A 55,874-nucleotide genomic window follows, 5' to 3' on the forward strand; every position below is an offset into this window, starting at 1 on the left:
CAACCGGGAGCTCACCACCGTGGTCCTGGTGGACGGCGAGGTGGCGGGCTTCACCGCCGCCCACACCGACGGGGCCGGGCGGTACTCCTCCGCCATGACCGCCACCCTGCGCCCGTTCCGCGGCCGTGGGCTGGCCCGGCTGGCCAAAACCGACTCGCTACTGCGGGCCCGCGCGGCCGGCAGCACCGAGGCGTTCACCGGCAACGACACCGGCAACGCTCCCATGCTCGCCGTCAACGCCCGGTTCGGGTACGAGGTCTGCGCCACGGAGACGCGCTTCACGAAACAGCTGCGAGAACGGGAGACAGCACGATGACCGACCGACTGACCGTCACCCTCACCAAGGCGGGCCGTACGAAGATCCGTTACCCGGCCGAGCTGGTGGCCGACACGGGCACCCGGATCACCGTACGGGCGCCCTGGGCGGCCCCCGGGGTACGGGACTTCGGCTTCGTCCGCTTCGAGCCGGGTGACGTGTTCACCGAGCACTTCTGGCGCGACCGCTGGTACGCGGTCAAGGAGGTGCGGACGAGCGGGGGCGTCCTCAAGGGCTGGTACTGCGACGTGACCCGGCCCGCCGTGGTGGAGGACGGGGTGATCACGGTCGAGGACCTGGACCTGGACCTGTGGGTGTCCGCCGACGGGAGCTCCGTACTGCGGCTGGACGAGGACGAGTTCGCCGCGAGCGGGCTCGCCGGCACCGATCCGGAGGCGGCCGCCGAGGCGGTGCGGGCCCTCGACGCCTTGGAGGCCCAGGCCCGCTCGGCGGCCGGCCTGGCGGCCCTGCCGGCCTGAGCCGGGGCTCCCCGAGGGCTTTCCGGCCGCTTCCTGTGGGCTCGCTTAGTGGCTCCTTAACGGGGCCCTAACGAGCATTCACGCTCCGCTCGCAACGTTCTCCCAGGTGAACGGCATGATGCGCGTTCCCGGTTTGGCTCCTGGGAGCCAAACCGGGAGCCACGACAAGTGGATCATGTTGTCTTAGGAGCGGCGGGAGCCCCGTCCCCCTCCCCCGCGAAGATCTCGTCCATGGCGGAAGCCCCCTCTTCGATCACTGGCCTTAGCTGCTTCCGGTAGACCCGCTCGGTCGTGTTGGTTCCAGCATGGCCAATGACTCGCGCGATGACCTCGATCGCGATGCCGTGGTCCGATAGCAGGGAAACGAAGCTCGTACGAAGCTCCCTCGTGGTCCAGCTCCCCGGGCTCTCGATGCCAGCTTCTCGCAGCAGGCTCCTGAAGTTCCGCCGTACGTTCAGCGCTGTCCGCAGCTCACCCTCCCCCGCGGGGAAGACGAGACCCTCGTCGGACCATGAGCGTCCGGCGCTCTTCGCTTCGGTCCGTTGCCGGTTGAGATGTGCCTCCATCACTGCGGCTACCTGCTTGGGCATGGCCAGGGAACGCCGGCTCCTCTGCGTCTTCGTATCTCCATGGGTGCGCACAGAACGCCAAACATCGACGTGAGGCGTTGTATCGCTGTCGGACGTCAAGTGGACGTGGTTCCAGGTGAGAGGGCGGGTCTCTTCCGGCCGTGTGCCGACGAGCAGCGACATCACCACGTAGGCGTGAATCCAGGTACCCGTCTTGGCCTGGAGAATGGCCTCCGCTTGCTCCAGGGACAGCGACTTGCTGGGTCTTCCCGGCTTCCCTTCGGGGGCAGCGACCAGGTCCGCAACGTTCCTCACGGCCTTCCCTCTACGTTGGGCATGGGTAATCGACCTACGCAGAACCGAGAGAACCAGACGCAAGGACGTCGAAGCGAGGATGGCCGCTCGACCGTCCAGCCATTCATCAACCTCATCGGCTTCGAGCAGCCTCAACTTGGCTGCGCCCAATTCCTCATAGATGTGCGTGGCAGCAAGACTTCGATAGGTGTCGACACTCGAAGGTGTCTTGCCCTTTAGCCCCTGCGTCAGCCAGTCCTCCACGGCTTGCTTCACCGTGTAATTGGCGGGGGCCTTCGCCCCTTTCTCAAGCTCCTTCTTCAACTCGCGCAGCTTCCTACGGACCTCGGTCTTGGTAATCCCCGAGACCTTGGCCCGGTTGCGCTTGCCGGCCGGGGTGTACCCAAGGGAGATCGCGCCGATGTAGCGCTTCTTGGACTCGTCCCAGTAGATGGAGTCCTCGCCGTTTGCTGCCTTACGGACCGGTGCCCGCTCCTCGTTCATCTGGCGCCTTTCGCGCATGAGAGCGGGGCCGCACCGGCGTCGGTGCGGCCCCGCTGTGGGGTCGAGTACTGCTACGCGGCGGCTTCGGCCTCGCGCTTGAGAAGCTCGACGTACTCGTCGACGTACTCGGTGGGCACGAGCCGCCGCCGGCCGGAGCGCACGGTGCGCAGCCGACCGAGTCGGATCTCCTCGTATGCCGTGGAGCGCCCGACGCCGAGCAATTCGGCTGCTTGCTCGACGCTGTGCAGCCGTCTCTCCGGTACGACCATCAGTGCCACGTGAAGTCGTTCCTCTCCAGATACGTCGGGCGACCGGTTGCCCGACCACGCCGGATTCGGGTGGTCGCTGTGTCCGAGCCTGGGATTTCTGCGTCATCGCGTCATCTGCGTCATTTATCGCTCTGACCTGCGGTTTCGCGGTGACACAGCGGGGCGCTGTGTGTCACCGGCTGCGTCACCCGCGTCATCGGGTGTCGGAGGAGGTGACGCAGGTGACGCAGGATGACGCAGCCGTTGGCCGTCTGCGTCACCCCTGTCTTCACAGGTCACAGGCCATTTCGGGGCCCGTGGTGACGCAGATGACGCAGCATCTCTTCTATTAGGAAAGAGGGGGTGGTTTCTGTTGTGGTGCGCTCAGCTCAAGACGAAGAAGGGGCCGCTTCGCGGCACGACCTTTGAGGCGGCGGCAAGCCGCCGGACAAGCAAGAGGAGCACCCCCGGCCACGGCGGGGCGTGCTCCTCTTGCTTGTACGGGTGTGACTTCGGGGCGCGGGTCAGAACGCCGCTTCCTGCATCCCCGGAGGCTCGGGGGCCGGTCGGGTCATGGCGATGTAGCGGGCCGCCTTCGTGCGGCCCCAGTCCACCAGGACGCCGCGTGCGGCGAGGGTGGGCTGCAGGCGCTTGAGGCGGTCGGAGAAGACCTTGCCGGTGGTGGGCCAGCCCTTGGGCAGGGGACGGAAGTCCTCGCCCGCGTAGAGCTGCGTGACGGCGTGCAGCCACTCCGCCGACGTCATCCGGACCTCCTCGCCCGGCACGGCGCCAGCGGCGTACTTGAGGACGGTCTGCGCCATGAGGTCGCCCTCGATCACGTCGTCGTTCAGCTCGTCCAGGCCCGCCCGGTAGGCGTTCAGGGCCCCAAAGCCGCTCGCGGCATCGAGCTGCGCGCAAAGGTGCGCGAAGTCGGCCATACGCAGGTCTGCAGGGATGTCGGCCTCGGCGGCCCGGACCTTGACGGTCAGGTCCAGGAGGGAGCCGAGGATGACCGGCAGCACCTGCGCGTACTCCGCCCACAGCTCCGCCTCGGTCCGCCGAACCCGGGGCCGCACCAATCGGAGCGGCAGGAGGCGTTCGGCGAGGTCGGGGCGGATTACGCCCACGTCGATGCCGGTCAGCAGCAAGGGCCGGCGGTAGCGGGAGCGGTAGACATCACCGTCGCTGAACAGCGCCCGCTTGATGCTCTCGGCCCCGGTCACGATGCAGCACATCAGGTCGGACAGGTCCGGCGGCAGGTGCGAGAGGTTGTCCAGGGCCGTGATCCATCCTGCGGCCACGGCCGTGATCAGGTTCTCCTCGTCCTTCGGGGCCCGGCGCAGGTCACCGGTCATGCCCTCGATGATCCGCATCAGCATGCGGGCCGCGGTGGACTTCCCGGCGCCCTGGGGGCCGGTGAGGAACGGGGCGGGGACCGGTACGGACGGCTCCAGGCAGCCGACAACCCAGGCAATGGCCAGGCACTCGCTCTCGGCGCCGGCGAAGTTGCACAGCCGCAGCAGAGCATCGACCCCCTTCCCGTCCGTATCCCGCTCGGGCAAAGGGAGTTCGCCGGTGAGCTGGGTGCGGCGCCAGCAGAGCTCGCGCGGGTCGGGGGTGCGGATGTCCCAGCCGGTGGGGTGGATGCGGACAGACTTGCCGTCGTCCCGGCCGAGGTCGAGCCAGGTCGCGCCGTCAAATCCCGGGGCAACCCGGATGTGGGTGGCCTGCACGTCCTGACTGAGGGCGAGTGCTTCGATCAAGTCCAACGCCTCCTTGAGCGCGGTGCCGTTGAAGGAGCCGATCCCGTCGTTGTAGAGGCCGACCATGAGTTCCTGCCGGTGGCTTCCGGTCGTGCCCTGGGAGCGGATCGGGCGGGCCACGGGGTGTCCGTTCTTCTGCGCGTAGACGGTGCCTTCGGTGGTGCGGAAGTACCGGAAGTGGTCCTGTGCGTAGTCGGTGATGACCTGGCGTGCGGGGTTCTTCTCCTCGTCGGCCATCACAGCCCGAGCTTCGTGCGGGCGTTGGACCAGGCGTCCTCGCAGTGGCGGGCCGATTCGCCCTTGGCCTGCGCGGCGGTGAACAGGCGCGCGGTGTGGGCTTCAGTCAGGCAGCCGCACCTGCCATGGGCGGACAGCACGGCGAGGAACGTGCGGTACACGGTCGTGTGGATGGCCTCGCGGGCCCCGGTGATGCGCTGCGCGGCCATGGCAATGCCCCGTTCCAAGTAGACGGGCGAGCGGTGCGGGCACTGCCCTGCCCCGGCCGGCATGGCCACGATGACGGGGCGGGCCCGCCTCTCGGTGGATTGCTTCACCACGAGGGCGCGCACGGCGTCCGGGAGCGCGGTCATCGTTCCGGCACCGGGGCCGCGCCAACGGACGTAGGACATCGTCGACTTCACATCGACCCCGGGGCGGACGCCGTTCTTCGACTGCATGGCACCCCGGTAGATCCAGTGCTCGCCCCGCGTCGTCGGGACGACCGTGGTGGCGGGAAGGGTCTGCCGGGCCCAGGCGACGGCTTCGGCGTCGTCCAGGTCCACCACGGTCAGACCGGCACCGCCTGGGTGATAGGCGACGGCCCCGGCCTGACGCCAGGCTCGGGACCAGGCCGGACCGGTGAGAACGTTCGGGTCGGTGGTGGCAGCGCCCCAGGCATGGCAGGGGGCCGGGCACCGGCAGGGGCCGGCGGCCTTCATGTGGGGCCGGTCCCCGCACGCCGAGCGGGTGCAGGCCGTGCAGTTCCCGAACGGCTCCTTCCCCTCCCGCAACGGGAGTACGGGCAGGCCCAGTTCCGTGAGCCACAGTGCGGTCCGCAGGTGACCGGTCGCGATCCTCATGCGGCCACCGCCCCGGACCGGGCACGGGCCAGGAACGCGCTGCCGAGCCACTGGGAGTACGCGGGCGGGATGGCCTCGGTGAGTTCCTCACGGATGTCGGTCCAGTCGATGCCCATTGCGGCCTGCGCCTCGGGCACGGTGGCCTTGCCCCCGCCCTCGCCGTACGCGGCGACGTACGGGCCGTCGCGGTATACGCCGTGGCGCCAGCCCCGTACGTATCCGCGGTGCCTCACGTGTGGCTGCTGCGGGGTGCTCCACCCTCCGAGTTCGAAGTTGCGGTGCCGGAGCACGGAAAGCCCGAACATCTCCCCGCACAGGTAGACATCCTTCCGGACGGGGGCCTTTCCATTGGGCTGCTCGATCACGTACGGGAGCCCCGTGGCGTCCAGCAGTACCCGCAGTTCGGGGATGAGCTGGACGTGGGTGCGGCCCCAGCCCATGGCCCGGTTCGTGCCGACGGTCAGCGCGCACCCGTCCTGGCACGGCGGGGACGCGTGGATGAGCGAGTACGCCGCGATCTCCCCGGACTCGATCAGCGCTGCAAGCACCGCGAGGGCGTCACCCTGCCGGAAGGCGAACGGGTACCGGGCCGATCGATCGATGATGTCGACGCCGGTCACGTCGAATCCGACGCGGTGGTAGCCCATGGCGGCGCCGCCAGCGCAGCAGAACAGATCCAGTAAGGCCGGGCGGTCGTGTGCTCGCCGGATGAGGCTGCTCTGGGTCATGCTGGGGTTCTCCTGTTTCTGTCGAAGGGACGGAGAGCCGGGGCGGTCGCGGTCTTTGGCGAGAGGCGACCGCCCCGGGCACAGCTACAGGTCGGTGAGCGCGGCGGTGGGGATCTCGTAAACGTCGATCACGTCCCTCACGCCGTGCCACCGTCCCGGGGTGTGGTGGATGTAGACGACGTGGAGCGGGATGCCGTCGCGGCTGGTGAAGGCGTAGACGTTCACCGCGTCCACGTTCTGCGGGCTCTTCCGGGCGCTGCGGATGTGGGACAGAACCGAGATCACCGTGAGGCGCTCGGGCCGGTACCTGGCCCCGTCAACCTGGGTGTGGAGCGTCGGGTGCTGGGTCGCGGCGAGGGTGGGACTCGTGCTCATGAAGGGCTCCTTCAGCTGTGGAAGTGGTTGCGCTTGAAGACGGCCCGGCGGATGTTGACGACCGTCCCGCCCTTGCTGGCGCCGCGGTTGGTGGCGAGGACCTGGGTGGCGATCCATCCGCCGAAGATGACGGCGGCCAGGATGACGAGCTGCTGGATTAGCGCGGCGACGGCGGCGATGAGGGTGGTCAGGAGCATCAGCCCGCCGCAGGCCGCGGCGAAGCCGATGCCGCCGAGGGCGATGTTGACGGCGAGCGGGTTGATGGCCGGCCGCTCCGCGACGGGCTCGGCGGCCTTCGTGGGGGCGATGGCGTAGCCGGTGATGATGCGGCCGTCCGGGAGCTGGATGGTCTGGACGGCTGGCATCAGGTGCGGCTGGAGCGCGAGCCCGATGGGGACCGGGTGATGGATCTCGGTGGTCTCCTGGCGGGCGGGGTGATGGTTCACGGAGATGCCCTTCTACAGGTCGGGTATGGCGTTGATGAGGGAGGTCATGACTTGGTTGACGGCGGGGGCGGCTCCGGTGGAGGCGAGGAAGAAGCCGAACATCACGGCGACGAAGGCGCTGCCGGCGCCGAGGGTCTTGGAGCGCAGGAGGAGGAAGAGGATCAGCCCGAAGAGGGCGACGAGGGAGAGAGTGACGGCCAAGGAAGGCCTCCTTGCTCGGGGTTGGAGGAGGGACTACTTGAGGCGCTTGGCGCGGGCGTCCTCACGGGCCTGGGCGACCTCGCGGATGCGGTCGATCTCGTTCTCGATGCGCTTGATGGACTTGCCGCGCTGCTGGCGGCGGACGGCCTTGGTGCTGAGGTAGAGGACCTTGGCGAGTTCGCCGAGGCTGTGCGGGTCCTGGTCGGTGATCGCGAACTTTTCGCGGGCCATGACGGGGTGCTCCTTCGGGGTGTTGGGGTTCAGCGGGTGCCGGCGTGGTGGACGCGGATGGCGCGGTTGTAGATCCAGCGGCCGACGCGTATGCGCTTGCCGGTGGTGTGGCAGCGGCGGCAGTCCTTGCCGCGCTTGGCGTTGCCCTTGCGGTCGGTCTTGACGAGGTAGCCGAAGCCACGGCACTTCCGGCAGTTCCCGAACGGCGAGACCATGCAGGTCGCGGTGTAGCTGAGTGTGAACAGCAGGATGAGGGCGCTAGCGGTGAGGAAGAGGGTCATCAGGGCCTCTCAAGGCGGTTTCAGGGCGTGCGGGGGCCAGCCCGCTAGGCACTAGCGGGCTGATCAGGCATGGAATGGAGTGCTAGCGGTGCCGCTAGACCTAGCGGGGTCTCCTGCTAGGCCTAGCGGCGATCCGGGGCTAGCTCGCGTCCCGCTTTCCGTCACGCTCCGCAATGGCAGCGGTAATCCGGGCGCGTTCGATGCCGCGCCGGTTGGCCCCCTTGCCGCCCTCGGTCTTGCCCCACACCTGCCCGGTCGGGACACCGTGGGGCTTGAGCGCGGCGGCCAGGCCCTCGGGGTCCCAGCCGCCGTAGACGTCCGGGCGCAGATCCGCGAGACGCGAGACGACGATCTCCGACCAGAGCTTGGGCTCCTCGGCGGGGACGACCGCGAGGATGTCGGAGAGGAGGTCGTACGCCGACCGCTCCGTGTGCTCGGGCTCCAGGCCCAGGGCGTGGCCGGTAAGGGTGCCGGCGCGCTCGCGGGCGGCGCGGGCCCGGTTGCCGATGGCCTCGGCGGTGGGAGCGTCCACGTAGACAGAGGAGACGATGCGGGCATCGGAGCCTTCGCCGACGAAGTAGTGGATGCCCTTGTCCTTCCAGGAGAACATCGTGGCCCGCACCCCCCGCTTGTACGAGGAGGTGCCCAGCACCATGTCGTTCTCCAGCTGGCCCATGACCTTCAGGCAGAACCGGGCCGAGGCGTTCGCGCTGATGCCGGTGGGCAGTGCCTTGGCGTCCGGGCGCTGTGTGGCCAGGAGCAGGACGATGCCGGTGGCGGGGCCGCGCTTGACCAGGTCGGTGCAGATCTCCTCGAACTCGCTCCCGTGCTTGGGGTGCTCGAACCAGACCTGGCACTCATCCACCCCGATCACGATGGGGTGCAGGCCGAGCTTCGGCTTGTTCGCCAACTCGCTGGTCACCTTCGACTCCGGGCAGATATCCCGCGGGAGTGAGCGGATCATCTTGGCCCGGCGCCGCAGCTCCTCACGGACTTCCCGCAGGTCGGCGAGGGCGTATTCGATGTCGGCGTCCTCATCGCCGGCGCGGTGGCGGTGGGAGACCTTCTCCCCCACCGGGTCGAGGTCGCCGGTGCCCTTCAGGTCGTATGTGTGCAGCTCAGCGCGGATATCCAGGGCCGCGATGAGCAGGAGGAGTCGGAGGAGGAAGGTCTTGCCCATGCGGGGGATCGCGCCGATGACGGCCGCGATGTACATGAGGGTGATCTCCACCCACCGGCCCCGCTGGTCGGTCCCGAACGCGACCGGCTTGAACAGGTCCACGGACCCGGACTTCAGGAGCGGCCAGGTGGGCTTCTTGGCTGTGGACATGTCCTGGTCGCCGACCCAGAGCACGAGTCGGCCTGTGTGCTCGTCCGGTACGGCCTCGGGCCAGACGCAGCCAAGCGGGCGGCGCAGGCCGGAGGCGAGCTTGTCGCGGCGCTCGATCACGTCCGTGACGGTCACGCCGTACGGGAGGTCGCCCTCGGCCCGCCAGCCGGGCCCGTCGCGGGTGATGGGGGCGGTGAAGGTGAACCCGTCACGGCCCTTGGACTGCGCCTGCGAGATCGGTGCGATGCCTAGGGCGCCGAGAGCGCGCAGGATGATGTCCGAGGTCAGCTTCGGCGCCTTCACCACCTCGACGGCCCGGTTGATGACCGGAGCGTCAGGGCGGCGGCCGGCCGCGCCGAGGGCGAGGACCAGGGCGCTGACGGACAGGGCCTGGACCCAGCCGGGGGCCAGGACGTAGATGGAGAGCGCGGTAATCGAGCCGACTAGCGTCGCGAGTCCGGCGATGATGGCGCGCAGCCGGACACGACCGTCACGCTGACGAGACAGGGTCAGGTACTCGACGGCGTCCTCACGGCGGACGGCCGCGGCGCGGACGGGGTCGCCCTCGCGGTCGGCCAGCCACCGCACCGACCCACCAACCACCCTGGCCGCCCCTCGGGGCGCCTGCAGGGTGAGGCGGGCGGCGTAGACCGGGGAGCGAAGGGCGTGGTACCCGGCAAGGTGGGAGTAGTGCTTGGCCACCCAACCGGCGGCCGTCTTCAGCTCCTCGGTCGAGCGCAGCCACGGCGGGATGATCGCCTGCCGCTTCGCGCCGAGGAGGCGGCCGAGGTAGCCGGGCCCAGCCAGGGCCGGGCCGTCGACCAGCCGTCGGGCCGACGGGTCTCCCAGCTCCTCGGCCGTCGGGTCGGCGGGCCGATCGGCCGACGCGGTGCGGGCGGTGCGGGCCTTGTCGAGGTCGACTACGTCGGCGGTCAGTTCGGCTTCGAGTCGGTTGAAGAAGTCGTGCTCGTCGCGGTGGTTCACTGGTGCTTCCCTTCCAGTGCGAGGGGTTAAGGGCGGGCCCGGCCGACTGCTGTGAGAGGTGAGCGGTCGGGCCCGTCGTGAACATGCTGGGGTCGCGCAAGGGGGCCAGCTATCACGACTTCCGGATAGCTCTGGCCCAAGGTCTCTGGCGGGATCAGCGCTGGAGGGGGCGGCGCCAGACGTAGGGCGGAAGGCCAGCCGCGGCCGCCATGGTTCGAGTGGCGGCGCCCTCAGAGGCCCCGGGCAGGGGGAAGGCGTGGGCGTGGGTCAGGCTGGCGAGCATCCGTGCGGCGTGGTGCTCGCATCCGTCGACCCTGACGCCGAGGCGGTCCACGACGATCACGGCGAGCGGGCCGCCGCACTTGCTGGGGTCGCTGGGGTGTGCAGCCTCGCAGCGGCCAGACGCAGGCCCAGCCTCGGTCTCGGCCGGGCTGGCCTGGCGGGCAGCCCGCCAGGCGGTGTGGACGATGGTGCTGTGGTCGAAGGCCAGCGGGCCGGGGTTGGCCAGGGGCTTCCACTGAACGGCGGCCGCGTCGTCCCCAGCCTGTGCACGGGTCCCCTCGGGGACCGTGACCAGGTAGGCGGCACTGACGTACCGGCCGCGCGGGTCCCGGTCGGGCTGGTCGTAGACGCCGATCAGGGTCAGGTCCTCTTCCCTGACTCGGACACCGGTCTCTTCCCAGAGTTCCCGGACGGCGGCACTCTGGGCGGTCTCTCCCTCATCAACGTGGCCGCCAGGAAGAGCGAGGAGTCCCTTGTGCGGGTCCCAGCCACGCTCGATCAACAGGACGTCGTCACCGCGCAGGCACACGACGTCGGCGGTGTAGCGGATGGTCTCGGCTCGATCGGTCACAGCGAGGCTCCTTCGGGGTAGGCGCACGGGATGCAGGCGCCGAGCTGGGAGGGGATGACGTATCCGGCGTCGCGCCGGCACTGCGGGCAAGTGCGGCGGGCGGTGTTGGCCTTGGCCAGCGCGGCCGTCTTGGCTGGGGTCATCGGCCGGACAGGCTTGGCCCGATCGACGCGGTACAAGAACGCGGTCAGCGGGCCGCGCCGAAAGCGCGGGCGCAGGACCTGACCGGCGATGTCCTGGCCGCCGGGACGCAGCCCCAGGGCGCGGAGTTGGCGGCGGGTGGCAAGGCCGTCCGGGGCCAGGCGCCAGGGGAAGGTGGGTATCCCGTGGACGGCCCCGTTCGGGTCGAAGCAGCGGGCGAACGTCAGGCTCATCCGGCCACCGCCCCGGCCACAGCCGCCTGCTCGCGCTCGGCCTTGAGGGTGTCGCGCAGGGTGCGGCCGTTGGCCGAGGAGGTGCGGACGGCCTTGCGGATAGCCTCTGCCGTCAGCTCGGCGTCCGACCAGTCGGCGGTAGCCAACCGGGCTTCGCTGAGGAGTTCGTCCGGGGTGCGGGTCGGTCGGGGCGTGCGGGCCGACTCAGGCACCCGACCGGTCGCCCGACGCGGAGCGTGCTGCACGGCCGCGACCGCCAGGGCCGTGGCCGACTTCGGCAGTTCGATCGGTGCCGGGTCGGCCGACTCAATGGCGGGGAGTTCGGGCACCTCAGCCGAGGCGACCGGGGCCGATTTGTGCAGGTCAGAACCCAACCGATTTACGGTGGACTGATCAGATTCATCCTGATCTGTGATGCGCGCGGGTCGGTGGTGCAGGACCTTCGCCACGAGGTCGGAGCCGAAGAAGATGGACCCGACTGGGAGCGAGGTCGCCAGCAGTACGAGGACCCAGTTGGCGGGGTCCCAGTCGGCCAACTGCACCCGGCCACCGCCGTGCAGTTCGGGGACGAGTCCGTGGACGTAGTTGAGGACGAGGGAGGCGACCGTGTACCCGGCCAGCACCCGCAGCGCGAACGTCTTGTCCTTGCCGGTGAGGACGAGGGTGGCGACCAGGGCCAGGGCCATCAGGCCGTCGACCACGAACGGGTAGAGCAGGGCGGCCGTGGCGTCCGCGCCGACCGTCCGCGCGACGTCGCGCTGGGCGTTCCAGGAGACCCGGAAGGCCATGGCGACCACGCCGACGAGAGCGGCGACCAGCAGGCCCTTGGCGGTGCGGTTCATCCCGCACCGCCAATTGCGCGGCGGTGCCGGGCCCAGCCGAGATGCTGGACGCACCAGCCAGCCGCGGCGGCTGCCAGCAGCCAGGCTTCGTGCAGCGCGACGGCGCCCGGTACGGCCACCAGCACCGCCAGCGACCCGGCCCAGATCAGGTACTGGTCCAGGGACCGACGAAGGTTCGCGCTCATGCCGCGGCCCCCTTGCGGGAGCGGGTCCGGCGGCGGGCCGCCGGCCGGATGAGCGGGACGACGTTGAACAGCTCCGGGGCGTTGGCCTCGATCACCTGGGCGGCGACCCGACTCACGTCGTCCGGCAGATCGGGGTTGTCGGCGAGGATGTCGCGGGCCGCGTCCAGGCGGGCCGCGCGCTCCTCCTCGCTCTCACCCTCCACGCCGAGCCACAGCTCCAGCGGGGTACCCAGGGCCAGCTCGATGAACTCGTTGACGCTAACGGCCTCCTGGCCGCCGATGTACGTACGCATCACTGTTCTCCTGAAGTCGAAGGGATGCCGAGGCGGTCGCGGTCTTTTGGCGAGAGGCGACCAGCCCCGGGGATGAAGCCCGAACTCCGCGGCTCCCCTCCACCCCGCCCGTACAGCACCAAAGGCGCCAGACGGGCGGAGGAGGCAACCGGCCGCAACGCGACGCTGCGGAAGTTGAGTGCGCGAACCTTTGTCGCGCTGACCGCCTTTTCAGCTAGAGGAGGCGGTGACCACACTGTTGAGTTCTCAAGGGAAAGCCGGTGGCTCTCCGACGGGTGCGGTAACCCCGAAGGGCTCCCGTAGGAACGGGACACGCCGGACGCCAATAGGTCTGCGGGCACTCGGAGCAGCCCAAAGAAGGCCCCTCACGAGTTGGTTGTCAGCGACTGAGCCACCGTTTCCGGCGGCCCCGTTGCTTGTGACAAGCCTGTCCGCGCAGGACTCCGGAATCGAATGACGGCTTGTCATATGAGGTCTGCCGCTTGCTCGCCGCCCTCTGAACAACATGGTGCACCTAGTGCACCATGTTGGCAAGTGGCTCGGCCAAGGTCTGAGGGAATGGATTCGGGGAGACTGGTGTACTAGGTACATCACCTGCGAGTGGAGGAGTACCCCAATGACCGAGTTTCGAGGGCAGCCGGCATACCTTCAGTTGGCCGACGATCTGCGGGAACGAATCCGAAGCGGCGACCTGCCCGACGGCTCCGCACTGCCTTCGGCGCAGGATCTGATCAACAGCTCCGGCGCATCAAGCACCGTCGTGAAGAACGCCGTGTCTCTGCTGCGAGCGGAGGGGTACGTAGTCGGACACCAGGGCAAGGGGGTCTTTGCCCAGTTCCCGCCTCGGCTCTCGGATCACTCGCGCGGCGCCGCAGATTGGGCCTTGCCGCTTCTGCAGGCAGGCGTGGAGGTTGAAGCAGCCCTGCGCGAAGCACTGAGCGAGGTCGGGACCAGCGCAGCGAGCAGCGAAGCGGCCCTTGAGCGCTGGCAGGCGGCGTTCGCCAACCTGCCGGAGAGCGTCAAGGACCGCTTGGGGAAGTCTTAGCGGTTGCCGGCGGATACGACCGACCATGCGTCGCCGATCAGCTGCTCAAGGCTGGACCGCTCCGGCTTCCAGCCGAGATCAGTTGTGATCCTGGAGATGTCGGCCACCAGCCGTGGCGGTTCGGGCTGAGGGGCGCGGTGGACTACAGGCACATCCCTTCCGGACACCCGCTCAACCGTGGCCACAATCTCCCGCATGCTGGCTGCTGTGGCACCTACGTTGTAGACCCGGTACGGGACAGAAGCGTCGGCCTCAAGAGCCAACACGTAGGCGCGCGCCAGGTCGTCTACGTGCACGAAGTCCCGAACTGCGTCGCCGTCGCCGTTCATCTCAAGGTGGGGGTAGCGGCCGGCCGCCACGGCGACCGCCTTCGGGATGATGCGGCTCTCGTCCGAGTCCCCCACGCCACCGACGGCCCCCGAGATGTTGAAGCACCGCAGGCTTACGGCCTTGACCCCTCCGGCCTCCGCTCGGGCCCGGAGGGCTTCATCTGCGGCCAGCTTCGAGGTTCCGTAGGGATTGCTCGGGGCGGGAACGGTGTCCTCGCCGATGGGCTGCCGCTCGGGCGCTCCGTAGACCGCCGCCGTCGAGCCAAGGATGACCGTAGGCGTCTCCGAGCCTGCCGAGGCGGCAGCCAGCGCATCGAGCAGCGTCACCGTGCCGCCAGCGTTGACGGCCTGGTACTCCTCCGGCCGCTCGAAGGATTCACGGACGCGGGTAAGAGCCGCGAGGTGGCAGACACCTATGACACCGTCGAGAGCTGCCCTCAGGGCCGCCTCATCCCTGATGTCGCCATAGAAGACCTGGGTCACTGGCAGCTCCGGCAGGGGGGTATCAGCCGGCCGATGCGTGAGCACCACAGGGTCGTGGCCTGCCTCGGCGAGCCGTCGTACAACCGCGTTGCCCACGAATCCGTAGGCGCCGGTCACAAGTACGCGCACTGATCTGCCTCTCAGCCCAGAATGAGCCCGCGATGCTGCCACGCCAGGTCGAGGCACGCGGCGGCGGCGGATGCCAGGGGTTCATTTTCCAGTAGGCGCCGGATGTTGGCCTCGGTGAACTCGACCCCGGCACTGCTATCACCCGGGCGCCCGGCGACCACCGTCCCTTCGGAGTTCCGGGACACCATGCCGGAGAAAACGGAGTCGTAGACGTCGGATTCGATGACCACCACGCTGAGGATCTCGCCGGCCAGCGTGAGCGGGTCCAGCCCGATCCCGAAGCAGTACGGGCGCACCTTGCCCTCACGGCGCGCCTGGTTGAGGGTCCGGAACGGTTCGGTGGAGTCGTAGTCGATCGGCTCGCCGCTGCTGCCGTCGGCCTCGGGATCCCCGAGGAACTCCTCCGCGTACTCCCGGAGCACGTTGCGCCAGAGGTTGAAGTCGTTCGACTGGTCCCAGGGCATCACCGATGAAGGCTGGAAGACCCCGGCTGGCATGACGTGGTAGTTCCCGCCGGCAAGCGCGACGTTGCTCGCGGAGCGGTGGTGGAGCGGGAACGAAGCACCTTCGGGGCCGAGCCGAATGGTCAGGGTGTCGATGGACGGGAGCAACGCCCTGTGGCCGAGGTCGAAGGGATCTCCGACCAATCCCCGGAAGGGAAGTTCCGCCCAGCTCGGATCGCCGATCCATCCCGGATCGCTGCCGGTCTTCAGCCAGGCGCTCGCCAGCTCGTGCGCCACTCCTTCACAAACGTCGGCCATGTCGAAGTAGGTCGTGTAGCCGAAGGACAGCTTGGGGTGCCCCTCGGCTTGTGCCACATCGAGCAGCCGGAAGCTCGGCCGGTTGACGAACAGAGACGGGCGGTCGATCATACGGATCGCCTGGGTGTAGCGATCGAACTTGGTGCCCTGAGGGGCGAGAGGGCGAACGCCCTCAGACTCCTTCTCGCGCCCGGTGATTTCCGGTGGACTGGTTTGTGTCAGCCAGGCCAGCTCGATGTCTTCGAAGTCGACCGGCTCGGGCCACATCCAAGACTCGCGGGTGAGCACCGGGCTGTTGCCGGCGCGGGAGAAGTCCGGGTACAGCCTGGCCGCGGCCTTCGTGAGATCTGCCCGGTGCCGGTTGAGTTCTCGGCGCGTCATGCGCCAGCGCCGTTGGTCGTCCACTGCGACGAGTGGGCCCTCCTTGGCCAGGTCCCCAGCCGGGGCCGCGACCGTGACCACAGCTTCGGCTGACGGCAGCAAGCCCAGCTCATCCTCCGGAAGCGCCAGCGCACGGGCTAACCTGCGCAGCTCGTCCATGTCTCGGATACTGCGCTTGCCGCGTTCGAGCAAGGACACGTAGGACTGGTCGTAGCCGAGCAGATCCGCAAGATCCTGCTGCTTGAGCTTGTGGAGTGCCCGGTAGGCCTTGAGGACATCGGCGAGGTTCGAGCCGTCAGGAGGAGCAGCCCGTTCTGTATCACTGCCGAGCCAGTGAGACGAGGTTGCGGCCGGGATCGCGCGCGAAGGGGCGCCTGCGGCTACAGGGCCAACAGCACGGCGGCACGGGCTGCACAGGGTGTCGGAGTTGCTTCGGCCTAACTTCGTACCGCACCTGAGGCACAGAGGCGGCGCGGATGCTGCAACGGTCATGGGCTTCTGGATTCCCTTCAGAGGGGTTGAGACTCCAACGGCGCCACTCAGGAGGGGAGCGACATGTGTAAGAGGCCTGGCCGCAGGCTCTCGCTCACTTATCCCCCGATCGGCTATCGCTCAAATCGAGCTTCTCGCGAATCAGGGCTGCCAGAGCTGGCTCTTTCATTTTTTCAAAATAGCCAGCAGTCTCCGAAGGCCGACTCCAGTCCATTCCGCGAATAATCCTATCCAGGATGTCAATTTTGTCTTCGCGGGCATCTTCGATTGAGCGACTGACTTCGAGAATGCGAAACCTTCCCGTCCCGCCAACTTCTTCGAGGATGCCGTCCGCATCCCTCCTCCGGCTTCCATTTGAGAAGAAATCCACTACCTCAATCACGTCACCCGCTTCCCTGAAGGACCCAATGAATCCCACCAACTCGCTGGCATCGGACGAGAGTGACGATGCATACAATGCATTCAATGCCACCAGAAGGTCTTGCGGTGATTTCTTTTGAGCCACCGCCCTAATGAATCCCGTAACGTATGCCTCCATGTCGGCACGGCGAAGGCTCACCGCGATCACAGGCGCATCTTCTGCCGCGTGGAATCTCGCCGCATAGTTCAAGAGAATCTCGATCTCGGCGGGTTCGTTTGATAGCAGGTCGGCGGCCGACAGTGTTTCGTTCGCGCCGCCAGAGCCAAAATGGAGGGCGGCAACCGTATCAATGAGCGGCCCCACCTGCTGCCTTGATGCAGTATCCAGAAACTCATCCAGGCTCATTTTGGCTTTCTTCAAAATGGAAATTACGCCGGGAAGCCATTCTGCTACAGGTCGGTCACGCGAAGAATTCACAACAGCGATCACATCACTCATTCCAGCGATCTGGAGATGACGTGTGTCCCATGCGGGCTGGAACTCGACAGATGTTGGCATCGAGGGTGGCTGTTGAAGCTGTATGACCTCCGGATTCACCGCTTCGGAAACGCGCTCCCTCCAGAGCCTGATATCGACTTCTTCCGCCGCTAGAGGTGCACCTATAGATCGCGCATAATCCGCCAATGCTTCAACAATAGAAAGCACTTGCATCAAGTTTGCCGGGCTTCTGCCCGAAATCTTTTCCTGGATGGTTGCACGTCGAATCTGATCCTTCCGGCCCTGCGTTGCGATCAGCCGCTCAATCGCGCGATAGGACGGATTTCCCGCTCGGACTCTCAGGGTGCGAAGAAGGGAGGGCAGTGAATCGGCCATGTGTCTACCAGTGTCTGTGAGCGTCCAGGATTGTCCGGACGGCAGGCAAGAACCCTAGGTCCAGGCTGTGCCAGACGTCCGGCTTTCGCTCGAATCCGTCCGGGGGTGCTGCACATCTCGCACTGGGCAGGTTGACTTCGAGGGGTCAAACAGCATGTTCATCTGATTCGAGACGGAAGTGACAAAAGGTGAATATCCCCCAGGTGTCCACCCCTTCAAGATGGGCGTACGTCACGCTGCTCGTTCTGCTAGCTGCGATTGGCGGCGAGCGAAGCCCTGGTGACATCCGAGTGATCGAACTAGGGCTCCTCCTCTCGGCCCTGCACGTTCTCGCCCCACAGCGCACGCAAATCCGGGATGGGCGCACCGGCCGGCAGAACCTCCGCCGCGCAAGCGATGACGGGCAGAGTGTCTACTGCTTCATCCCTGCCGTGCCTGCCGTGCCGGTATGCTCACTGGTGCTTCACCTGACCCTCCGTCGAACTCGTTGCTCAGCAGGCGAGTTGTACAGACTCCGGCCCGTTACGAGGCGCCGGATGGAGGAGAAGGAGGAAGCGGTGGTGACTCCCGACATGGGCAAGCCCCGGAGGAAGTGGACCAGTGCCGAGTGGGCGCAGGTTTGCATCGGAGGGGCGGCCTTGCTCGTGGCAATCATCGCCTGCGTAGGGCAGTTCATGCAGTAGCTGTCCATGGAGCGCAGTGTCCGGACGTTGCGGCCCCTCACTAAGTGAGCCCGGCCGATGGGTAGACGGCCGGGCTCATTCACTGCACTGCGAGGGGCCTAATCCGGTAGCCGCCGGGTTGGGCCCTTCGGCGTGGCGGCACCGTACGGACGGCGATCCGCTGTGTTACCCCATGGGGTAACACCCACTGTAGCTAATGTTGCATCACTTGGATGCGGTAACAATATTCACGAACGCGCAAGCCTGGACGGTTGGCAGGTGGGACGGCGCCCACGTGCCGTCGCCCTCCAATGCCAACCTGACGCGGGGCACAAGACTCAGGAGAGTGCACGGTCGGTGCTGGCAGCTGAGCATGCGGCCATCGACTGCGACTCGCTGTCGGTTGGGTCCAACGTCGAGGAGATCCTGGACTGCCAGGCCCTTGTTTCTGGGCCGTCGCTGGGCCGTCGCTGGGCCGTCGGAGGGGGGCCGGTGGCCAGCAAGGACAACCGATGACAGCCGCTCGGAGGCTGGTCGTGGTTGGGTCAGTGAGCGACCTGGCTGGTGGGCAGAGGGGCATGACTTCCTCCGCAACAGGAAGCGTCGGTGTGCTGGGCGGGAGCCAATTGGGGAGCCACCCGAAGCGACACCGGCCGGACTCTCTTGGACTCTCACGGACCGTAGGAGCGTGGATCCCTTGGGCCACAGGGCTCCGCAGGCCCGCTACCTGAGCCCCCTCTTACCTCGTCCTTAACGGGGCCCTAAGGATCGGCTCCAGGGGCTCGAACCCCGTGGAACCCGGCTTCCGGGCGGTTAGTTTGGCTGAGCCAGGGAGGGCCGGAGGCGGCGCCGCGAACCCGTGAGGGGCGGCGCCGCACAGCCCCGGTCTTCCGGCGCACCCACGACTCGCGCAGCCCAGTGCCGTGCCCAGAGGAGATCCACCATGCCCGCACGCCGTACCGCCGCCCGTATCGCAGCCGGACTCGCCCCGCTCGCGGTGGCCGCGTACGCCGTCGCCCCGGCGGCCGCCCACGGTTCGATGACGGACCCGGTCAGCCGGGTGGCGGCGTGCTACGCGGAGGGCCCCGAGTCCCCCAAGTCGGCGGCCTGCAAGGCGGCGGTCGCGGCGAGCGGGGCGCAGGCGTTCTACGACTGGAACGCGGTGAACATCGCCAACGCGGCCGGTCAGAGCAAGGCGCTGATCCCGGACGGAAAGCTGTGCTCGGCGGGCAACGACAAGTACCGGGGTCTGGACCTGGCGCGCGCCGACTGGCCGGCGAGCCCGATGGCCGCGGGCGCGCACACCTTCCGCTACAAGGGGACCGCCCCGCACAAGGGCTCCTTCGAGCTGTACGTGACGAAGGACGGCTACGACCCGTCGAAGCCGCTGAAGTGGTCCGACCTGGAGTCGGCGCCCTTCGCGAAGGTCACCGACCCGGGGATGCAGAGCGGCGACTACGTCTTCTCCGGCACCGTCCCGAACAAGACCGGCCGGCACCTGATCTACAGCGTCTGGCAGCGCTCGGACAGCCCGGAGGCCTTCTACACCTGCTCGGACGTGGTCTTCGGGAAGGACAACGGCGGGGGCGGCACGGGTGGCGCGGGCGGCGGGGGTACGCCCACGGCCAAGCCGACCTCGAAGCCGACCTCGAAGCCGACGAAGCCGGGTACGAAGCCGACCTCCGTGCCCTCGGGGCGGCCGACCAAGCTCCCCTCGGAGATCCCCTCGGCCCCCACCGACGAGCAGATCTCCCAGGGCGCCGGGAAGTCCACGGTGGAGCACGGCGGCCACGGGGACAACGACCCGAAGACGAACGGCGGCAGCAGCCCGATCCCCTCGCTGAGCGGGACCGGCCTCGCGGAGACGGGCGGCAGCAGCGCCACGCCGGTGATCGCGATCGGCGGGGCGGGCGTCCTGGCCGTGGGTGCGGCCGTGCTGTTCGGGCTGGCGCGCCGCCGTGCGACCCCCGGCCGCCACGGCCGCTGACCGGTGACGGACGGGCGGCCCGCACCGCGGGCCGCCCGCCGCCGTTAGGAGGGGGTCTCCGCCGTCAGGAGAAGACCGACGCGCAGGTGGTCCGCTCGGCGTGCGCCGGGTCGAGGGCGTTGGCCGCCTCGTGCCAGGCGATCCGGTCGGTGAGCCCGATGGCCACGTGCTCCGAGAGGTCCACGCCGCACAGGTCCTGGAGCAGCACGTTGCGGACGTTCGGCCCGGTGAGGAACTGGCTCCGGTACGGGGTGACCACCTCGTCGTAGCGGGTGGCGATCACCGTGTACGCGACTCCGGGGACGGTGTCCCCGCCCGCGTTCAGCTTGTTCTGGAAGGGCGATCCGGCGATCTGGTCGGCGAGGCCCGGGGTGGCCTCGCTGATCAGGTCCCCGGCCCCCGGGAAGTACGGGAGGAGCTTGGTGAGGCCGAGCAGGGTGGTCCCGTGGTTGTCGGGGGCGAGTCCGACCAGGGCGTTGACCTTGCCGGCGCCGCCGAGGAACTTCAGGTAGTAGCGCGGCATCATGCCGCCCTGGGAGTGGCCGACGATGTCCGTCTTCGCCGCTCCGGTGGAGGCGAGCACCCTGTCCACGAAGACGTCGAGCTGGCCGGCGGACCGCTCGATGGGGCCGAGCCCGTTGAAGAAGGGGACGCCGGGCAGTTGCCCGTAGTCGAGGGAGTAGACGCAGTAGCCCCGGTGGACGAGGTACGGCGCGAAGCCGAGCCAGTTGTCGACGGAGTTCCCGAAGGTTCCGTGGACCAGGACGACGGGTCGGGGATGGGCGGCGGACGGTTTGCAGGACCAGTTGTTCCAGCCGCTGCTCGGCGCCGAGGCGGCCTGGGCCGCCTGGGTGGGGGCGACGAGCGCGGCGGCGGTCAGGGTGAGGACGGCCAGGGGGCGGAGCAGGCGTCTCCAGGGCAGCATCGTGTGATCTCCTTGCGGCTCAAGGGGAGTAACGAGGGATGGCGCGGGAAGTACGTGGGGGTGCATCCCGTGATCCGGATCACAAGGGGGTGCTGCAGCCGCTAAATTACGGGCGAGTAGCAAAACTGGGAAGTTACGCGTCGGTAAAAAATCCGTGGTCCCTCCTGGTCGGCCGCTCAAACGGCCGTCATCCATTCGGCCCTCCCCTGCTGCGCCGGGCGCCCGGTACGCCGAGCGTGTGAGACATGACCCAGCCCACCCATACAGACCCAGGGCAGTCCGGCGGGTTCCTCGCCGAGATCAAGGACGCCGTCACCACCCGGGCCGCTCTCCTGGTCCTGGGCGTACTGGCGCTCCAGCTCGCCTTCATCACCTCGTACGTCGGGGCCTTCCATCAGCCCAAGCCCAGCGAGATCCCGATCGCCGTGGCAGCGCCGGCCCAGCCGGTCGCCGAGCAGACGGCGAAGCAGCTCTCCGCGCTGCCGGGCAAACCTCTGGACCCCCGTGCCGTGCAGGACGAGGCGACGGCGCTGCGGCAGATCCAGAACCGGGACGTGGACGGCGCGCTGATCATCGACCCGGCCGGCACGACCGACAAGCTGCTGGTCGCGAGCGGCGCCGGGGCCTCCCTGTCCCAGGCCATCGAGCAGATCGTCGGCGTCGTCGAGAAGACCCAGGGACGCGGCGTGCGCGTCGTGGACGTGGCCCCGGCGGCCGCCGGCGACGGGCGCGGACTGACCTCGTTCTACCTGGTCGTGGGCTGGTGCGTGGGCGGCTACCTGTGCGCCGCGATCCTCGCGATCAGCGCGGGCGCCCGGCCCGCGAACATCCACCGCGCCGTCATCCGGCTCGGCGCCCTGCTCGGGTACGCCATCGCGGCCGGACTCCTCGGCGCGGTCATCGCCGACCCCATCCTGGGCGCGCTGCCCGGCAGCCTCTGGGCCCTGTGGGGGCTCGGCACCCTCGTCGTCTTCGCCGTCGGCGCGATCACCCTGGCCTTCCAGGGCCTCGCGGGCGTGGTCGGCATCGGCCTGGCGATCCTGCTCGTGGTGGTGCTCGGCAACCCGAGCGCCGGCGGCGCCTACCCGTACCCACTGCTGCCGCCGTTCTGGAAGGCCATCGGCCCGTGGCTGCCGCCGGGCGCGGGCACGTACGCCGCGCGCTCGATCGCGTACTTCAAGGGCAATGACATCACCGGCCCGCTGCTGGTCCTGAGCGGCTGGGCGGTGCTGGGCTCGGCGATCACGATGGCCTGCGCGGCGGGCCGCAGGGGCAAGGCGGGGGCTCCTGTGGGCAGCGGGCTCCCCGAGGGGCCGGACGCGCTGCCGGAACCGGAAGTCGTGCGATGAACAATCCCATCCAGATCCGCAACCGCATGGGCCCGGCCGAACAGGCCGTCTCCGTCAAGCGGATGGAGCCCAGCGCGCAGGCGCAGCTGGGCCCCCTCGGCCTCACCGGCTTCATCGTGGTCACCACGCTCGCCACCGGCATCGACGCGGGCATCTTCCCCGAGCACCTCAGCCACTCCGTGCTGCCGCTGGTCGGCTTCTTCATCGGCGGGCTCGCCCAGCTGCTGGCCGGGCTCTTCCAGGCGCAGCGCGGCGACACCTGGCACGCGACCGTCTTCGGCGGCTTCGGACTGTTCTGGATGTCGAAGGCGCTGCTGATCCAGTACGTGCTGCCCGCCACGGATCCGTCCCTGCGCGGCGACGTGAGCGCGCTGTTCACGCTGCCGTGGGTGTTCGTGGTGTTCGTGCTGTGGATCGGCAGCTGGCGGATCCACCTGGTGCTGCTGTCGACCTTCACGTGCGTGCTGGTGGTGTTCGTGGCCATGACGGTCAGCGGGTTCACCGGCTCGGTGATCTGGAACCGGATCACCGGCTGGAGCGGTCTGCTGGCCGCGCTCGGAGCCACGTACCTGCTCGCCGGGCAGATCATGGCGAGCACCTGGGGCCGTCAGGTGCTGCCGATGGGCCGCTTCCTCGCCCCCGAGGAACACCCGGAGGCGTGACCACTCCATGACGACCAGCACGCGATGATCAGCACGCTCGCGGTGGAGAACTACCGCTCCCTGCGCAAGCTCATCGTCCCCCTCGGCCGGCTCACCGTGGTGACGGGCGCCAACGGCACGGGCAAGTCCAGCCTCTACCGGTCGCTGCGGCTGCTGGCCGACTCCGCGCGGGGCGGCGCCGTCGCGGCACTGGCCCGGGAGGGCGGACTGCCCTCCACCCTGTGGGCGGGCCCGGAGAAGCTCGGGCGGGCGGTGCGCGAGGGGCGGTACGCCGTCCAGCCGACGGTCCGCTCCGAACCGGTGAGCCTGCGGCTCGGCTTCGCCGGGGACGAGTTCGGCTACGCGGTGGACTTCGGCCACCCGCAACCCGTCCCCGGCTCCCTCTTCGGCCTGGACCCGGAGATCAAACGGGAGTGCACCTGGGCCGGGCCGGTGCTGCGCCCCGCCGCCCTGCTCTCGGACCGCGCCGGGCCCGCCGTGCGCACCCGTACCGCGGACGGCGGCTGGCACCGCACCCAGGGCGCCCTGCGCCCGTACGACTCCATGCTCAGCGAGCTCGCGGACCCACAACTGGCCCCCGACCTGCTGGCCCTGCGCGAACTGATCCGCTCCTGGCGGTTCTACGACCACGTCCGCACGGACACCGAGGCGCCGGCCCGCACCCCGCGCGTCGGAACCCGTACGCCGGTGCTCGCCGCGGACGGCTCCGACCTGCCGGCCGCGCTCCAGACGATCCGGGAGACCGGCGACCACGCGGCGCTCGACGCGGCCGTCGAGGCGGCCTTCCCGGGCAGCAGCGTGGCGGTCGCGGAACGGGACGGCCGCTTCGAACTGGAACTGCACCAGCACGGGCTGCTGCGCCCGCTGGGCGCGGCGGAACTCTCCGACGGCACCCTGCGCTACCTGCTGTGGACGGCCGCCCTGCTGACCCCGCGTCCGCCGGCCCTGATGGTGCTCAACGAGCCGGAGACCAGCCTCCACCCCGATCTGCTGGGTCCCCTCGCGGACCTGATCCTGACGGTGGCCCGCACCACCCAGACGGTGGTGGTCACGCACGCCGCGCCCCTGGCGGACGCCCTGGCGTCGGGTGTCCACCGCCACCGGGTGGACCTGCGGACCATCACCCTGCTCAAGGACTTCGGCCAGACCGAGGTCGCGGACCGCGAGGGCCCGCTGGACGAACCCCTCTGGTACTGGCCGAAGCGGTAGCCGCGCCGGCGGGCTAGCCGATCTCCACCACACGGGCCCATTCGGGCGGCAGGTCCGGCACGTAGTCGGGGTCGTCCTCGTCCCACGACCCCTCCGACCGGCCCCGGGGAAACAGCCCCACCACCGTCCGGCACGGGGGCCGCGTGCTCGGCCACGGCGTCTGCCCGTCGGTCAGGACCACGATCACGTCCGGCCGGGGCGCCGACCGCAACGCCGTGGCGAAGCCCGTCCGCAGGTCCGTACCCCCGCCGCCCAGCAGGGGGATCCCCTCCGCGCGGCACAGCGGGTGGGCGATCCGGGCGGACGCGTCGCAGGGCACCACCGTGACCAGGTCCCGGCGGCCGCCCACCGCACGGGAGATCGCGGTGACTTCCAGGAGCGCGCTGCCCAGTTCGGCGTCGCTGACCGAGCCGGAGGTGTCGATGACCACGCTGACGCGGGGCGGCCTGCGCCGCAGGCTCGGCAGCACCGCGCCCGGCACCCCGGCCGAACGCCGCGAGGGCCGGCTGTACGTGTAGTCGTCGCCCGCGCCGGATCCCGAGGTCGCCGACCGGACGGCCGCTCCCAGCAGCTCCCGCCACGGCTGCGGCGGGTGGAACACCTCCTCCGCCCAGCGCTTCCAGCCCTTCGACGCACGTCCGGGCCGGCCGGTGATGCCCTGCGCCACCCGGAACCGGACCGCGTCCCGTTCCTGCTCGCTGAGGCCGGTCACCCCGTCCCCTCCGTCCGCGCCGAGGTCCCACTCCCGCTCCAGCCCGTCGGCGCCGCTCCCGCAGTCCAGCCAGGCCATGTGCTGGGTGCGCGGCCCGAGCCCGAACCGCGTCAGGTACTCCTCCATGAGCTCCCCCTCCGGGAGCCCCACCTCGGCCGGCTGGGCAGCGCCCCGGGGCCGGACAAGCCCCTCGCCGTACGCGTCGTCGTTGATCTCGAAGTCGGCCGCGATGTTCATCCGCAACCGCTCCGCCGGGCCGGTCAGCCCCTGCTCCCGCGCGATCCGGTCCCCCCGCCCGTGGTGATCGCGCAGCAGGTGGGACACCTCGTGCACCCAGACCGCGGCGAGTTCCTCCGCGGACGTGCGGTCCACGAAGCCGGGCGAGACGTAGCACCGCCAGTGCCGGTCCACGGCCATCGTCGGCACCCGGCGCGATTCCACGACGTGCAGGGCGAACAGCGCCGTGGCCAGGTACGGCCGTACGCGTACGGCGTGCAGCCGGGCGGCGTAGAGCTTGTCCAGGTCCAGGGCGATCGGCGGCTCGGGGTTCACGGCCGTCGCGGGTGTCACCGGCACGACCGGCGCCACCGGCATGACCGGCGTCGCGGGCGTCACCGGCGTCACCGGCCCACCGTGACCGGTGCGCCCGACCGGGCGATCGCCCGGTCGGCGCGCCGGGACAGGGCCACGGCCCCGGCGAGCCGGTCGATCGCGGCCGGGACCTCCCAGTCCTCGCGGCGCAGGGCGGCGAGCGTGCTCGCGGGGACGACCACCAGGTCCGGGGCGCCGGATTCCAGCGCCCGGGCCAGCAGCGCCCACGCCGCGTCCCAGCGGGCCTTCTCCGGGCGCCCCTGCACCGCCTCGACCACACCGTCCAGCACGGCCTGGCGCAGGTCCCCGCGCTCGGGCAGGACCGCGCCCGCCGGGTCGGCGAGCAGGGACTCCGGGTCCGGGAGGTCCATCCGGTCCAGGCTCGCCAGCAGTTCCAGTCCGGGACCGTCCCCCACGGTGCCCCGGACCAGCAGGGAGAGCACCTCCCGGGAGGAACCGGCCGCGGTCGCGAAGGCGATCAGACAGAGCGTCATCTCCCAGCTCCGCGGGGAGGGCCAGGGGCCGCCCCGGCGGGTCTCGCCCGACGGCAGCCGGTGGACGAGCTTGGGCCGGGCGGCGAGCAGCCCGCACACCGCGCGGCGGGCGAAGTCCACGGCTTCCGGAAGCCGTTCGGGGTCGAGCCGGGGCAGGGTGGCGCGCGGCCAGGTGCCGCCGAGGCCCCGCACCACCACCTCCTGGTCGTGCGTCCACTGGAGGTGGACGAAACGGTTGGCCAGCGGCGGGCTCAGTTCCCAGCCGTCCGCCGCGGAGGACCGGGGATTGGCCGCCGCCACGATCCGGACTTCGGGCGGCAGCCGCAGGGCGCCGATCCTCCGCTCCAGGACGAGGCGGAGCAGGGCCGCCTGTACGGCCGGCGGCGCGGTGGACAGCTCGTCGAGGAACAGCAGTCCCCGGCCGGCCCGTACCAGGCGCACCGCCCAGTCCGGCGGGGCCATCGGCACGCCCTGCTCCGCGGGGTCGTCCCCGACGATGGGCAGGCCGGAGAAATCGGACGGCTCGTGCACGCTGGCGATGACGGTGGTCAGCGGCAGGTCCAGGGACGCGGCGAGCTGGGTCAGGGCCGCGGTCTTGCCGATCCCCGGTTCGCCCCACAGGAGGACGGGCAGGTCGGCGGCCACGGCCAGGGTCAGGGCCTCCAGTTGGATGTCGGGGCGCGGTTCGGTCTTCGTATCGCGCAGGAGGGCCAACAGTCCAGCGGCGACGTCGAGTTGAGTGGATTCGGAGGGAACGGACGAGGCGTGGGAACGCATGCGGAATCACCTTGGGGTGTGTGGCGGGAAGGGGGCGGGGCAAGAGCCCGGGTCAGCGGTAGGACGCGTGCCGCGGGTGCGAGCGCTCGGGGCGTGCAGGGGTGGGAGAGCGGTAGCCGGCATGGGCCGGGCCGGCGGTCGTGCCCGCCAGGCCCGCCCGGAACAGTCCGTAGGTCACCCGACGGAGGGCGGCCGCCTCCAGCTCGTCCCGCAACGGGCCGTCGCGCAGCAGCGCTCCGGGACCGAGCAGTCCTTCTACGACGGCCAGGGCGCCGGCGGTGTCGCCGTGGTCGAGTCGCTCCCGGACCCCGGAGAGGGAGTCCGGACGGCGGTGCGCCTCGTCGATGGCCCGCAGGCAGGGCAGCGGCGTACCGGTCAGGGCGACCAGCAGCTCCTCGCGGCGGATCTCGGCCGGGTCGTGGTCCAGCGGGGCCAGTACCCCGTCGACCAGGCCGATCCGGTGCCGGGCACCCCGGCAGTCCACCGGGCGCGGTTCCCCCGGCCGGTCCGCGGCCGCGGCGGGGCCCGGTGGCGACCAGTCCGGTACGAGGGCCCGGCCGACCAGCGGGTGCAGCCGGGCGGCGTCGATCACCCCGGTGCGGAGCAGCTCCAGGTCGGGCAGCACCCAGGTCGCCGCGTCGGGCAGCGCCGACGGAGCGGGTGCGCCGGGGTCCGCGGACGCGGCCGTCGTGATCCGCCCGGGGCCGTCCCCGTCTCCGCGCAGGTGCAGGTACAGCCGGTGCCGGGCTCCGAGCCGGACGGTGACCGTACCGCCGGAGCGTCCCTCGGCGCGGAGCACGATCCCCGCCTCGGCCGCCCACCGGTCGACGGCGCAGCCGGGCAGCCCGGCCGGCGGCCCCGCCGGGACGGGATCCACCGCGGGGCCCGCGCCGACGGGCGGCCGGTCCGCGCCGGACCTGGAGCGGAGCTCGTCGCTCCGGCGTGCGTCCCACAGGTGGCGGTGCAGGTCGAGGCGGAACCGCGGATGCGGGTGGGGATGGGGATGCGGACCGCTCCCCGGAGGGCGGCGGGCGGCGTCCTCGGAGCGGGCTCCGTCCCACAGGGCGAGGCTGATCCGCTGCCCGTACTCCGCCCAGGCAGGTGGAGTACGGGCCACGAGGTGGACCGGGCGGGCACCGCCGGGCCCCGCGTGCCCGTACCGGGCCAGCGCGATGGTCAGCCCGGGGCGCAGCAGCCCGTCCGGGGCGATCCTCGGCAGGTGCCAGCGCAGCAGGTCCGGGGCCAGGTGGCGCAGGTCGGCCCGGATCCGGGCCGCGAGGTCGCGGCCGTGGGTGCGCGCCAAGAGGCGCAGGTCGAAGTCCACGTCCACGGCGGCTGCGGCGCACGCCCCCGCCCAGTCACCGGCGGAGCGGCGGGCGGTCGCGGTCTCGATCATGGACGGCGGCACGGCGAACTCGCGCACGCGCAGCCAGTAGGAAGGGCGGGAAGAAGCCCCGTTCGCGGTCTGAGTGAGCATCAGCACTCACCTTGCGCGGACGGGACCCCCGATCTGTGTGTACGGAAAGTCGTCATCGCCGCGAGACTAACGCCCCCTCCCCGCGTCCCGCCAGGCATTTCCCGACCGGTCCGGCCGGCCCGGCGGTGACGGTGAAGGTAGCGTTCACGGAGGCGAGGTCGGGGCCGTCGCCCGGCGGTCCGCGAGCGCCGGGCCCGCGGCGGTCCACGAGCGCCGGGCCCACGGCGAAAGGTTCCGCCGACCTACCCGGCCCGGTGGACCACCTCGCCCGCGACCACGACCGTTTCGGCCACCGTTCCCGGGATCTGTTCCGGGGCCACCGCGAGGATGTCGCGGGACAGGATCACGAAGTCGGCCGCCTTGCCGACCGTCAGCGAACCCCGGTCCTGCTCGAGGAAGTTGGCGTAGGCGGAGCCCATCGTGTAGCCGTACACCGCCGTGCGGGCGTCCACCGTCTCCTGCTCCTGCCACGGGTCGCCGCCGTCCAGCGGGCGCCGGGTCAGCGCCGTGTAGATGCCGATCATCGGGTCCATCTCGGCGACGTTCCAGTCGCTGGAGAAGGCCAGGACCGCTCCCGCCTCGGCGAGGCTCCGCATCGGCCACGCCTTGTGCCAGCGGTCCTCCCCCACGTTCTCCGCCCAGTCCTGGCCCGGACCGGCGATCTCCGGCGCGCAGTGGCGGGGCTGCATGCAGGCCACCACGCCGAGCCGCTCGAAGCGCGGCACGTCCTCGGGATCCAGGCATTCCACGTGCACCACCTGGTGGCGGGCGTCGCGCGGGCCGTTCACCGCCCGTGCGTGCTCGACGGCGTCGAGGACGGTACGGATGCCCCGGTCGCCCGTGGCGTGGACGAAGCACTGGAACCCGCGGGCGTCCAGCCGGGCGAGGAGCTCGGCGAACTCCTCAGCCGGGTAGAAGGTCTCGCCCCGGTGCGCTCCGCAGCCGGTGTACGGCTCCAGCAGCGCGGCCGTGCGCGGCTCCACCACGTCGTCGATGTAGAGCTTGAGGGGGCCGACCCGGAAGCGGTCCCCGGCGTGCACCTTCGCCGCCGCCTCGAAGAGGTCGAGGTCCGCCTCGGTGGTCCCGCGCGGGTGGAACAGCGCGGCGACGATCCGCGAGCGCAGTCGCCCCTCGGCGCGCGCCCGGTCGTACAGCTCCAGGTCGTCGAGGGAGTTCTGCGGTTCCACGACGGTGGTGATGCCGAAGCCGATCGCGTCGTCGAGGCTCTTGGCGAGGCGCCCGTACTGGCGGTCCGGGGAGGCCCACGGCACGCCCAGGTCGCGCAGGGCGCGGTGGCCGTCGCGGGAGAGCCCCTTGATGGCGAAGTCCTTGACGAATCCGGTGGGTTCGCCGGTCTCGGGGTCCACGGCGGCCGTGCCGAAGGGCAGGTCGGTACGGTCCTTGGCGACGCCGAGCCGGCGCATGGCCGCCGTGTTCAGCCAGGCCGTGTGGACGTCGTACGAGAGCACGATCGCGGGGGTGTCGCCGGTGACCGGGTCCAGGTCGGCGGCGGTGGGCATCCGGCCGCCGGGGATCGCGGAGTAGTCGAAGGCCTCGGCCTCGATCCACTCGGCGTCCGGGTTGGCCTCCCGCCACGTGCCGATCCGGTCGAGGATCGCTTCGAGCGTCCGGACCCCGGCGAGCTGCACGCACGCGTCGTCGGAGCCGAGCCGGACGTGGTTGTGGGCGTCGATGAATCCCGGCAGCACGAGCCGGCCGCCCGCGTCGATCCGCTCGGTGTCCGGACCCGCCCAGTCGGCGGCCTCCGCGTCCGGCCCGACCCAGACGATCCGCCCGCCGCGTACGGCGAGGGCTTCGGCCTCGGGCAGCTCGGGGTCGACGGTGTGGATGCGGGCTCCGGTGAGGAGCAGATCGGCGGGGGCGGAGTGCGACATGGGGTGGTGCTCCTGTGCAGAGGCCGTACGGGAAGACGGGCGTCGGGAAAGCGGGAGGCGGGAGGCGGGAGGCGGAAAACGGGAGGCGGAAAACGGGAGGCGGCGCGTCGGGGACGTGGCCGCCGCAGGGGCGGGCCCCTCAGGCGGCCGGGGCGTACGCGGGCACCCGTCGGGCGAGGGCCCAGTACGTGAGCCCGGAGACCACCGAGCCGAGCAGCGTGAGGTCCGCGCCGCCGAGCGGGGCCACGAGCGGTCCGGTCCACAGCTCGGAATCGCAGGTCAGGGCGGCGAAGGCCATGCCGGCGAGCAGGGCGGCCATACCGGCCGGGTGGCAGCCGGAGCGGTACCAGTAGGCGCCCTCGCTCCCGGCGTGCAGCGCGTCGGAGTCGTAGCGGCAGCGGCGCAGCAGCATGTCGGCGAGGAAGACGCCGCCCCAGGGGGCGAACACGATGATCAGGAGGGAGAGGAAGGACAGCAGCGAGGTGGTGAAGTCGGTGAGGAAGAGCGCGGCGAGCGATCCGGCGGCGGTCACGGCGGCGCTGATCACGATGGCGCGGGCCCGGCTCCAGGGGATGCCGAGGACCTGGAGGTTCAGGCTGGAGGAGTAGAGGGTGATGATCGAGTTGGTGACGGAGCCGCCCAGGACCAGGGCCAGGAACAAGGGCTGGAACCAGCCGGGGAGCAGGCTCTCGGCTCCGGCGACGGCGTCGGTCATGTCGGTCTGGGTGGCGGCGGCCACGCCGGCGATCCCGAGGGCGACGGAGGACACGAACCCGCCGAGCGCGCCCATCCAGGTGATCGACTTCAGCGAGGTGGTGCGGGGCAGGTAGCGGGTGTAGTCGGCGGGCATCGGCAGGTACGAGAAGGGTCCGGCGAGCATCACGACGAAGGCCAGGCTCCAGCCGGACAGGCCCGGGGCCAGGGCGTCGGCCGGGGCGGTGGTCTCGGCGCCGGGCAGGACGAAGACCAGCAGGGCGCCGAAGCCGACGGCCAGGACGTAGGCCATCCAGCGCTCGGCGAACTGCACGGTGGCGTGGCCCCACATGGCCACGGCGAAGGTGAGCGCGAGGGTGACGCCGAGTGCGAGGGCCCGGATCAAGGTGCCGCCGCCCAGGCCGACTTCGGCGAAGAAGACCTCCAGCGCCAGGGTCCCGACGACGGTGTTGACGATGGTGTAGCCGATGCTCACGATCCAGTTGAGGACGCCCGCCGGCCAGTTGCCCCGTACGCCGAAGGCGGCCCGGGAGATGACCAGGGTGGCGGTGCCGGTGCGGATGCCGCTCAGTCCGGCGGCGCTGACCGCGAAGAAGGACAGTCCGCTGATCACGACCACGGCGGTGGCCTGCCAGAAGCTGAGGCCGAAGGCGACGGCGAGGGCTCCGTTGATCACGTAGGTGAAGGTCAGGTTCGAACCGAACCAGAGCCAGAAGAGGTCCTTGGCCCCGCCGTGGCGCTCGGCGTCGGGGATGGGGTCGATGCCGTGCGTCTCGACTCTGAAGACCTCGTCGACGTCGGCCGTCGTCTCCTGCTGTGCCATGCGTCTGCCCCTGACCTGCGTACCGGCGATCTGGAGAACCGTCGAAGCGACCTTGAACGCCGTTCTAAGTTCTTGAATGGCATTCAAGATGCGCTGCCGACCCGGACCCCGTCAAGACCCTGTCCGGGATAAGGTCGGCCCACGAAGATCGGGAAGGCGGTACGGGTGGCAGCGGGAGCGGCACGGCGGCGCGACGGGCAGATCGCCCAGGAGCGGATGCTGGACGAGGCCATGACGGCGATCGCCGAGGACGGGCTGGCGGCGCTCACCATGTCCGCGCTCGCCGAACGGCTCGGCACCAGCGGCGGCCACATCCTGTACTACTTCGGCAGCAAGGACCGGCTGCTGCTGGCCGCCCTGAACTGGAGCGAGCGGCAACTGGCCGCGGAGCGCGGCGAATTGCTGAACCGCAGGGTCACCGCCCACCGCAAGCTCGCGCTCTTCCTGGAGCTCTACCTGCCCCGCGGCCCCCGCGATCCGCGCTGGACGCTCTGGATCGAGCTGTGGGCCCGCATCCCCTCGAACGAGCCGCTGCGCGCCGCCCAGCAGGAGATCGACGACGGCTGGCAGCGGGATCTGGAGGCACTGCTCGCCAAGGGGGTGGAGCAGGGCCGCTTCGCCCCCGGCCTGGACGTCCCCGCCCGCGCCTCGGAGCTGCTCGCCCTGCTGGACGGGCTGAGCACCCGGGTGGTCCTGGGCGAGCGCGGCGCCGACCGGGCCACCTCCCTGGAGCGCGCCCGCTCGGCGGCGGCCCTGCTGATCCCGCACACCTGAGGTCACCGGCGCCCCGACCGCGCCCGGACATGGGGAAAGCCCGCCCGGGCCTTAGCGCCCCGGACGGGCTTTTCCGCTCCTTAGCGGAGGTTCTCAGGAAGAAGAAGGTCCTTTCGAAGAGTCCCTCTGAAGGGTCCCTCTCCGGCTTACTTCTTCTTGGCGGCGGCCTTCTTGGCCGGGGCGCCCTCGGCGTTGCCGTAGTACGCCTGGCGCATGAGCTGCTTCAGGTCGTCGATCATCGGCATCCGCGGGTTGGCGGGGGCGCACTGGTCGGCGTAGGCGTTCATGGCCTGGGTCGGCAGGGCCTCGATGAAGGCCTGCTCGTCCACGCCCTCCTCGGCGAAGGAGGAGGTGATCCCGCACTTGCTGCGCAGGTCCTCGACGGCCTTGGCGTAGGACTCGACGCCCTCGGCCGCCGTGGCGGCCGGCAGGCCCAGCATCTTGGCGATCTCCTGGAAGCGCTCCGGCGCCCGGTAGACCTCGGCCTTGGGCCACGGGGTGGCCTTGTGGGTGACCGTGCCGTTGTGGCGGATCACGTGCGGCAGGAGCAGGGCGTTGGTGCGGCCGTGGGCGACGTGGAAGGTGTTGCCCAGGGTGTGCGCCATGGCGTGGACCATGCCCAGGAAGGCGTTGGCGAAGGCCATGCCCGCCACCGTGGACGCGTTGTGCATCTTCTCGCGGGCCTCGGGGTCGTTCGGACCGTCGACCACGCAGCGCTGCAGGTTTTCGAAGATGAGCTTGATGGCCTGGAGGCACAGGCCGTCGGTGTAGTCGTTCGAGTACGCGGAGACGTAGGCCTCGGTGGCGTGCGTCAGGGCGTCGAAGCCGGAGTCGGCGGTCACCTTGGGCGGAAGGCCCATCGGCAGCATCGGGTCGACGATGGCGACGTTCGGGGTCAGCGCGTAGTCGGCGAGCGGGTACTTCTGGGCCGCGGCCGGGTCGGAGATGACGGCGAACGGGGTGACTTCGGAGCCGGTGCCCGAGGTGGTCGGGATGGCGACCATCTTGGCCTTCTCGCCCAGCGAGGGGAACTTGTAGGCGCGCTTGCGGACGTCGAAGAACTTCTCCTTCGTGTCGGCGAACTCGACCTCCGGGCGCTCGTACATCAGCCACATGATCTTCGCGGCGTCCATCGGCGAGCCGCCGCCGAGGCCGATGATCGTGTCGGGCTTGAAGTCGCGCATCATCGCGGCGCCGGCCTGGACGGTGGAGAGCTCCGGGTTGGGCTCGACGTTGTCGATGATCTGGATCGACACGGCGCCCTCGCGGGCCTGCAGGATGTCGACGACCTTCTGTACGAAGCCGATGGAGACCATCGTCTTGTCGGTGACGATCGAGACCCGGCTGATGCCGTCCATCTCACCGAGGTAGCGGATGGAGTTGCGCTCGAAGTAGATCTTCGGCGGGACCTTGAACCACTGCATGTTGGTGTTGCGCCGTCCGATCCGCTTGACGTTGATCAGGTTGACCGCGGTGACGTTGTTCGACACCGAGTTGTGTCCGTACGAGCCGCAGCCCAGGGTGAGCGAGGGGAGGAAGGCGTTGTAGACGTCGCCGATGCCGCCGAAGGTGGAGGGCGAGTTGGCGATGACGCGGATCGCCTTGACCTTCTTGCCGAACTCCTCGACGAGCTCCTCGTCCTCGGCGTGGATGGCGGCGCTGTGGCCCAGTCCGTGGAACTCGACCATCGCGGCGGCCAGTTCGAGGCCGTGCTCGGTGTCGGAGGCCTTCAGGGCGGCCAGGATCGGGGACAGCTTCTCGCGGGTCAGCGGCTCGTTCTCGCCGACCTCGTTGCACTCCGCGAGGAGGATCGAGGCCTCGGCCGGGACGGTGAAGCCGGCCTGCTCGGCGATCCACTGCGCGGACTTACCGACGACGGCCGGGTTCAGCTTGGCGCCGTTGGCGTCGGCCGCGTAGGCGGTGGTGCCGAAGACGAACTGCTCCAGCTTGGTCTTCTCGGCGGCGGAGACCACGTGGGCACCGAGCCGCTTGAACTCGGCGAGACCCGCTTCGTAGATCTCGGTGTCGAGGATGACGGCCTGCTCGGAGGCGCAGATCATGCCGTTGTCGAAGGCCTTGGAGAGCACGATGTCGTGGATCGCGCGGCCGAGCTTGGCGCTCTTGTGGACGTACGCCGGGACGTTGCCCGCGCCGACGCCCAGAGCCGGCTTGCCGCACGAGTAAGCGGCCTTGACCATGGCGTTTCCGCCGGTCGCGAGGATGGTGGAGACGCCCGGGTGGTTCATGAGGGCGCCGGTGGCCTCCATGGAGGGGGCGGTGACCCACTGGACGCAGTTCTCGGGGGCGCCGGCGGCGACCGCGGCGTCGCGGACGATGCGGGCGGCCTCGGCCGAGCAGTTCTGCGCGGAGGGGTGGAAGGCGAAGATGATCGGGTTGCGGGTCTTCAGGGCGATCAGGGCCTTGAAGATCGTGGTGGAGGTCGGGTTGGTGACCGGGGTCATCGCGCAGACCACGCCGACGGGCTCGGCGATCTCCGTGATGCCGTTCAGCTCGTCGCGGCGGATGACACCGGCGGTCTTGAGCCCGCGCATCGAGTTCACGACGTGCTCGCAGGCGAAGAGGTTCTTGACGGCCTTGTCCTCGAAGAGGCCGCGACCGGTCTCCTCGACGGCCAGCTGGGCGAGCTCGCCGTGCTGGCTCAGCGCGGCCAGCGAGGCCTTCTTGACGATGTGGTCGACCTGCTCCTGGTTGAACGACGAGAACTGGTCGAGCGCCTTGAGCGCCCCCTGGACCAGTCCATCCACCATCTCGTTCGCCTGCATGGCAGGAACTCCTTCATTTCGACTCAACCTGAACCGCTTTCCTGATGACTCAATTCGACACCCAAAAGCGGAAGCCGCGCCGCCGAAAAAGCCCTTATCCACCGGGCCGAAGGACCGTTCACACCCGTTCACGCCCCCTTCATCACCGCTCTGACCTGCGCAGATACCGTGGGACCTAAGACCCCTGTGCGCTTGTGAAAACTTTCACAAGAATTTCGGGCGAAGTGCGCCCTACCGCACTCCTCCCCCAGCGCGCACAATCACCGTGACGAGTCGCGTCGACCGTGAGGGAGGGAGCGCGTGCGCAGTCAGGTGCGCGTCGCGGACGGACGGAATCTGACGGTGGAGCGCTGGGGCGACCCGCACGGCAAACCCGTTTTCCTGCTCCACGGCATGCCCGGCAGCAGACTGGGCCCCGCCCCCCGGGGCATGGTCCTCTACCAGCGCCGGATGCAGCTCATCGCCTACGACCGCCCCGGCTACGGGGGCTCCGACCGCCATCCGGGCCGTACCGTCGCCGACGTGGCCACCGAGGTGGCCGCGATCGCCGACTCCCTGGGCCTGGACACCTTCGCCGTGGCCGGCCGCTCCGGCGGCGCCCCCGGCGCGCTGGCCTGCGCCGCCCTGCTCCCCCACCGGGTCACCCGGACCGCCGCCCTGGTCTCCCTGGCGCCGCGGGACGCGGAGGACCTGGACTGGTTCGAGGGCATGTCGCCCTCGAACATCCGGGAGCACTCCACCGCCGGCCGGGACCCGGAGGAGCTCGCCGCCCGGCTGATCCCGCGCGCCGCCGGGATCGCCGAGGACCCCGGGCGGCTGCTGGACGAGCTGCGCCGCGAGCTGACCGACAGCGACCGCATGATCGTCGCCGACGCGGGGCTGCGGGCCATGCTGCTGCGCAACTATCGCGAAGGGGTCCGCACCTCCGCCTACGGCTGGATCGACGACGCCATCTCCTTCAGCAGCCCCTGGGGCTTCGACCCGGCGGACATCCGCTGCCCGGTGCTGATCTGGCACGGCGAGCTCGACGTGTTCTCCCCCGTGGGCCACTCCCGCTGGCTGGCCGGCCGCATCCCGGGCGCCACCACGAACATCGACCCGGCCGCCGCGCACTTCGCGGCGCTGCGCGCCCTGCCCGACGTACTGACCTGGCTGCTCAGGGAGGTACCCGCACCTCCCGTCAACGAACAGCAGCCGGCGTAGGCGACCGGCGCGGACACGGGTCCACCGCGCACGGCACCGTCAACTCGCCCTCACCGCACTGCGACTTGTGACCACGCCGCGCCCGGTCCGCGGAGGCGCGGCCACCGCGGCCGCGGCACGGTCGCGCCTCCCGGCCAGGGGCCACCGCTCCCGATCGGGAGCGGTGAACGCGGACACCGCAAATGGAAAGGATCTTGCCGTAAGGCAAACGGGCGAATACCGGGTCCGAGGGAATTCGATCATGTTTACCAGAGCCGCCCGATCGGCCCTGCACAGGACATGACTCTGTAGCGACGACCTGGGCAGTTCGGCACGCCGATCAGTGGCCGGGGAGGTAAAGTCCGCGCCAGACACTGGCTTCTCGCCAATGTCAACCCCTCCCATTCCCCATGACCTCCCCGAGGACGGCGTCATGAACACCTCCGCAACCCACCCGGCCAGCACCGTCACCGCCACGCGCGTGCCGCTCGACCGGATCGATGTCCGCGGTGCGCGCGCGGCCGCGACCCTGGGTCGCGTCCTTCCGACGGAATCCGGCCGAAAGGTTCAGACGCCCATCTTCAACTCTGCACTCTGACGACGAAGTCAGCGCTCTAGACTGGTGGAATGACCGGCCTGATCGCTTTTCGCGAGATCGTCCTGAAAGTTCACAGCAGATGCGATCTTGCTTGTGATCATTGCTATGTCTACGAACACGCAGATCAGAGCTGGCGTGGCCGGCCCAAAGTGATCTCCCCCGAGGTGATCGCCCAGACCGCGTCGCGTCTCGCCGAACACGCAAGGACACACGCACTCCCCTCCGTCACGGTCATCCTTCACGGAGGGGAACCGCTTCTCGCGGGCACCGCCCGCCTCCGGCTCGTGTGCGAGGAATTCACCCGCGCCCTCGACGGCATCGCCGACCTCGACCTGCGCATGCACACCAACGGCCTCCAGCTCAGCCGCCGTTACCTGGACCTCTTCGCGGAGTTCGGCGTCAGCGTCAGCGTCTCCCTCGACGGGGACCGCGCGGCCAACGACCGCCACCGCCGCTTCGCCGACGGACGCACCAGTCACCCCCTGGTCCTCGCCGCCGTGGACCTCCTGCGCACCGAGCCCTACCGCCACCTCTACCAGGGCCTGCTCTGCACCATCGACGTGGCCAACGATCCGGTGGCCGTCCTCGACGCCCTCGTCGAACTGGCCCCACCGCGCGTGGACTTCCTCCTCCCGCACGCCACCTGGCAGACGCCCCCGGTCCGCCCCGACGAGGCCCCCGACACCTACGCGCGCTGGCTGCTGCGGGTCTTCGACCACTGGGAGCACCTCGGACGCCCGGTCCCCGTACGGCTCTTCGACTCGCTGTTCTCCACCCTCGCCGGCGGCCCCAGCCTCACCGAGTCGCTCGGCCTCGCGCCCACCGACCTCGTGGTGGTGGAAACCGACGGGACCCTGGAGCAGGTCGACTCCCTGAAGAGCGCCTTCGAGGGGGCCGCCGCCACCGGGTTCAACGTCTTCGACCACGCCTTCGACCTGGTCGCGTCCCATCCCGGGGTCCGCGCCCGGCAATTGGGCCTGGCCGGCGTCAGCGACACGTGCCGCCGCTGCCCCGTCGTACGTTCGTGCGGAGGCGGGCTCTACACGCACCGCTACAAGGCCGGCCCCGGGGACCTTTCCGGCTCCGAAGCCGCCGGTGATTTCGACAACCCCTCGGTCTACTGCACCGACCTGCGCGAGCTCGTCGACGGCGTGGAGGGGCGTACGAGCACCCGCGCGAGCGCGCCGGAACTGTCCGACCCCACCGCGCTGGCCGGCTCCCAGGAGCAGCTCACGCGGGACCTGCTCGCCCTCTTGAACGACCGCCGGACGGGTGATTCCGACTGGGACCGGGCCTGGCGGGTGCTGGGCGCCGTGGAGCGGGCCGGGCGGGCGGGCGCGGACGCGCTGGACGCCGTACTGGCCCACCCCTTCACCCGGACCTGGGTCATGGCCTGCCTCGACCCCGCACAAGAAGCCCTGGGCGCCCCGCAGGCGGCCCGCAGGCTGACCGCACTGGCCGCCGCCGCCGTGCTGCGCGGCGGGCTCGACCTGCCCGCCGAGGTCGTCTACCGGGACGGCGAGGTGTACCTGCCGACGCTCGGCCTGCTGCGCCTGGGCGAGCCCGGCACCGAGGGGCGGGCCGCGCTGCACGCCGCCGACGGGGGGTACGCCGTCCGCGAGGAGGGCCGCGCCGAGCACCGCTTCGGGCCCGCGGCGGGTGACGCGCGCTGGCAGCCCGTACGCACCTGGTCGCCGGGGCCGGACACGGCCCCGGTGGCGCTGGAGGACCTCGACCCGCACCGCAACTGCTTCGCCCGCCCGCCCAGGCTGCGGCTCGGCGCCGGGGAGGCCGAGGAGTGGCGGGAGCGCCTCGACGCGGCGTGGTCGCTGCTGCACTCCTCGGTGCCCGAGTTCGCCCGGGCGGCCGCCACCGGGCTGACCACGCTGACCCCGCTCGCGGGCGGACCCCGGGCCCGCGGCTGGGGCGAGGCCGGGCGGCACGGTCCGGGCGCGCTCGGAGTGCCGTACGCGGCGGGCGTGGCGGAGACCGCGCTCGCGCTGCTGACCGGGCGGCGGCGGGCCGGCCTGCAGGCGCTGACCGAGGTGGCCGACCTGTACGCGCTGGACGGGGAGTGGCAGCACCCCTCGCCGTGGCGGGAGCGCCCGGTCCCGGTGTCCCGGCTGCTGGCCGACGTGCACGAGCGGGTGGCCGTGGAGGCCTACCGGCGGGCGACCGCCGCCGCCGAGCCGGGCGGGCTGGACCGGATCAACCGGGCGCTGGACCGGCTGTCGGGGGCGGCGGAGCTGACGAGCACCGGCAAACGGCTCGTGGAGCAGCTCCGCTGGGAACTGAAGGCGGTCGACGCGTGACGGCGGCCGGCGCATGACGAGCGGCCTCGCCGGCCCCCTGCGCGCACTCGGCGTCCGCCCCGGCACGCGCCTCCTGGTGCACGCCGCGCTCGGCGGCACCGGCCTGCGCGCCGAGGAGCTGCGCGGGGCCCTCCTCGCCGCCGTGGGGCCGGGCGGCACCCTCGCGGCGCCGGCCTTCACCCCGCAGAACTCCAAGACCTCCAGCGCGCACCTGGCGCAGATCGCGGGCCTCTCCGAGGAGGGCGTACGGGCCTTCCGCGCACGGATGCCCGCCTTCGACCCGGCGCGCACCCCGAGCCACGGCATGGGGGTGTTCGCCGAGGCGGTGCGCACCGCCCCGGGAGCGGCCCGCAGCGGGCATCCGCAGACCTCTTTCGCCGCGCTCGGCGAGGGTGCCCGGGAGCTGTGTGCGGGGCATCCTCTGACCAGCCATTTGGGCGAGGAATCCCCCTTGGGAAAGATGTGCTGGGAGGGATGGAAGGTACTCATGATCAATGTGGGATTTTCCGTTTGCACCGCTTTCCATCTCGCGGAGTATCGAATTCCGAAGCCCCCCTTGCGCATGTACGAGTGTGTGGTGAAGGTGAACCTTCCGGGGTCTTCAGGGGGGCAGCCCTGTCACGGAAAAGAGGCGCCGAAGCGGGAAGGGTGGACCGCGTACGAGGACATCGCGCTGGATGACAGCGATTTCGCCGAGATCGGCAGGGCGTTCCCGGAAGACCGGATACGCCGGGGGTGGATCGGCGGGGCATCGACCATGCTCTTCGCCCTTCCGCATGCCGTCGATCACGCGCTTGAATGGATGACCGAAAACAGACGCTGATTGACTGAACGATGAGGGGATGTGGCGGAGCAGCTCCGGAATGATGTTTCTTCGCTCGCATCTTCGGGACGGGGGTCGTGTGCCCGCATCAGTGCAGCCGTACTTTTTTCTCAGTTATGCGCATACACCGAGGTTCGGGGCGGGAGGACCGGACCCGGACATGTGGGTGGAGCGGCTTTTCCGCGATCTCTGCAGCCATGTCATGGCACTGACGAATCTCCCGGCGGGAGCCGAGGCCGGCTTCATGGACCGGGAGATACGCAGCGGTGAGGGCTGGTCGGAACGGCTCGGGGCGGCGCTCGCCACCTGCCGGGTCTTCGTCCCCCTGTTCTCGCCGCGCTACTTCGCCAGCGAAATGTGCGGCAAGGAATGGTTCGCCTTCGCGCAGCGCACCATCCACCACGTGGCGCTCAGCAATCAGCCGGCCGAAGCCATCGTGCCCGCGTTATGGGTACCGGTGCCGCCCTCCCAACTACCCCTTCCCGCCGAGCGGTTGCAGTTCAACCACAACACCTTCGGCGAGCGGTACGTCACCGACGGGCTCTACGGCCTGATCAAACTCCGGGGCTACGCCGAGCAGTACGAGAGCGCGGTCTACGAACTCGCCAAACGGATCGTCCGGGTCGCCGAGACCGTCCGGCTCGATCCGATCCGGCCCCTCGACTACCGCCTCGTGCCCAGCGCCTTCGGCTCCCCGGGCAGCACTCCCGGGCCCACCACCCGCACCCTGCACGTCACCGTGGCCGCCGCCTCCCGGCACGATCTGCCCGAGGGCCGCAGCCCCGAGTACTACGGGGACAGCGCGGTGGACTGGAACCCGTACCACCCGGTCTCCCAGCGGCCCATCGCCTACGTGGCCGAGGACCTGGTCCGCAACCTCAACTACCAGACCACGGTCGGCTCGTTCGACGACGAGGCCGGCCACTTCGACTCCAAACAGCCGCCGACCCGCCCCGAGATCCTCATCGTGGACCGGTGGGCGGTCGAGGACGAGCAGCGCCGGCAGCGCCTGGCCGCCTTCGACCAGGAGTCCCGGCCCTGGATCAACGTGGTCGTGCCGTGGAACCGGTACGACCACCAGAGCCGCGCGAAGGAGAGCGAGCTGGCCCACCGGCTGGAGGACACCATGCCCGTCAAGATGAGCCAGGGCCGGGCCGCCTGCCGGGCCGCCGCCAACGGCGTGGCCAACATGGAGACGCTCGGGCAGATCCTGCCGCAGGTGGTGGAGGCCGCCGCCCAGCAGTTCCTCAGACACGCCCAGGTCTATCCACCGGCCGGCAGCCCCGCCGCCGGAACCGAACGGCCCCGGCTGCTCGGTCCGATGGGGATGAACGGGCCACCGGCCCCACCGCCCGCCCCCTTCCCGCCCACCCTGGGCGACACGGGCGACGGGCACGGCGGGTCGGGCAGGCCCGACGACGACAACGACAACGACCGGGGGGACGCGGATGACATCGAGTCGTGACAGCCAGAGCCATGACAGCCAGAATCGTGACAGCCTGCACGGCAGCAGTGACGAGCACCGCGAGGGGCGCATCGTCACCTTCTACTCGTACAAGGGCGGCACCGGCCGCACGATGGCGCTGGCCAACACCGCCTGGATCCTCGCGGCCAACGGCAAGCGGGTCCTCGCCGTGGACTGGGACCTGGAGGCGCCCGGCCTGCACCGCTTCTTCCACCCCTTCCTGGACCCCTCCACCCTCGGCGCCACCACCGGTGTCATCGACCTGATCAGCGAGTACGCGTGGGCGGCCACCAGCCCGGTGCAGCGCGCCGACGACTGGCACAAGGACTACGCGCGGATCCAGCCGCACGCCGTCTCGCTCACCCCCGAGAACCTCGGCTGGGAGTTCCCCGACGGCGGGACCCTCGACTTCGTCTCGGCGGGCCGGCAGAACCGCGAGTACTCGGCCACCGTCTCCACCTTCGACTGGGACAACTTCTACGACCGGCTCGGCGGCGGGCTCTTCTTCGACGCCTTACGGGCGGACATGAAGCGGAACTACGACTACGTCCTGATCGACAGCCGCACCGGGCTCTCCGACATAGCCGACATCTGCACGGTCCACCTGCCCGACGTCCTGGTCGACTGCTTCACCCTCTCCGACCAGTCCATCGACGGCGCGGCCTCCGTGGCCCGGCAGATCGACGAGCGCTTCAACGACCGCGGCATCAAGATCTACCCGGTCCCGATGCGCATCGACGAGGGCGAGAAGGAGAAGGCCGACGCGGGCCGCGCGCTGGCCCGGATCAAGTTCGACCGCTTCCCCAACGGCCTGATCGGGGACGACCTCACCTCCTACTGGGGCGCGGTGGAGATCCCGTACCGCCCCTACTACGCCTACGAGGAGACCCTGGCCACCTTCGGGGACGAGGCCGGGCTCACCAACTCCCTGCTCTCCGCCTTCGAGCGGCTCACCGCCGTGGTCACCGAGGGCGACGTCACCTCCATGCCGGCCATCGGCGAGGAGGTGCGCCTGCGCATCCGCGACGCCTTCACCCGGCGCCGCCCCGCCCTGCCCGCGGACCTCTTCCTCTCCTACGTCGCCGAGAACCGCATGTGGGCCGACTGGATCGAATCGGTGCTCACCCGGGCCGGCTTCCGGGTCGTCCCCCGGGACGTCTCCGCCGAACGGGCCCCGGCCACCGCCGCCGGGGACACCCTGGGCGGTACCGGGATCAGCGTGGACACGGCCGCCCGGACCGTGGTGCTGCTCTCCAGCGCCTACCTCAAGTCCGCCCGCGCGGTGGACGTGTGGGAGCGGGCCGCCGCCGAGGACCCGACCGGGGGCCGGCGCCAGCTGATACCGCTGCGGGTGGGCGACGTGCGCCTGTCCACCCCGTACATCGACCGCAATCCGGTGGACCTGTTCCGCCTCGACGAGGTGCACGCCACGACCGCGCTGCTGCGCGCGGTGGAACGGCCGATGGCGCTGCCCGACACCGTCGCCAGCGCCTCCGCGCCCGGCCCCCGCTTCCCGGGGACGGTCCCGAAGATCTGGAACGCGCCGCCCCGCAACCCCGGTTTCACCGGCCGCTCCATCGTGCTGGAGCGGATGCGCGACCAGCTCGGCGGCGGCATATCCGTGGTGCTGCCGCAGCCGCAGACCCTGTTCGGCCTCGGCGGCGTGGGCAAGACCCAGGTGGCCTTGGAGTACGTGCACCGCTTCATGGCCGACTACGACCTGGTCTGGTGGATCTCCGCCGAGCAGACCGACGACGTGGTCGCGGCCCTCGCGGAACTGGCCGTACGCCTGGGCGCGCAGACCGGCGAGGACATGTCGGCCGCCTCCCAGGAGGCGATCGACCTGCTGCGGCGCGGGGTTCCCTCCTCGCGCTGGCTGCTGGTCTTCGACAACGCCGACGATCCCGAGACCCTCAAGCGGTACTTCCCGCCGGGCGGCCCGGGGCACGTGCTGGTCACCTCCCGCAACCAGTCCTGGTCCCAGTACGGCGACGCGCTCCCGGTGGACGTGTTCCTGCGCGAGGAGTCCATCGAGCACCTCCAGCGCAGGGCCCCCGGCCTCAGCAAGGAGGACGCCGAGCAGGTGGCCGTCGCCGTCGGCGACCTGCCGCTGGCCGTCGAGCAGGCGGGCGCCTGGATCGCGGAGACCGCGACCCCGGTGTCCGCGTACATCGAGCAGCTGGCCCAGCAGGCCGCTCGCGTCCTGGCGCTGAACCAGCCGCCCGGCTACCCGGAGCCGGTGGCCGCCACCTGGAACGTCTCCATAGAGCGGCTCCAGTCCCGCTCCCCCGCGGCCGTGCGGCTGCTCCAGCTGTGCGCCTTCTTCGCGCCCGAGCCGATCTCGGCGAACCTCCTCTACAGCAAGGAGATGATCGACGCGCTCAAGCCGTACGACTCCTCCCTCCAGGAGAAGCTGGTGCTGGGCCGCGTCATCCGGGAGATCGGCCGGTTCGCGCTCGCCAAGGTCGACCAGGTCAGCAACAGCATCCAGGTCCACCGCCTGGTGCAGGCCGTGATCCGGGCGCAGCTCTCCGAGGAGGAGCAGCGCGAGGCCCGGCACGCGGTGCACCGGATCCTGGCGGGTGCCCGGCCGGACGACGACGAGCCGATAGACAACCCGGAGACCTGGCCGCGGTTCAACACCATCTGGCCGCACCTGACCCCCTCCGAGGCCCGGTTCTGCAAGGAGCCGGAGACCCGCCGGCTCCTGATCGACCGCGTCCGCTACCTCTGGAAGCGCGGTGACTTCAAGGCCGCTTACGCGCTGGGCGAGGAGCTGCGCGAGACCTGGCGCGAGACCCTGGGCGGCGACGACCTCCAGTACCTCTACCTGCGCTTCCACCTCTCCAACATCCTGCGCTCGCAGGGCCGGTTCGTGGAGGCGATGGAGCTGGACGAGGGCACGCTGGAGCGCCAGCAGGCGGCACTCGGCGTCTCGCACCCGCACACGTACATGACCACCAGCGGTCTGGCGATGGACCTCGGCGCGCTCGGCCGTTACGGCGAGGCGATGGAGCTGGCGAACGCCGCGCACGAGGGCTTCGGCCAGATCTTCCACGAGGCCCACCCGCGGACCCTGGCCGCCGCGAACAACCTGGCGCTGAACCTGCGCATGATCGGGCAGTACGCGCGGGCCAGGGAGATCGACCAAGAGGTCTTCGACCGGCGCACCGAGGTGCTGGGCACGGACCACCCGTACACCCTGTCCTCGGCGCAGAACCTGGCGCGCGACCTGCGCGAGGTGGGCCGGTACGACGACTCGGTGCAGCTGCTGAGCCGGACGTACGAGATCTACAAGCGGACCCTGGGCCGGGCCTTCCCCGGCACCCTGTCGGCGGCCAAGAACCTCGCGGTCTCGCTGCGCAGGGCGGGCGACGTGGAGGACGCGCTGCGGCTGACGACGGCGACCCGCAACCGGTACCGGGCGAAGTACACCTCGGTCAACCCGGACCTCCTGGCCTGCGAACTGAACCTGGCCGCCGACCTGTTCGCGACCGGGGACCCGGGCGCGGCGCGGGACCTGGCCCAGGAGGTGGTGGACGAGTACGTCAAGGTGCCGGGCGAGCGCCACCCGTACACCCTGGCCGCGGTCAACAACCTCGCGGTGTTCCACTGGGGCACGGGGGCGGCGGAGACCGCCGATCCGATGCTGCGCCAGACGATCCGGCACATGCGCGAGGTGCTGGGCGACAACCACCCGCACACCATCTTCGCCAACCTCAACCTGGCCAACGCCCGGGCCGACCTGGGCGATCCGGAAGGCGCCCTGGAGCTGGAACGTATCTCGGTGATGCGGCTGCGCGAAGCGCTGGGCGTCCACCACCCGGAGACCCTGGCGAGCGCCTCCAACATGGCGGTCAGCCTGGACATGATGGGCCGCAAGGAGGAGGCGAACCGGGTACGGGCCGAGTCGGTGGCCGAGCTGACCCGGCTGCTCGGCGAGGACCACGGGCTGACCCGGTACGCGCGCGACGAGCGCCGGGTCCACCGGGACCTGGAGCCGCTGGCGGTGTGATCCGCGGGGGCGGCTCCCGCCGGGCGCCGCCCCCGCACCTCTCCTCCCGATGGACGCAGAACGCTGAACCAGCAGACTGGGGGGTTCGCTGTGAGTGACAGCATGACCTTTCGCAACGAGGACCTGCCGGCCCTCTTCCACCACACCGACCAGGCGGCGATCTCCCGGCAGCGGGAGTCCACCCAGGCCACGCGCGCCCAGCTGATGCTGCTCGTCGTGGCCGCCGCCATCGCCGCCCTGCCCGAGGGGCCGAAGCTCGGCTCCGCCTACCTGTCCGGGCTCCTCAGCGTGCTCGCGTACGCCGGGGTGCTGGGCGTGGGCATACGGGCCACCCGGCGCCGGGCGCGCCCGCAGTGGCAGCTGAACCGCAGCGCCGCGGAGTTCATCAAATCGCTGGCCTGGCGGTACGCCGTCCACGGCGCCCCCTTCGGCAGCGAGGTCCCGGGCGTCGAGGAGACGTACCGGACCCGGCTGGAGGCGGGACTGAACGAGCTGCGGAAGATGGGCTGGGAGGATCCGCGGACCGCCGGGCTGGTACCGGAGGGCGGGGAGATCACCGGGGCGATGTTCCGGCTGCGGGGCCTGGACTACCCGGTCCGCAGGGAGACGTACGTCCGCGACCGGCTGATCGAACAGCGCAACTGGTACCAGCGCAAGACGGAGGTGTCCCGGCGGGCCACGGCCCTGTGGTCGTGGTCGATCGTGCTGCTGACCCTGCTGGCGCTGCTGTTCGCCCTCTTCGGGGCGTTCGGTTCGGGTCCGGGACCGGCGCTGACCGGGCTGCTGAGCGCGGCGGCGACGGCCGGCATCGCCTGGAACGAGGTGCGGCGCCACCATCCGCTGATCGAGGCGCACACCCTGATCGAGCAGGACCTCTCCGCGATGATGGTCGTGATGCAGACGACGATCACGGAGACGCAGTGGCCGACCGCGGTCTACGAGACCGAGCGGTACGTGTCCCCGCAGCACACCGACTGGCTGGCGCGGCACAGCAGTTGACGGTCCGGGCGGGCGTGGCCTCAGTCCCGGGCCACGCCCTCCCGCCAGATCACGGTGACGGGCTTCCCGAGCGCGCGGGCGTAGGCGACGATCTCCGCGGTACCGCCGTGCCCGCGGGCGGGCAGGCCATCCCAGACGGCGACGAGGCGGTCGCAGGAATCGGCGATGTAGGTGCCGGCCGCGTAGTAGGCCTCGTCGGTGGAGCGGGCGAAGTCCATCCGGACCTCCTGGGCGGCCCGGCGCTTGAGCCCCAGGTACCGGTCCAGCGCGCCGGTGTCACCGAAGCCCTCCTCGTAGTCCCCGCTGGGGATCACCACGGTGAGGTCCGCGCCGTATTCCAGGGCGATGGCGGCGAACAGCTGGTCCGCTCCCTCGGCGAGGCTGGAGAGGGCCTCCAACGGCCCTTCGTGGCCCCCCAGGACGGCCCGCAGCCCTTCCTCCACATGGCCGAGCAGCTCGTCCGGAATCGACCGGTGCCCGGTCACGCCGATTCGCTTCATGCGGAAACCCGCTCCCCCCGTGGACACGAACGCCCTGGACATCCTCCCAGAAGGCGGGAGGACGTCCAGGGGTGCGGCGGGGGCGCACGGGTCCGTGGCGGCCCCACGGCGGACAGGAAGCAGGGCTAGTACACGCTCACGCCGTACGCGTTGAGCGCCTCGACGACGGGCTGGAAGAACGTGGTGCCGCCCGAGGTGCAGTTGCCGCTGCCGCCGGAGGTGAGGCCGACCGCGCGGGTGCCCGAGTAGAGCGGACCGCCGCTGTCACCGGGCTCGGCGCAGACGTTGGTCCGGATCATTCCGTAGACGACGTCGCCGCCGCCGTAGTTGACGGTGGCGTTGAGCCCGGTCACCGAGCCGCTGTGGATGCCGGTGGTGGAGCCGCGCCGGGTGACGGCCAGGCCGTTGGTGGCGTTGATGGCGCTGGTGATGTCCTGGCTGCCGACGGTCCCGGGGTGGGCGACGGCGGCGTTGTCGTAGCGGATGAGCCCGTAGTCGTTGTTCGGGAAGCTGGAGCCCACGGTGGGGCCGATGACGGTGGTGTGGGCGGAGTTGGTCCACCAGGTGCCCGCGCCGTCGGTGCAGTGGCCGGCGGTCAGGATGTAGTACGTGCTGCCGCTGCGCACGTTGAAGCCGGCCGAACAGCGCCAGCCGGAGGCGTAGATGGCGTCGCCGCCGGAGATCAGTTTCCTCAGCTTGCCGGGGGTGCGCTCGATGCGCAGGGCGGCCGCGTTGGCTCCGGCCTCGCCGCGGATCCTGGCGAGGTCGGCCGCCGAGACGGTGGAGTCCGCGGTGACCACGAGGGTGCCGGTGGCGGGGTCGGTGTGCCAGGCGGTGCCGGCCACGTCGGCGCGCAGGACCGAGGCGCCGGCGGAGGCGAGCCGGTCGGCGCTGAAGCCGCCGTCGGCGTGTGCGGCCGTGGGGGCCGCGAGGGCGGCCACCGCGGCCATGCCGGTGGCCACGGCGAAGAGCCTGGAACGGATGATGCTCTTGATCGTCACTTGTCGTCCTCCCGAGTGGGGTTCGGAGGCCCGGCGGGGTGGGGTGGTGCCGGAGCCCGTGGAGGGCGGCCGGGGACACGGCGGACGGGATGCCGTTCGACGTGCCCCTGACAAGCCCCGAGAGACGCTGACGGGAGTCTCCTGGTGTCGGATACCGCTAGCAAGGGCGCCTTTCAGCCGCCTCCGGCCCGCCGCGATCCCGGCGGGCGGGGTCCGCCCCGACCCGCGGCGCGAGCCGAACGCCCCGTGCGACCCGGTGCGGCCGGGTCGCACACCCGCACCGCTCCTTCCCCTCCGGCGCCGGCCCGCCGGGACCCCGGAACGGCCGGAACTCGACCTTCCGGGTAGTCGGCGAGCCCCGGGGTCCACCCGGACCCGCCGATTCCGCCGGTGTCGTCTGCGTCTGCGCTCATGCCGCTCAACCCTTCCACGCGGGCCCGGCCGGAAACCGGACGGTACGCCGTCCGGACCTGTCGGCGTCCGCACCCGCCGACCCGTCGGCGACCGCGCCCGTACGCCTCGGTGCGCGTCCGGAAACACGGATGCCCCGGACACCCTCCCCACAGGGGGAGGACGTCCGGGGCGGTGCTGTGCACGCTCACGTCCTACGGACCTGGCACCCGGACCCTGGAGCCCGGGCACCTAGGGCCTAGAAGACGCTGACGTTGTACCGGGAGAGGGCTTCCTTCACGGGCTGGAAGTACGTGGTTCCGCCCGAGGTGCAGTTGCCGTTACCGCCGGAGGTGAGGCCGACCGCGTGGGTACCGGAGTACAGCGGGCCGCCGCTGTCGCCGGGCTCGGCGCAGACGTTGGTCCGGATGAGGCCGTAGACGATCTCACCGTTGCCGTAGTTCACGGTGTAGTTCAGACCGGTCACCTTGCCACCGTGGATACCGGTGGTGTTGCCGCGCCGCTTGACCGACAGGCCGACCTTGGCGCTGATGGCGTCCTTGATGTCCTGGCTGCCGACAGCACCCTTGTGGGACAGGGACTTGTTGTCGTAGCGGACGATCCCGTAGTCGTTCGTCGGGAAGCTGCTGCCCGCCGTCGCACCGATCTTGGTGGAGCCGGTGGAGTTGGCGTACCAGGTGCCCGCACCGTCGGTGCAGTGGCCCGCGGTCAGCAGGTAGTACACGCTGCCACGGCGCACGTTGAAGCCGAGGGAGCAGCGCCACTGGGAGGTCCAGATACCGCTGCCACCGGTGATCAGCTTCGACAGCTTGCCGTGGGTGCGCTCGACGCGCACGGTCGAGCCGTTCGCGCCGGCTTCCTTCTTGATCTTCGCTATGTTCGCGTCCGAGACGGTGGAGTCCGCGGTGACCACGACGGCCCCGGTGACGGGGTCCGTGCCCCAGGCGGTGCCGGCGACGTCGGCCCGCAGGAGCGAGGCCTCCACCGCGGCGTAGCGCTCGGCGTTGACGCTGCTGCCGCTCGGAGCCTCGGACGCCGACGCGGGAACCGCGAGGGTGGCCACGGCGGTCAGACCGGCGGCCACGGCGAGAAGCCGGGAACGGAAGTTGCGCTTGTTCGTCACTTATTGTCCTCCCGAAGGGAATCGAAGCCCGGGGGCAGGTGCAGTGCCCGGGCTCGTGCGGTCGGTCAGGAGCCACGAACGGCAGACCACCATTCGCCGTGCCCCTGACAAACCCCGTAAATGCTATCGAAGAATTTCTGCCGTCAGACCCGACCGGCAAGAGCTGATTCCAGCCACTGTCCGCTTACGTCCGACCGACTCGACCGACATACTCCCTTGCCGCAGACCAGGCCTTGCCACCGCCCCCCGTCCACCGACTCCGGGAACGGCTGGAAATCGCCCTACCGAATCACCGATCCGAGGAGCCGGCCCAGCCCGTGCCAAACCGGAACCAATCCGTCACCAAGCCGGGGCCGAACCGGAGCCGAAGCGGAGCGGGAACGTCCTCAGCAGCCGTCGCAGGGACAGCAGCAGCAGTCCCCGCAGCCGCAGTCGCCACAGTCACATCCTCCGCAGTCACAGTTGCCGCACCACGCGTCCTTCTTCTCGCGGGACCACGGGCCCTCGTGGTCCGTGCAGCACAGCTGGCAGGTGCAGAACAGCCCCAGGGCCACCGCGCAGCCCGGCAGCAGGTCCCTGCGCGGCTTGCGCGGAGGCGCCGGCGGCGGGCCGAAGTCCACCGGGGGCGGGCCGAAGGAACCGCGGTGCGCCCGGTCCGTCCGATCCGTCAGTTCCGTCCCCGTGTGGGCGGTATGGGAACAGTTCGCGGTCCCGAAGGCCCGGTCCACCGAGGTGCGCAGCTCGTGCACGAGCAGCCGGTGGGCGAGCCCCGCGTCGGCGAACTCCACCTCCCGCAGTGCCAGCCGGATGCCCCGCAGCGCGTCGTCGCACAGCCTGCGCGCCTCGGTACGGGGGGTCCCGGTGGCGGTCAGCGGGTTCCAGGCGCCCGCCGCCGCGTCCGCCGCCTGGTCCTCGACGGCGTCCAGCAGGTGCGCGAGCCGCCCGAAGTAGCGTCCCGCCTCGGCGAGCGCGGGAGCGTTGCCTGGCCGCCCGGCGAGGGTCGCGGTATGGGCGAAGGCGGCGGCCGTGGCGGTCTCGGTCGGCTCGGTCACCACGAGCACCGGCGTGCCGGCTCCGGCCAGGGTCTCGATGCCCGCCTGCCGGTCCACGGCGTCGACGAGCACGGCCGTGTCGAAGCCGAGCGAGGCGCCGGTACGGGCGCCCGCCCGGTCCCAGCCACGGGCCACCCGGCGCGCGGCGAGGGCGATCGGGGCGCGGGCCAACAGGCCGTCCCGGTCGGCGACGTGGTCGCGCACCTTCGCGGAGGCCAGGACCAGCGAGACGGCGGCGGCGAGCCGCGCACCCTCGCCGTTGGCCACGGCCGCGCTGCGCATCCCGCGCAGTGGACAGGGACCGGCGGTGCGCCGGGAGCCCGGTGCGGGACCCGACTGAGCCTCCGTCAGAACGGAGACGAGCAGCCCGTCGTAGTTGGTCACGATCCTCGCGAACTGGCCGTGGTCCCCCCGAAGTGCCAGGCACAGCCCGCAGAGATGGGCCATCCACTCCGTCTTGAACCGTTCCCCGAGGCGGTGCGTGCAGGGTCTGACGATGCCGAACAAAACGATTCCCCCGTGTGTCATACGCGTGCTCGACGGGCATCGTAGCGAGACCGTGCGTCACCCGTACGTCCCCGTCCCTCACCCGTACGGCCGCACTGGTCGTATTTTCACTCAGTCAGCAGCGGTACCCGCCGGGATCCTTGACCGTGCAACGGATGTTCTGCACCAGTACCGTCACGAAACCCCTGCGCGGCGACTATCCACTTGGCGCGTTGTCAGCATCATGGACGACGATAGGGACGCGGAAGACAAGACAGAACTGACCGCGATGAAAGGAGGCGTCCATGGGTTCGGTGCGCAAGGCGAGTGCCTGGCTGGGTCTCGTAGAGGACAGCGACGACGAGCGTTACTACGACGACGACTACGCGGAGGCCCCGCAGGGGGGTTCGGTGGTCGGCCCCGGCGAGCAGTGGGTCACCGACCCGCGCGTCAAGGTGGCCTCGGAGTCCGCCGTCGAGGAGGGCCGCCGCATCGCGACGGTCACCCCGGACGGCTTCCGCGACGCCCGCGGCATCGGCGAGCTGTTCCGCGACGGTGTCCCGGTCATCGTGAACCTCTCCTCGATGGACCCGGGCGACGCGAAGCGCGTGGTCGACTTCGCGGCCGGTCTGACCTTCGGTCTGCGCGGTTCGATCGAGCGGGTGGCGACCAGGGTCTTCCTGCTGACCCCGGCCGACACCCAGATCGTGAGCGGCGAGTCCGGCGGCCGCTCGCGCGACTTCTTCAACCAGAGCTGAGCAGGGCTTCACCGGCCGCCTCGGGCTCCTTCCGGCCCTCCCGGCATCCAGTGTGGCCGCACTCCGGCCTAGCGGAAGGCGTCGAGCCCGGTGAGCGCCTTGCCCAGCACGAGCTGGTGCATCTCGACGGTGCCCTCGTAGGTGAGGACCGATTCGAGGTTGGTGGCGTGCCGCATGACGGGGTATTCGAGGGAGATCCCGTTGGCACCGAGGATCGTCCGCGCGGTGCGGCAGATGTCGATGGCCTCGCGGACGTTGTTGAGCTTGCCGAAGCTGATCTGCTCCGGGCGCAGGGTCCCCGCGTCCATCCGCCGCCCCAGGTGGTGGGCGAGCAGGATCCCCTTGTGGAGCTCGAGCGCCATGTCCGCGAGCTTGGCCTGGGTGAGCTGGAAGCCGCCGATGGGCCTGCCGAACTGCTCGCGCGTCTTCGCGTAGTCGAGCGCCGACTCGAAGCTGGCGCGCGCCGCGCCCATGGACCCCCAGACGATCCCGTACCGCGCGTGGCTGAGGCAGCCGAGCGGCCCCTTGAGTCCGGTGACGCCCGGAAGCACCGCGTCGGCGGGCAGCCGTACGTCGTCCATGACCAGCTCGCTGGTCACCGAGGCGCGCAGGGACCACTTGTGCTTGATCTCGGGGGCGGAGAAGCCGGCGCTGTCCGTGGGGACGGCGAACCCGCGGATCCCCTCTTCGGTCTGTGCCCAGACGACGGCCACGGCGGCCACCGAGCCGTTGGTGATCCACATCTTGCGGCCGTTCAGCACCCAGTCCGAGCCGTCCCGCTTGGCGTGCGTGCGCATCGCGCCGGGGTCCGACCCGACGTCCGGCTCGGTCAGCCCGAAGCAGCCGATGAGCTCGCCGGCCGCCATGCCGGGCAGCCACCGCTGCTTCTGCTCCTCGGAGCCGTACTTCCAGATCGCGTACATCGCGAGCGAGCCCTGTACGGAGACCAGCGAGCGGATCCCCGAGTCGGCGGCCTCCAGTTCCAGGCAGGCGAGCCCGTACTGGACGGCGCTCGCGCCCGCGCAGCCGTACCCCTGGAGCGACATCCCGAGGGCGCCGAGGGCGCCGAGCTCCTTGGCGATCTCCCGGATCCCGGGCAGCTCGCCGTTCTCGTACCACTCGGCGATGTGCGGCAGGACCCGGTCCGCGGCCCAGCCGCGGACGGTGTCCCGGATGGCGAGGTCCTCGGGCGTGAGGAGTTCGTCGAGCCCGAGCGGGTCGGTGGGAACGAAGGACACTGCGCCTCCTGGCAGGCCGGATCACAAAACCTAGCGCCGCAAGTTTGTCGGTCCGCCGGTCCGCGGTCCACCCGCTTCCGGCGTGACCCCGGTCGGGTTTCCCGGTTCCTGCGGGCAGACTGCGGGCATGCTCGATACTTCCGCGCGACTGCTGCGCCTGTTGTCCCTGTTGCAGGCCCACCGGGAATGGACCGGGGCCGACCTGGCCGGCCGGCTCGGCGTGACGCCGCGGACCGTGCGCCGGGACGTGGACCGGCTGCGGGAGCTCGGTTACCCCGTGAACGCCAGTCCGGGCACCGGCGGCGGGTACCAGCTGGGGGCCGGGGCCGAACTGCCGCCGCTGCTGCTCGACGACGACGAGGCCGTCGCCGTGGCGGTCGGTCTGCGGACGGCCGCCGGGAACGGCGTGGAGGGCATCGGAGAGGCCTCCGTACGGGCGCTGGCGAAGCTGGAGCAGGTACTGCCGTCCCGGCTGCGGGCCCGGGTCTCCGCGCTGAACCGGTTCACCGTCCCCATGCTCCGCGGGGCGGGTGCGTCCACGATCGACCCCTCCGTACTGACCGAGCTGGCCGGCGTCTGCCGCGACACCGAGCGGCTGCGCTTCGACTACCGGGACCACGGGGGCACGGCCACCCGCAGGACCGTGGAGCCGCACCGGCTGGTGTGCAGCGAGCGCCGCTGGTACCTCGTGGCCTGGGACCTGGACCGGGAGGACTGGCGGACCTTCCGGGTGGACCGGATCGAGCCCAGGCCCCCGCACGGACCGCGCTTCACCCCGCGCCCGCCGCCCGCCGGGGACCTCGCCGCGTACGTCTCCCGGGGCATCTCCCAGCGGGTGTACGCGGCCCGCGCGGTCCTCAAGCTGCGCGTGCCCGAGCAGGAGGCCGCGCGGATCATCGGGCCGGCCGACGGGACCCTGGAGCCGCTCGACGACCAGAGCTGCATCCTGCGCACCGGGGCGGTCAACCTCGATGTCCTGGTGATTCACGTCATGCTGATCGGGTGTGAGTTCGAGGTCGTCGAACCGGCCGAGCTGACGGACCGGATCCGGGCCGCTCGAGATCGGCTCGGCAGGTCTCTGGAACCGCGCGAAGCGGCCGGAGAAGTGAAGGAGTTGTAAGGAAGCGGAGGGGCTCCGAGTGCACTCCGGCCACAATTCCGGGGAGTTCCGGAGGAATTCGAAACAGAATTCCCCCCGGGCGTGTCGCAGGACCGTGAATAAAAGGTCCAGACGAACTCCGCCGTGGGAGACTGTCGACAATCCGTGACCCAAGCGTGACCCGGTATGGAGGAACGTCCGGGCACGGGGCTGACGTTCCGGCCCTTTCGCGGCCGGGTCCGGCCGCGAAAGACCCGCGGCCCGCCCCGGACGCGCCGCGGCGGGCCCCGGTCGTCGGACCGGGGCCCGCCGTGGACGTGCGAGCGGAGGGGGTGCGTACCGTCCGGCTCAGCCGCCGGCCGCCGGGCGGGGCGCCGCGCCGCGTACCGGGGCGCGTTCCGCGTGGGCCGGGCGGCGGCTGCCGGCCGGGGTCAGCGGGGTCCGCTCGGAGCGGATCAGGTGCGGACGGGCGGAGAGGTGGGCGGCGGGCCGGGCGGCCGGCTGGTGCGCCCCGCCCTGCACGGAAGCGGAAACGGTAGCGGGGGCCGCGCCGCCCGCCGAGGCCGGAACCGGAACCTGGACCGGCTCGGCCGGCTCCGGCTGCCGCAGCACGACGGGTTGTACGGGCTGCACGGCCGCGCCGGGCACGCCCGCCGGCTGCCGCTCGGACGGTTCCCCGACGGTCCGCTGGAGCTGCCACTTGCCTCCGGCCGAGAGCAGCGGGACGAGCACCCCGGTGAGGGCCTCGGGCACCTGCCCGGCCTCCACGAGGCTGCGCAGCCTCGCCCGCACCTCGAAGACGTAGGCCTCGACCCAGGCGATGAGCGGCTCGAACCACGGCAGCGCCAGCAGCACGAGCAGGCCGGCGAGCCAGCCGAGCAGGACGTCGCTGACCCAGTGGGTGCCGAGGTAGACGGTGGTCGCGCCGACGCTCAGGGAGACCACGGCCGAGACCAGGGAGAGCACCCGGCGGGTGACCCCCGTGGAGGCCAGGTAGGCCAGGATTCCCCAGGTCACCACGGCGTTGGCGGTGTGGCCGGAGGGAAATATATCGCCGCCCGCGAAGAGCTCGGCGGAGCCGATCTCGGTGGCGTAGTGCGGACCGAGCCGGCCCAGGCCGAGCTTGACGGCGCCCACGGTGATGTTGAGCAGCAGCAGCGCCACGCCGAGGGTGATCAGCGGGCGGAGGGTGTGCTGCCGCCAGGACCGCCAGCCGAGCCAGGCGGCGACCATGACCGCGGTGGGGCCGCGCTGACCCAGGACGACCAGGTAGTCGAGGAAGGCGTGGAGCTGCGGCCACTGCTCGTACGGCCGGAAGAACATGATCTGCCAGTCGAGGCGGACGAGCCAGGAAGTGGTCAGGACCGCGACGACGATGGCGAGGTAGATGCCGAGGGTCGACCCGAGGAGCACGACGCGGTGCCGGCTCATCCGCGGTGTTTGCAGATGAGCCGGTCGCTCTGGTTCCCGGTCCAGCCGGGCGAACACCCGCTCCAGTCTGGGCAGGATTTGGTCGGTACGCACTCAATCGACGTTACCGCGCGCCGATGGGCGGCCCGGTCGAATCGCGGGCTTTGTGATGACCATGTGATGTGGAGTTGCTCTCACACGGGACTTAATTCCCGGCATTCGACCTTTGGTTGGAGCGGGGAAGGGTCCTTCCTCCCGTCTTTTCCTCGCATACTTAGGCCGCGTTTATCACGCCCGCTCAATTGTTTTACCCAAAGATGGAGCGGAATGGTTCATTCC

49 protein-coding genes (1 of these 49 running past the window's edge) are annotated in these 55,874 nt (G+C 70.6%); 17 read left to right on the top strand and 32 right to left on the bottom strand.

All coding sequences use genetic code 11. From position 1 onward, the window contains the following. On the top strand, positions 1-316 hold the end of the coding sequence (locus ACFYYB_RS25485; RefSeq protein WP_389437696.1) for a GNAT family N-acetyltransferase. The gene continues 638 nt to the left of window position 1, outside the view; only the last 316 of its 954 coding nucleotides appear in the window; the start codon falls outside the window, past its left edge; its stop codon occupies positions 314-316. Then, entirely contained in the window at positions 313-795 is a 483-nt protein-coding gene (locus tag ACFYYB_RS25490) for a DUF402 domain-containing protein (protein WP_389437697.1), read from the top strand. Before ACFYYB_RS25485 ends, ACFYYB_RS25490 begins: the two co-directional genes overlap by 4 nt. Positions 796-968: 173 nt before the next feature. Here the strand turns inward: ACFYYB_RS25490 and xerC are convergent, their stop codons facing one another. From xerC to ACFYYB_RS25570, 16 genes are all read right to left on the bottom strand, one after another. Next, entirely contained in the window at positions 969-2,162 is a 1,194-nt protein-coding gene (gene xerC, locus ACFYYB_RS25495) for a tyrosine recombinase XerC (RefSeq protein ID WP_389437698.1), read from the bottom strand. 71 nt (positions 2,163-2,233) lie between these two features. Continuing rightward, positions 2,234-2,431: an excisionase family DNA-binding protein gene (locus ACFYYB_RS25500; RefSeq protein ID WP_389437907.1), complete on the bottom strand. Its 198-nt coding sequence runs from the start codon at positions 2,429-2,431 to the stop codon at positions 2,234-2,236. 503 nt (positions 2,432-2,934) lie between these two features. Then, a complete protein-coding gene (locus tag ACFYYB_RS25505; RefSeq protein WP_389437909.1) occupies positions 2,935-4,410 on the bottom strand; it encodes an ATP-binding protein in 1,476 nt (491 codons plus the stop codon). After that, the gene (locus ACFYYB_RS25510) at positions 4,410-5,252 is read right to left on the bottom strand and encodes a bifunctional DNA primase/polymerase (RefSeq protein ID WP_389437699.1); all 843 of its coding nucleotides are present in this window, start codon (positions 5,250-5,252) and stop codon (positions 4,410-4,412) included. The genes ACFYYB_RS25505 and ACFYYB_RS25510 overlap by 1 nt, the downstream gene beginning before the upstream one ends. Further along, positions 5,249-5,980, bottom strand: coding sequence for a DNA methylase (locus ACFYYB_RS25515; RefSeq protein ID WP_389437700.1), 732 nt, complete (start codon positions 5,978-5,980; stop codon positions 5,249-5,251). The genes ACFYYB_RS25510 and ACFYYB_RS25515 overlap by 4 nt, the downstream gene beginning before the upstream one ends. Positions 5,981-6,064: 84 nt before the next feature. Further along, positions 6,065-6,355 (bottom strand): hypothetical protein, encoded by a 291-nt coding sequence (locus tag ACFYYB_RS25520; RefSeq protein WP_389437702.1) that lies wholly within the window; start codon positions 6,353-6,355, stop codon positions 6,065-6,067. An 11-nt stretch (positions 6,356-6,366) separates the two neighbouring features. Continuing rightward, on the bottom strand, positions 6,367-6,801 hold the full coding sequence (locus tag ACFYYB_RS25525) for a hypothetical protein (RefSeq protein WP_389437703.1): 435 nt from the start codon (positions 6,799-6,801) through the stop codon (positions 6,367-6,369). A gap of 12 nt (positions 6,802-6,813) precedes the next feature. Next, the gene (locus tag ACFYYB_RS25530) at positions 6,814-7,002 is read right to left on the bottom strand and encodes a hypothetical protein (RefSeq protein WP_274549577.1); all 189 of its coding nucleotides are present in this window, start codon (positions 7,000-7,002) and stop codon (positions 6,814-6,816) included. 33 nt (positions 7,003-7,035) lie between these two features. Then, complete coding sequence (locus ACFYYB_RS25535) at positions 7,036-7,233, bottom strand: hypothetical protein (protein WP_389437705.1); 198 nt, start codon at positions 7,231-7,233, stop codon at positions 7,036-7,038. Positions 7,234-7,262: 29 nt separating this feature from the next. After that, the gene (locus ACFYYB_RS25540; protein ID WP_389437706.1) at positions 7,263-7,514 is read right to left on the bottom strand and encodes a hypothetical protein; all 252 of its coding nucleotides are present in this window, start codon (positions 7,512-7,514) and stop codon (positions 7,263-7,265) included. Positions 7,515-7,653: 139 nt separating this feature from the next. Further along, a complete protein-coding gene (locus ACFYYB_RS25545; protein WP_389437707.1) occupies positions 7,654-9,828 on the bottom strand; it encodes a cell division protein FtsK in 2,175 nt (724 codons plus the stop codon). 154 nt (positions 9,829-9,982) lie between these two features. After that, positions 9,983-10,681 carry an NUDIX domain-containing protein gene (locus ACFYYB_RS25550; protein WP_389437710.1) on the bottom strand — a complete coding sequence of 233 codons (699 nt, stop codon included), beginning with the start codon at positions 10,679-10,681 and terminating at the stop codon, positions 9,983-9,985. After that, positions 10,678-11,055 carry an RRQRL motif-containing zinc-binding protein gene (locus ACFYYB_RS25555; protein ID WP_389437711.1) on the bottom strand — a complete coding sequence of 126 codons (378 nt, stop codon included), beginning with the start codon at positions 11,053-11,055 and terminating at the stop codon, positions 10,678-10,680. Before ACFYYB_RS25555 ends, ACFYYB_RS25550 begins: the two co-directional genes overlap by 4 nt. Beyond that, on the bottom strand, positions 11,052-11,897 hold the full coding sequence (locus tag ACFYYB_RS25560; protein WP_389437712.1) for a DUF2637 domain-containing protein: 846 nt from the start codon (positions 11,895-11,897) through the stop codon (positions 11,052-11,054). Before ACFYYB_RS25560 ends, ACFYYB_RS25555 begins: the two co-directional genes overlap by 4 nt. After that, positions 11,894-12,082 (bottom strand): hypothetical protein, encoded by a 189-nt coding sequence (locus tag ACFYYB_RS25565; protein ID WP_389437714.1) that lies wholly within the window; start codon positions 12,080-12,082, stop codon positions 11,894-11,896. Before ACFYYB_RS25565 ends, ACFYYB_RS25560 begins: the two co-directional genes overlap by 4 nt. After that, positions 12,079-12,375: a hypothetical protein gene (locus tag ACFYYB_RS25570; protein WP_389437716.1), complete on the bottom strand. Its 297-nt coding sequence runs from the start codon at positions 12,373-12,375 to the stop codon at positions 12,079-12,081. The genes ACFYYB_RS25565 and ACFYYB_RS25570 overlap by 4 nt, the downstream gene beginning before the upstream one ends. Before the next feature lie 616 nt (positions 12,376-12,991). On the opposite strand from ACFYYB_RS25570, the gene ACFYYB_RS25575 reads away from it, so the two are divergent. Further along, a complete protein-coding gene (locus ACFYYB_RS25575; RefSeq protein ID WP_389437720.1) occupies positions 12,992-13,420 on the top strand; it encodes a GntR family transcriptional regulator in 429 nt (142 codons plus the stop codon). Here ACFYYB_RS25575 and ACFYYB_RS25580 read toward each other — a convergent pair. From ACFYYB_RS25580 to ACFYYB_RS25590, 3 genes are all read right to left on the bottom strand, one after another. Next, positions 13,417-14,361, bottom strand: a complete 945-nt coding sequence (locus ACFYYB_RS25580; protein ID WP_389437721.1) for an NAD-dependent epimerase/dehydratase family protein — start codon at positions 14,359-14,361, stop codon at positions 13,417-13,419. The genes ACFYYB_RS25575 and ACFYYB_RS25580 overlap by 4 nt on opposite strands. Positions 14,362-14,372: 11 nt before the next feature. Then, positions 14,373-15,995 carry a helix-turn-helix transcriptional regulator gene (locus tag ACFYYB_RS25585; protein WP_389437723.1) on the bottom strand — a complete coding sequence of 541 codons (1,623 nt, stop codon included), beginning with the start codon at positions 15,993-15,995 and terminating at the stop codon, positions 14,373-14,375. A gap of 94 nt (positions 15,996-16,089) precedes the next feature. Beyond that, on the bottom strand, positions 16,090-17,229 hold the full coding sequence (locus ACFYYB_RS25590; protein WP_389437726.1) for a hypothetical protein: 1,140 nt from the start codon (positions 17,227-17,229) through the stop codon (positions 16,090-16,092). Positions 17,230-18,834: 1,605 nt separating this feature from the next. On the opposite strand from ACFYYB_RS25590, the gene ACFYYB_RS25595 reads away from it, so the two are divergent. Continuing rightward, entirely contained in the window at positions 18,835-19,878 is a 1,044-nt protein-coding gene (locus tag ACFYYB_RS25595) for a lytic polysaccharide monooxygenase (protein WP_389437728.1), read from the top strand. A 64-nt stretch (positions 19,879-19,942) separates the two neighbouring features. On the opposite strand, the gene ACFYYB_RS25600 is transcribed toward ACFYYB_RS25595, so the two are convergent. Further along, positions 19,943-20,803 carry an esterase/lipase family protein gene (locus ACFYYB_RS25600; RefSeq protein WP_389437730.1) on the bottom strand — a complete coding sequence of 287 codons (861 nt, stop codon included), beginning with the start codon at positions 20,801-20,803 and terminating at the stop codon, positions 19,943-19,945. Positions 20,804-21,048: 245 nt separating this feature from the next. Here ACFYYB_RS25600 and ACFYYB_RS25605 point away from each other — a divergent pair, with 245 nt between their 5' ends. The 3 genes from ACFYYB_RS25605 to ACFYYB_RS25615 are packed head-to-tail and all read left to right on the top strand — an operon-like array spanning position 21,049 to position 24,023. Beyond that, complete coding sequence (locus ACFYYB_RS25605; protein ID WP_389437732.1) at positions 21,049-22,152, top strand: DUF3533 domain-containing protein; 1,104 nt, start codon at positions 21,049-21,051, stop codon at positions 22,150-22,152. Next, the gene (locus ACFYYB_RS25610; RefSeq protein WP_389437735.1) at positions 22,149-22,814 is read left to right on the top strand and encodes an acetate uptake transporter; all 666 of its coding nucleotides are present in this window, start codon (positions 22,149-22,151) and stop codon (positions 22,812-22,814) included. Before ACFYYB_RS25605 ends, ACFYYB_RS25610 begins: the two co-directional genes overlap by 4 nt. A 24-nt stretch (positions 22,815-22,838) precedes the next feature. After that, positions 22,839-24,023 (top strand): AAA family ATPase, encoded by a 1,185-nt coding sequence (locus ACFYYB_RS25615; RefSeq protein ID WP_389437738.1) that lies wholly within the window; start codon positions 22,839-22,841, stop codon positions 24,021-24,023. A gap of 13 nt (positions 24,024-24,036) precedes the next feature. Here ACFYYB_RS25615 and ACFYYB_RS25620 read toward each other — a convergent pair whose 3' ends face one another. From ACFYYB_RS25620 to ACFYYB_RS25640, 5 genes are all read right to left on the bottom strand, one after another. Continuing rightward, positions 24,037-25,329 (bottom strand): VWA-like domain-containing protein, encoded by a 1,293-nt coding sequence (locus ACFYYB_RS25620; RefSeq protein ID WP_389437910.1) that lies wholly within the window; start codon positions 25,327-25,329, stop codon positions 24,037-24,039. A gap of 26 nt (positions 25,330-25,355) precedes the next feature. Next, entirely contained in the window at positions 25,356-26,597 is a 1,242-nt protein-coding gene (locus tag ACFYYB_RS25625) for an AAA family ATPase (protein WP_389437741.1), read from the bottom strand. A gap of 52 nt (positions 26,598-26,649) precedes the next feature. Further along, positions 26,650-28,074, bottom strand: coding sequence for a hypothetical protein (locus ACFYYB_RS25630; protein WP_389437746.1), 1,425 nt, complete (start codon positions 28,072-28,074; stop codon positions 26,650-26,652). Positions 28,075-28,316: 242 nt separating this feature from the next. Further along, the gene (locus tag ACFYYB_RS25635) at positions 28,317-29,969 is read right to left on the bottom strand and encodes an amidohydrolase (protein ID WP_389437749.1); all 1,653 of its coding nucleotides are present in this window, start codon (positions 29,967-29,969) and stop codon (positions 28,317-28,319) included. A gap of 139 nt (positions 29,970-30,108) precedes the next feature. Further along, a complete protein-coding gene (locus ACFYYB_RS25640) occupies positions 30,109-31,506 on the bottom strand; it encodes a purine-cytosine permease family protein (RefSeq protein ID WP_389437753.1) in 1,398 nt (465 codons plus the stop codon). A 216-nt stretch (positions 31,507-31,722) separates the two neighbouring features. Here ACFYYB_RS25640 and ACFYYB_RS25645 point away from each other — a divergent pair, with 216 nt between their 5' ends. Continuing rightward, complete coding sequence (locus tag ACFYYB_RS25645) at positions 31,723-32,280, top strand: TetR/AcrR family transcriptional regulator (protein ID WP_389437911.1); 558 nt, start codon at positions 31,723-31,725, stop codon at positions 32,278-32,280. Between the two features lie 146 nt (positions 32,281-32,426). Here ACFYYB_RS25645 and adhE read toward each other — a convergent pair whose 3' ends face one another. Then, the gene (gene adhE / locus ACFYYB_RS25650; RefSeq protein WP_389437756.1) at positions 32,427-35,063 is read right to left on the bottom strand and encodes a bifunctional acetaldehyde-CoA/alcohol dehydrogenase; all 2,637 of its coding nucleotides are present in this window, start codon (positions 35,061-35,063) and stop codon (positions 32,427-32,429) included. Between the two features lie 300 nt (positions 35,064-35,363). On the opposite strand from adhE, the gene ACFYYB_RS25655 reads away from it, so the two are divergent. The 7 genes from ACFYYB_RS25655 to ACFYYB_RS25685 all read left to right on the top strand — a co-directional run bounded on the left by ACFYYB_RS25655 (position 35,364) and on the right by ACFYYB_RS25685 (position 46,457). After that, the gene (locus ACFYYB_RS25655; RefSeq protein ID WP_250740272.1) at positions 35,364-36,266 is read left to right on the top strand and encodes an alpha/beta fold hydrolase; all 903 of its coding nucleotides are present in this window, start codon (positions 35,364-35,366) and stop codon (positions 36,264-36,266) included. 412 nt (positions 36,267-36,678) lie between these two features. Further along, positions 36,679-36,843 (top strand): FxSxx-COOH cyclophane-containing RiPP peptide, encoded by a 165-nt coding sequence (fxsA, locus tag ACFYYB_RS25660; protein WP_254384685.1) that lies wholly within the window; start codon positions 36,679-36,681, stop codon positions 36,841-36,843. A 29-nt stretch (positions 36,844-36,872) separates the two neighbouring features. After that, a complete protein-coding gene (gene fxsBH / locus ACFYYB_RS25665; RefSeq protein ID WP_389437764.1) occupies positions 36,873-39,155 on the top strand; it encodes a radical SAM/SPASM protein FxsBH, inactivated beta-hydroxylase extension form in 2,283 nt (760 codons plus the stop codon). A gap of 13 nt (positions 39,156-39,168) precedes the next feature. Continuing rightward, positions 39,169-39,978, top strand: a complete 810-nt coding sequence (locus ACFYYB_RS25670) for an aminoglycoside N(3)-acetyltransferase (RefSeq protein WP_389437767.1) — start codon at positions 39,169-39,171, stop codon at positions 39,976-39,978. Positions 39,979-40,021: 43 nt separating this feature from the next. Next, positions 40,022-41,443: a TIR-like protein FxsC gene (locus ACFYYB_RS25675; protein WP_389437912.1), complete on the top strand. Its 1,422-nt coding sequence runs from the start codon at positions 40,022-40,024 to the stop codon at positions 41,441-41,443. Then, positions 41,427-45,458 carry an FxSxx-COOH system tetratricopeptide repeat protein gene (gene fxsT, locus ACFYYB_RS25680; protein WP_389437769.1) on the top strand — a complete coding sequence of 1,344 codons (4,032 nt, stop codon included), beginning with the start codon at positions 41,427-41,429 and terminating at the stop codon, positions 45,456-45,458. The genes ACFYYB_RS25675 and fxsT overlap by 17 nt, the downstream gene beginning before the upstream one ends. Before the next feature lie 102 nt (positions 45,459-45,560). Continuing rightward, complete coding sequence (locus ACFYYB_RS25685; RefSeq protein WP_389437773.1) at positions 45,561-46,457, top strand: DUF4231 domain-containing protein; 897 nt, start codon at positions 45,561-45,563, stop codon at positions 46,455-46,457. A 20-nt stretch (positions 46,458-46,477) separates the two neighbouring features. Here ACFYYB_RS25685 and ACFYYB_RS25690 read toward each other — a convergent pair whose 3' ends face one another. The 4 genes from ACFYYB_RS25690 to ACFYYB_RS25705 form a co-directional block, all read right to left on the bottom strand. Next, complete coding sequence (locus tag ACFYYB_RS25690) at positions 46,478-46,957, bottom strand: hypothetical protein (RefSeq protein ID WP_389437778.1); 480 nt, start codon at positions 46,955-46,957, stop codon at positions 46,478-46,480. Between the two features lie 125 nt (positions 46,958-47,082). Further along, entirely contained in the window at positions 47,083-47,907 is an 825-nt protein-coding gene (locus tag ACFYYB_RS25695; RefSeq protein WP_389437913.1) for a S1 family peptidase, read from the bottom strand. Positions 47,908-48,607: 700 nt separating this feature from the next. Beyond that, a complete protein-coding gene (locus tag ACFYYB_RS25700) occupies positions 48,608-49,492 on the bottom strand; it encodes a S1 family peptidase (RefSeq protein ID WP_389437782.1) in 885 nt (294 codons plus the stop codon). A gap of 386 nt (positions 49,493-49,878) precedes the next feature. Beyond that, positions 49,879-51,051, bottom strand: coding sequence for a DUF5685 family protein (locus tag ACFYYB_RS25705; RefSeq protein WP_389437786.1), 1,173 nt, complete (start codon positions 51,049-51,051; stop codon positions 49,879-49,881). 284 nt (positions 51,052-51,335) lie between these two features. Here ACFYYB_RS25705 and ACFYYB_RS25710 point away from each other — a divergent pair, with 284 nt between their 5' ends. Beyond that, positions 51,336-51,788, top strand: a complete 453-nt coding sequence (locus ACFYYB_RS25710; RefSeq protein ID WP_327307493.1) for a cell division protein SepF — start codon at positions 51,336-51,338, stop codon at positions 51,786-51,788. 68 nt (positions 51,789-51,856) lie between these two features. On the opposite strand, the gene ACFYYB_RS25715 is transcribed toward ACFYYB_RS25710, so the two are convergent. Next, a complete protein-coding gene (locus ACFYYB_RS25715) occupies positions 51,857-53,026 on the bottom strand; it encodes an acyl-CoA dehydrogenase family protein (RefSeq protein WP_389437788.1) in 1,170 nt (389 codons plus the stop codon). 127 nt (positions 53,027-53,153) lie between these two features. Here ACFYYB_RS25715 and ACFYYB_RS25720 point away from each other — a divergent pair, with 127 nt between their 5' ends. After that, a complete protein-coding gene (locus tag ACFYYB_RS25720; RefSeq protein WP_389437790.1) occupies positions 53,154-54,146 on the top strand; it encodes a helix-turn-helix transcriptional regulator in 993 nt (330 codons plus the stop codon). 327 nt (positions 54,147-54,473) lie between these two features. On the opposite strand, the gene ACFYYB_RS25725 is transcribed toward ACFYYB_RS25720, so the two are convergent. Continuing rightward, the gene (locus tag ACFYYB_RS25725; RefSeq protein WP_389437792.1) at positions 54,474-55,649 is read right to left on the bottom strand and encodes a phosphatase PAP2 family protein; all 1,176 of its coding nucleotides are present in this window, start codon (positions 55,647-55,649) and stop codon (positions 54,474-54,476) included. Positions 55,650-55,874 lie beyond the last annotated feature (225 nt).

The organism is Streptomyces sp. NPDC002886 (genome assembly GCF_042888445.1).
Lineage (GTDB): Bacteria > Actinomycetota > Actinomycetes > Streptomycetales > Streptomycetaceae > Streptomyces.

What these genes read in the sequence shown, in the direction of transcription:
- ACFYYB_RS25670 (WP_389437767.1), top strand. Translation starts at nt 39,169, where the DNA reads ATGACGAGCGGCCTCGCCGGCCCCCTGCGCGCACTCGGCGTCCGCCCC.
- ACFYYB_RS25505 (WP_389437909.1), bottom strand. Translation starts at nt 4,410, where the DNA reads ATGGCCGACGAGGAGAAGAACCCCGCACGCCAGGTCATCACCGACTAC.
- ACFYYB_RS25570 (WP_389437716.1), bottom strand. Translation starts at nt 12,375, where the DNA reads ATGCGTACGTACATCGGCGGCCAGGAGGCCGTTAGCGTCAACGAGTTC.
- adhE (WP_389437756.1), bottom strand. Translation starts at nt 35,063, where the DNA reads ATGCAGGCGAACGAGATGGTGGATGGACTGGTCCAGGGGGCGCTCAAG.
- ACFYYB_RS25695 (WP_389437913.1), bottom strand. Translation starts at nt 47,907, where the DNA reads ATGGCCGCGGTGGCCGCCCTCGCGGCCCCCACGGCCGCACACGCCGAC.
- ACFYYB_RS25675 (WP_389437912.1), top strand. Translation starts at nt 40,022, where the DNA reads ATGTTTCTTCGCTCGCATCTTCGGGACGGGGGTCGTGTGCCCGCATCA.
- ACFYYB_RS25565 (WP_389437714.1), bottom strand. Translation starts at nt 12,082, where the DNA reads ATGAGCGCGAACCTTCGTCGGTCCCTGGACCAGTACCTGATCTGGGCC.
- ACFYYB_RS25595 (WP_389437728.1), top strand. Translation starts at nt 18,835, where the DNA reads ATGCCCGCACGCCGTACCGCCGCCCGTATCGCAGCCGGACTCGCCCCG.
- ACFYYB_RS25510 (WP_389437699.1), bottom strand. Translation starts at nt 5,252, where the DNA reads ATGAGGATCGCGACCGGTCACCTGCGGACCGCACTGTGGCTCACGGAA.
- ACFYYB_RS25640 (WP_389437753.1), bottom strand. Translation starts at nt 31,506, where the DNA reads ATGGCACAGCAGGAGACGACGGCCGACGTCGACGAGGTCTTCAGAGTC.
- ACFYYB_RS25590 (WP_389437726.1), bottom strand. Translation starts at nt 17,229, where the DNA reads ATGGCCGATTCACTGCCCTCCCTTCTTCGCACCCTGAGAGTCCGAGCG.
- ACFYYB_RS25605 (WP_389437732.1), top strand. Translation starts at nt 21,049, where the DNA reads ATGACCCAGCCCACCCATACAGACCCAGGGCAGTCCGGCGGGTTCCTC.
- ACFYYB_RS25610 (WP_389437735.1), top strand. Translation starts at nt 22,149, where the DNA reads ATGAACAATCCCATCCAGATCCGCAACCGCATGGGCCCGGCCGAACAG.
- fxsT (WP_389437769.1), top strand. Translation starts at nt 41,427, where the DNA reads ATGACATCGAGTCGTGACAGCCAGAGCCATGACAGCCAGAATCGTGAC.
- ACFYYB_RS25560 (WP_389437712.1), bottom strand. Translation starts at nt 11,897, where the DNA reads ATGAACCGCACCGCCAAGGGCCTGCTGGTCGCCGCTCTCGTCGGCGTG.
- ACFYYB_RS25585 (WP_389437723.1), bottom strand. Translation starts at nt 15,995, where the DNA reads ATGACCGTTGCAGCATCCGCGCCGCCTCTGTGCCTCAGGTGCGGTACG.
- ACFYYB_RS25515 (WP_389437700.1), bottom strand. Translation starts at nt 5,980, where the DNA reads ATGACCCAGAGCAGCCTCATCCGGCGAGCACACGACCGCCCGGCCTTA.
- ACFYYB_RS25630 (WP_389437746.1), bottom strand. Translation starts at nt 28,074, where the DNA reads ATGCTCACTCAGACCGCGAACGGGGCTTCTTCCCGCCCTTCCTACTGG.
- ACFYYB_RS25520 (WP_389437702.1), bottom strand. Translation starts at nt 6,355, where the DNA reads ATGAGCACGAGTCCCACCCTCGCCGCGACCCAGCACCCGACGCTCCAC.
- ACFYYB_RS25540 (WP_389437706.1), bottom strand. Translation starts at nt 7,514, where the DNA reads ATGACCCTCTTCCTCACCGCTAGCGCCCTCATCCTGCTGTTCACACTC.
- ACFYYB_RS25635 (WP_389437749.1), bottom strand. Translation starts at nt 29,969, where the DNA reads ATGTCGCACTCCGCCCCCGCCGATCTGCTCCTCACCGGAGCCCGCATC.
- ACFYYB_RS25500 (WP_389437907.1), bottom strand. Translation starts at nt 2,431, where the DNA reads ATGGTCGTACCGGAGAGACGGCTGCACAGCGTCGAGCAAGCAGCCGAA.
- ACFYYB_RS25690 (WP_389437778.1), bottom strand. Translation starts at nt 46,957, where the DNA reads ATGAAGCGAATCGGCGTGACCGGGCACCGGTCGATTCCGGACGAGCTG.
- ACFYYB_RS25620 (WP_389437910.1), bottom strand. Translation starts at nt 25,329, where the DNA reads ATGCCGGTGGCGCCGGTCGTGCCGGTGACACCCGCGACGGCCGTGAAC.
- ACFYYB_RS25645 (WP_389437911.1), top strand. Translation starts at nt 31,723, where the DNA reads ATGCTGGACGAGGCCATGACGGCGATCGCCGAGGACGGGCTGGCGGCG.
- ACFYYB_RS25555 (WP_389437711.1), bottom strand. Translation starts at nt 11,055, where the DNA reads ATGAGCCTGACGTTCGCCCGCTGCTTCGACCCGAACGGGGCCGTCCAC.
- ACFYYB_RS25720 (WP_389437790.1), top strand. Translation starts at nt 53,154, where the DNA reads ATGCTCGATACTTCCGCGCGACTGCTGCGCCTGTTGTCCCTGTTGCAG.
- ACFYYB_RS25615 (WP_389437738.1), top strand. Translation starts at nt 22,839, where the DNA reads ATGATCAGCACGCTCGCGGTGGAGAACTACCGCTCCCTGCGCAAGCTC.
- ACFYYB_RS25685 (WP_389437773.1), top strand. Translation starts at nt 45,561, where the DNA reads ATGACCTTTCGCAACGAGGACCTGCCGGCCCTCTTCCACCACACCGAC.
- fxsBH (WP_389437764.1), top strand. Translation starts at nt 36,873, where the DNA reads ATGACCGGCCTGATCGCTTTTCGCGAGATCGTCCTGAAAGTTCACAGC.
- xerC (WP_389437698.1), bottom strand. Translation starts at nt 2,162, where the DNA reads ATGAACGAGGAGCGGGCACCGGTCCGTAAGGCAGCAAACGGCGAGGAC.
- ACFYYB_RS25625 (WP_389437741.1), bottom strand. Translation starts at nt 26,597, where the DNA reads ATGCGTTCCCACGCCTCGTCCGTTCCCTCCGAATCCACTCAACTCGAC.
- ACFYYB_RS25575 (WP_389437720.1), top strand. Translation starts at nt 12,992, where the DNA reads ATGACCGAGTTTCGAGGGCAGCCGGCATACCTTCAGTTGGCCGACGAT.
- ACFYYB_RS25490 (WP_389437697.1), top strand. Translation starts at nt 313, where the DNA reads ATGACCGACCGACTGACCGTCACCCTCACCAAGGCGGGCCGTACGAAG.
- ACFYYB_RS25600 (WP_389437730.1), bottom strand. Translation starts at nt 20,803, where the DNA reads ATGCTGCCCTGGAGACGCCTGCTCCGCCCCCTGGCCGTCCTCACCCTG.
- fxsA (WP_254384685.1), top strand. Translation starts at nt 36,679, where the DNA reads ATGAACACCTCCGCAACCCACCCGGCCAGCACCGTCACCGCCACGCGC.
- ACFYYB_RS25710 (WP_327307493.1), top strand. Translation starts at nt 51,336, where the DNA reads ATGGGTTCGGTGCGCAAGGCGAGTGCCTGGCTGGGTCTCGTAGAGGAC.
- ACFYYB_RS25535 (WP_389437705.1), bottom strand. Translation starts at nt 7,233, where the DNA reads ATGGCCCGCGAAAAGTTCGCGATCACCGACCAGGACCCGCACAGCCTC.